Source organism: Nocardia sp. 852002-51101_SCH5132738 (assembly GCF_001665695.1).
In the GTDB taxonomy this organism is placed as follows: Bacteria; Actinomycetota; Actinomycetes; order Mycobacteriales; family Mycobacteriaceae; genus Nocardia; species Nocardia nova.
Genome location: NZ_LZML01000051.1, coordinates 1 through 41,729, shown reverse-complemented (window position 1 = coordinate 41,729; position 41,729 = coordinate 1). Strand labels below are relative to the sequence as shown.

At 67.2% G+C, this 41,729-nt stretch carries 42 protein-coding genes, 1 tRNA gene and 1 pseudogene; 21 read left to right on the top strand and 23 right to left on the bottom strand.

The window, feature by feature from the left end; genetic code table 11:
• Positions 1-215: transposase (locus A5789_RS08165; RefSeq protein ID WP_197516571.1), on the bottom strand; the 215-nt coding region annotated here is incomplete at its 3' end.
• A 442-nt stretch (positions 216-657) separates the two neighbouring features.
• Positions 658-1,200, bottom strand: a complete 543-nt coding sequence (locus tag A5789_RS08160; protein WP_227462819.1) for a TetR-like C-terminal domain-containing protein — start codon at positions 1,198-1,200, stop codon at positions 658-660.
• Positions 1,201-1,206: 6 nt separating this feature from the next.
• On the opposite strand from A5789_RS08160, the gene A5789_RS08155 reads away from it, so the two are divergent.
• Genes A5789_RS08155 through A5789_RS08140 form a run of 4 tightly spaced genes read left to right on the top strand, consistent with a single transcriptional unit; the run spans position 1,207 to position 4,710 of the window.
• Complete coding sequence (locus A5789_RS08155) at positions 1,207-2,715, top strand: S9 family peptidase (RefSeq protein ID WP_227462820.1); 1,509 nt, start codon at positions 1,207-1,209, stop codon at positions 2,713-2,715.
• Positions 2,712-3,629, top strand: coding sequence for a fumarylacetoacetate hydrolase family protein (locus A5789_RS08150; RefSeq protein ID WP_064902251.1), 918 nt, complete (start codon positions 2,712-2,714; stop codon positions 3,627-3,629). Before A5789_RS08155 ends, A5789_RS08150 begins: the two co-directional genes overlap by 4 nt.
• Entirely contained in the window at positions 3,626-4,333 is a 708-nt protein-coding gene (locus A5789_RS08145; protein WP_064902250.1) for an MBL fold metallo-hydrolase, read from the top strand. The genes A5789_RS08150 and A5789_RS08145 overlap by 4 nt, the downstream gene beginning before the upstream one ends.
• Positions 4,330-4,710, top strand: coding sequence for a carboxymuconolactone decarboxylase family protein (locus tag A5789_RS08140; protein ID WP_064902249.1), 381 nt, complete (start codon positions 4,330-4,332; stop codon positions 4,708-4,710). Before A5789_RS08145 ends, A5789_RS08140 begins: the two co-directional genes overlap by 4 nt.
• Before the next feature lie 535 nt (positions 4,711-5,245).
• Here A5789_RS08140 and A5789_RS08135 read toward each other — a convergent pair.
• A complete protein-coding gene (locus A5789_RS08135) occupies positions 5,246-6,043 on the bottom strand; it encodes an IclR family transcriptional regulator (RefSeq protein WP_193615497.1) in 798 nt (265 codons plus the stop codon).
• Between the two features lie 142 nt (positions 6,044-6,185).
• On the opposite strand from A5789_RS08135, the gene A5789_RS08130 reads away from it, so the two are divergent.
• The 3 genes from A5789_RS08130 (at position 6,186) to A5789_RS08120 (ending at position 8,833) form a co-directional block, all read left to right on the top strand.
• The gene (locus tag A5789_RS08130) at positions 6,186-6,929 is read left to right on the top strand and encodes a CoA transferase subunit A (protein ID WP_064902257.1); all 744 of its coding nucleotides are present in this window, start codon (positions 6,186-6,188) and stop codon (positions 6,927-6,929) included.
• Positions 6,930-6,999: 70 nt separating this feature from the next.
• Positions 7,000-7,653 carry a CoA transferase subunit B gene (locus A5789_RS08125; RefSeq protein ID WP_064902248.1) on the top strand — a complete coding sequence of 218 codons (654 nt, stop codon included), beginning with the start codon at positions 7,000-7,002 and terminating at the stop codon, positions 7,651-7,653.
• The gene (locus tag A5789_RS08120; RefSeq protein WP_064922930.1) at positions 7,646-8,833 is read left to right on the top strand and encodes an acetyl-CoA C-acetyltransferase; all 1,188 of its coding nucleotides are present in this window, start codon (positions 7,646-7,648) and stop codon (positions 8,831-8,833) included. Before A5789_RS08125 ends, A5789_RS08120 begins: the two co-directional genes overlap by 8 nt.
• Positions 8,834-10,138: 1,305 nt before the next feature.
• Here A5789_RS08120 and A5789_RS08115 read toward each other — a convergent pair.
• Positions 10,139-10,399, bottom strand: coding sequence for a metal-sensitive transcriptional regulator (locus tag A5789_RS08115; protein WP_063010353.1), 261 nt, complete (start codon positions 10,397-10,399; stop codon positions 10,139-10,141).
• A 163-nt stretch (positions 10,400-10,562) separates the two neighbouring features.
• On the opposite strand from A5789_RS08115, the gene A5789_RS08110 reads away from it, so the two are divergent.
• Positions 10,563-10,952 carry a carboxymuconolactone decarboxylase family protein gene (locus tag A5789_RS08110; RefSeq protein ID WP_063010356.1) on the top strand — a complete coding sequence of 130 codons (390 nt, stop codon included), beginning with the start codon at positions 10,563-10,565 and terminating at the stop codon, positions 10,950-10,952.
• A 281-nt stretch (positions 10,953-11,233) separates the two neighbouring features.
• Positions 11,234-11,307, top strand: a tRNA-Met gene (locus tag A5789_RS08105).
• A gap of 159 nt (positions 11,308-11,466) precedes the next feature.
• Here the strand turns inward: A5789_RS08105 and A5789_RS08100 are convergent.
• The 4 genes from A5789_RS08100 to A5789_RS08085 form a co-directional block, all read right to left on the bottom strand.
• Entirely contained in the window at positions 11,467-12,312 is an 846-nt protein-coding gene (locus A5789_RS08100; RefSeq protein ID WP_064902246.1) for an SDR family oxidoreductase, read from the bottom strand.
• An 87-nt stretch (positions 12,313-12,399) separates the two neighbouring features.
• Positions 12,400-13,206 (bottom strand): SDR family oxidoreductase, encoded by an 807-nt coding sequence (locus A5789_RS08095; RefSeq protein ID WP_030517990.1) that lies wholly within the window; start codon positions 13,204-13,206, stop codon positions 12,400-12,402.
• Entirely contained in the window at positions 13,203-13,880 is a 678-nt protein-coding gene (locus tag A5789_RS08090) for a hypothetical protein (protein WP_064902245.1), read from the bottom strand. Before A5789_RS08090 ends, A5789_RS08095 begins: the two co-directional genes overlap by 4 nt.
• A 20-nt stretch (positions 13,881-13,900) precedes the next feature.
• Complete coding sequence (locus tag A5789_RS08085) at positions 13,901-14,680, bottom strand: alpha/beta hydrolase (protein ID WP_227462821.1); 780 nt, start codon at positions 14,678-14,680, stop codon at positions 13,901-13,903.
• Positions 14,681-15,026: 346 nt separating this feature from the next.
• Here A5789_RS08085 and A5789_RS08080 point away from each other — a divergent pair, with 346 nt between their 5' ends.
• Positions 15,027-15,653, top strand: coding sequence for a TetR/AcrR family transcriptional regulator (locus A5789_RS08080; RefSeq protein ID WP_063010364.1), 627 nt, complete (start codon positions 15,027-15,029; stop codon positions 15,651-15,653).
• A gap of 99 nt (positions 15,654-15,752) precedes the next feature.
• Positions 15,753-17,279 carry an NAD(P)/FAD-dependent oxidoreductase gene (locus A5789_RS08075; protein ID WP_064902243.1) on the top strand — a complete coding sequence of 509 codons (1,527 nt, stop codon included), beginning with the start codon at positions 15,753-15,755 and terminating at the stop codon, positions 17,277-17,279.
• Positions 17,280-17,395: 116 nt separating this feature from the next.
• Here the strand turns inward: A5789_RS08075 and A5789_RS08070 are convergent, their stop codons facing one another.
• Positions 17,396-18,961 (bottom strand): FAD-dependent monooxygenase, encoded by a 1,566-nt coding sequence (locus A5789_RS08070; protein ID WP_064902242.1) that lies wholly within the window; start codon positions 18,959-18,961, stop codon positions 17,396-17,398.
• 269 nt (positions 18,962-19,230) lie between these two features.
• Here A5789_RS08070 and A5789_RS08065 point away from each other — a divergent pair, with 269 nt between their 5' ends.
• Positions 19,231-19,809, top strand: a complete 579-nt coding sequence (locus A5789_RS08065) for a TetR/AcrR family transcriptional regulator (protein ID WP_063010370.1) — start codon at positions 19,231-19,233, stop codon at positions 19,807-19,809.
• Between the two features lie 56 nt (positions 19,810-19,865).
• Here A5789_RS08065 and A5789_RS08060 read toward each other — a convergent pair whose 3' ends face one another.
• The 5 genes and pseudogenes from A5789_RS08060 to A5789_RS08040 all read right to left on the bottom strand — a co-directional run bounded on the left by A5789_RS08060 (position 19,866) and on the right by A5789_RS08040 (position 22,864).
• Positions 19,866-20,366, bottom strand: a complete 501-nt coding sequence (locus tag A5789_RS08060) for a nucleoside deaminase (protein WP_063010372.1) — start codon at positions 20,364-20,366, stop codon at positions 19,866-19,868.
• A 38-nt stretch (positions 20,367-20,404) separates the two neighbouring features.
• Positions 20,405-20,875, bottom strand: coding sequence for a cyanase (gene cynS, locus A5789_RS08055; RefSeq protein WP_064902256.1), 471 nt, complete (start codon positions 20,873-20,875; stop codon positions 20,405-20,407).
• 50 nt (positions 20,876-20,925) lie between these two features.
• Complete coding sequence (locus tag A5789_RS08050) at positions 20,926-21,306, bottom strand: carbonic anhydrase (protein ID WP_082940537.1); 381 nt, start codon at positions 21,304-21,306, stop codon at positions 20,926-20,928.
• A 32-nt stretch (positions 21,307-21,338) separates the two neighbouring features.
• A pseudogene (locus A5789_RS08045) lies at positions 21,339-21,830 on the bottom strand (LysR family transcriptional regulator); the annotation flags it as partial.
• 134 nt (positions 21,831-21,964) lie between these two features.
• Positions 21,965-22,864, bottom strand: a complete 900-nt coding sequence (locus A5789_RS08040) for a cation diffusion facilitator family transporter (protein WP_064902241.1) — start codon at positions 22,862-22,864, stop codon at positions 21,965-21,967.
• Positions 22,865-23,021: 157 nt separating this feature from the next.
• Here A5789_RS08040 and A5789_RS08035 point away from each other — a divergent pair, with 157 nt between their 5' ends.
• Positions 23,022-23,867: an NAD(P)H-binding protein gene (locus A5789_RS08035; RefSeq protein WP_064902240.1), complete on the top strand. Its 846-nt coding sequence runs from the start codon at positions 23,022-23,024 to the stop codon at positions 23,865-23,867.
• Between the two features lie 36 nt (positions 23,868-23,903).
• Here A5789_RS08035 and A5789_RS08030 read toward each other — a convergent pair whose 3' ends face one another.
• On the bottom strand, positions 23,904-24,848 hold the full coding sequence (locus A5789_RS08030; protein ID WP_064902239.1) for a LysR family transcriptional regulator: 945 nt from the start codon (positions 24,846-24,848) through the stop codon (positions 23,904-23,906).
• 71 nt (positions 24,849-24,919) lie between these two features.
• Here A5789_RS08030 and A5789_RS08025 point away from each other — a divergent pair, with 71 nt between their 5' ends.
• On the top strand, positions 24,920-25,321 hold the full coding sequence (locus tag A5789_RS08025; protein ID WP_063010385.1) for a nuclear transport factor 2 family protein: 402 nt from the start codon (positions 24,920-24,922) through the stop codon (positions 25,319-25,321).
• A gap of 57 nt (positions 25,322-25,378) precedes the next feature.
• Here A5789_RS08025 and A5789_RS08020 read toward each other — a convergent pair whose 3' ends face one another.
• The 3 genes from A5789_RS08020 to A5789_RS08010 form a co-directional block, all read right to left on the bottom strand.
• Positions 25,379-26,086, bottom strand: coding sequence for a cyclase family protein (locus tag A5789_RS08020; RefSeq protein ID WP_063010387.1), 708 nt, complete (start codon positions 26,084-26,086; stop codon positions 25,379-25,381).
• A gap of 103 nt (positions 26,087-26,189) precedes the next feature.
• Complete coding sequence (locus A5789_RS08015; protein WP_063010390.1) at positions 26,190-27,407, bottom strand: cytochrome P450; 1,218 nt, start codon at positions 27,405-27,407, stop codon at positions 26,190-26,192.
• Between the two features lie 10 nt (positions 27,408-27,417).
• Positions 27,418-28,626: a cytochrome P450 gene (locus A5789_RS08010; protein WP_051757032.1), complete on the bottom strand. Its 1,209-nt coding sequence runs from the start codon at positions 28,624-28,626 to the stop codon at positions 27,418-27,420.
• A gap of 387 nt (positions 28,627-29,013) precedes the next feature.
• Between A5789_RS08010 and A5789_RS08005 the strand changes: the two genes are divergently transcribed.
• Entirely contained in the window at positions 29,014-29,526 is a 513-nt protein-coding gene (locus A5789_RS08005; protein ID WP_064902238.1) for a DUF664 domain-containing protein, read from the top strand.
• On the opposite strand, the gene A5789_RS08000 is transcribed toward A5789_RS08005, so the two are convergent.
• Positions 29,523-32,135 (bottom strand): cytochrome P450, encoded by a 2,613-nt coding sequence (locus tag A5789_RS08000; RefSeq protein ID WP_227462822.1) that lies wholly within the window; start codon positions 32,133-32,135, stop codon positions 29,523-29,525. The genes A5789_RS08005 and A5789_RS08000 overlap by 4 nt on opposite strands.
• A 65-nt stretch (positions 32,136-32,200) precedes the next feature.
• Between A5789_RS08000 and A5789_RS07995 the strand changes: the two genes are divergently transcribed.
• A complete protein-coding gene (locus tag A5789_RS07995; RefSeq protein WP_064902237.1) occupies positions 32,201-33,478 on the top strand; it encodes a glycosyltransferase in 1,278 nt (425 codons plus the stop codon).
• Positions 33,479-33,480: 2 nt separating this feature from the next.
• On the top strand, positions 33,481-34,233 hold the full coding sequence (locus A5789_RS07990) for an ABC transporter permease (RefSeq protein WP_030517969.1): 753 nt from the start codon (positions 33,481-33,483) through the stop codon (positions 34,231-34,233).
• Between the two features lie 14 nt (positions 34,234-34,247).
• Here A5789_RS07990 and A5789_RS07985 read toward each other — a convergent pair whose 3' ends face one another.
• Complete coding sequence (locus tag A5789_RS07985; protein WP_064902236.1) at positions 34,248-34,850, bottom strand: TetR/AcrR family transcriptional regulator; 603 nt, start codon at positions 34,848-34,850, stop codon at positions 34,248-34,250.
• A gap of 89 nt (positions 34,851-34,939) precedes the next feature.
• Here A5789_RS07985 and A5789_RS07980 point away from each other — a divergent pair, with 89 nt between their 5' ends.
• Positions 34,940-35,395 carry a DUF4345 domain-containing protein gene (locus tag A5789_RS07980; protein ID WP_064902235.1) on the top strand — a complete coding sequence of 152 codons (456 nt, stop codon included), beginning with the start codon at positions 34,940-34,942 and terminating at the stop codon, positions 35,393-35,395.
• Between the two features lie 20 nt (positions 35,396-35,415).
• Here the strand turns inward: A5789_RS07980 and A5789_RS07975 are convergent, their stop codons facing one another.
• Positions 35,416-35,970 carry a GNAT family N-acetyltransferase gene (locus A5789_RS07975; protein WP_063010397.1) on the bottom strand — a complete coding sequence of 185 codons (555 nt, stop codon included), beginning with the start codon at positions 35,968-35,970 and terminating at the stop codon, positions 35,416-35,418.
• A gap of 125 nt (positions 35,971-36,095) precedes the next feature.
• The gene (locus A5789_RS07970) at positions 36,096-36,779 is read right to left on the bottom strand and encodes a hypothetical protein (RefSeq protein WP_064902234.1); all 684 of its coding nucleotides are present in this window, start codon (positions 36,777-36,779) and stop codon (positions 36,096-36,098) included.
• Between the two features lie 239 nt (positions 36,780-37,018).
• Here A5789_RS07970 and A5789_RS07965 point away from each other — a divergent pair, with 239 nt between their 5' ends.
• The 3 genes from A5789_RS07965 to A5789_RS07955 are packed head-to-tail and all read left to right on the top strand — an operon-like array spanning position 37,019 to position 41,202.
• Positions 37,019-37,723, top strand: coding sequence for a response regulator transcription factor (locus tag A5789_RS07965; RefSeq protein WP_062963626.1), 705 nt, complete (start codon positions 37,019-37,021; stop codon positions 37,721-37,723).
• Positions 37,701-39,293, top strand: a complete 1,593-nt coding sequence (locus tag A5789_RS07960) for a HAMP domain-containing sensor histidine kinase (protein WP_064902233.1) — start codon at positions 37,701-37,703, stop codon at positions 39,291-39,293. The genes A5789_RS07965 and A5789_RS07960 overlap by 23 nt, the downstream gene beginning before the upstream one ends.
• A 10-nt stretch (positions 39,294-39,303) precedes the next feature.
• A complete protein-coding gene (locus A5789_RS07955) occupies positions 39,304-41,202 on the top strand; it encodes a glycosyltransferase family 39 protein (protein WP_064902232.1) in 1,899 nt (632 codons plus the stop codon).
• Positions 41,203-41,330: 128 nt separating this feature from the next.
• Here A5789_RS07955 and A5789_RS37695 read toward each other — a convergent pair.
• Positions 41,331-41,729: hypothetical protein (locus A5789_RS37695; RefSeq protein WP_227462823.1), on the bottom strand; the 399-nt coding region annotated here is incomplete at its 5' end.

Below are 41,729 nucleotides of genomic sequence, written 5' to 3'. Positions count from 1 at the left end.
ACACGAGTGTCGAAGTCGCGGTGGCGGTACCCGTTTCGGGAGTTCACCCGCTCGTCGGAGCGTTCGCCGTAGCCGGCGCCACACACCGTGTCGGCTTCGGCGCTCATCATGGCCTGAATGAACGTGGACATCATGTTGCGCAGGAGATCCGGGCTCGCGACGGCGAGTTGCTCGGACAGCATTGCGGACGGGTCGATAGGCTGGACAGAGGTCATCGCGTGAACTTTCTTTCCTTCAAGTGACTTGCCGGTCTTTTGAAGGATCACGCGGTGACCACCCCCTATCCGGCTACGACACGCCCGCACTTTGCTGGCGTCCGGCCATACACCATCCTGCTGGACTCAACCCATCGCTGTGCGATAACGCGGCCGGATTCGACTGGTATCGGTACCGGCACGCATCACCCGGCCTGACGGACAGGTCGGTGAGTATTTCGAACACAGCTGAAATCTGCTGTGCCCAGGCTATTTTCGCAAAGCATTCGGGGCTCGGATCGGGTCGTACCCGAACCGTAAGCCTCAGTGTTACCGGACGATCGTGCGTGACCGAGATGACGGCAAGGTATGCCACTCAGGCCACTCGGCATCGGTCGACCAGCCGCTTCATGTGCATACGCCTGGCGGCGGAGGCGGGCCGCGTGGGTGAGCCTGCTCGGGGTCAACCCCGGTGCCCGGCTGTGATGCCCGGGGTAGTTTGCATTGCCTGAATTGCTGTGGTTGCGAGTCGGCTCGCGAGTTCGTGGTCGGTGTGTTCTCGGGTAAGCAGGTGCCTGAAATGGATCGGTGCGATGAGAAGTTCGATAAGGGCGCGCCCATCAGTATCCGGCGGCAGCTCACCGCGCTCGGTCGCTCGCGTGAGCATCGGCAGGATTTCCTGGAACCGGCTGGCCCAGAATGTCTCTCGCGCGGACCGGGTCTCCTCTGATTCTGGAAAGAAGGCCAGCGTCCGAGTAAGCCCATCACCCAGCGGTGTGTTCAGGTAGTCGATGAGTTCGCTCGCGAATGCGCTCAGGTCCCCGTGCAAAGATCCGGTATCAGGCACTCGCAGCATGCGCTCGCTGGCGGCGAGAAGGGCGTCGACGATGAGATTCTCGCGAGTTCCCCAGCGTCGATAGATCGAACTGTTTCGTACGCGGGCGCGCCGGCTGATCTCTGGAATGCCGGCCTTGTCCACCCCCAGCTCGACCACCACATCCAGCACAGCCTGATGGACGGCATCGCGCACACGCGCGGAACGGCCGCCCGGTCGTCGGGTCGCCTCAGCATCGTTCACATCACCATGCTAACGCGGAAGGTATTGCTTTTGTGGCGCGCCGACTTTAGCATCGTGCAAAAGCAGATATTTCTGCAATTTCAACGTCCCGGAGGATCCACGATGACCGTGTCCGACCTGGTTCAGCGAGCGCTGGTGACCGCTTGTGCCCTTACCCACACGACTGAGAGGGCAACCCGCAGGTTCGGCCCGGTGCCGTTCCTGCCACGGCTGTTCGCTGACCGGTTCACGCACCTCGGAGGCATTTCGGACGACGAGTTCCGCGAACAGCTGGAGGGTTGCCGATCGTTCGAAGACCTTCACTGGACCCATTACTGGGAGGCTTTCGCGGACCGGCATCTAGCGGCCGCGGACGGTGCGCTCAGCGGACTGGGAGGTCCCCGCACGAGCGAACTGTTCGAAGTCGGCGCGGTCGATGTCCGCGCGTTGGGCGAACTGCTTGCTCCAGCTGCCGCGATCCTGTCCGAACGCGGGGCCGTCGCCGACCCGAGCGCCGTCGACCGCTTCTGTGCGGAGAATCCTGCACACGCGAACGCGGCGATTGCGCTCGACAGTCTGATCAAAGCGATGGTCTACGAGTTCGTCGCGGCGTGGCCGGGCTGGAGCCCGTTGCGGCTCCGGGCCTACGAACGCTCCCACGTTCTCGGCGAGATCCTGCTGACCGCGCTGGCGCCTGCGATGGACGTGAGCATCGAGCGGGTGGATATTCCCTTCGGCGACGACGATCGGGTTCGCGGCTACTTCATGATTCCGGGCGGAGCGCAGAATCCGCCGGTCGTGCTCGTGAGCAACGGCGTCGAGGGCACCCTGGCCGAGGTGCTCCTGCCGCTGCTGAAGTACCGGTCCGAAGGCCTGGCGATGTTCGTCATGGAGATGCCGGGCACCTACTCCTACCGCGAACCACTTTCGCCCGATGCCGAGCGCGTCTATACGAAAGTCATCGACTTCCTGGTCGGAGATCCTCGCGTGGACGGCGAACGCATCGGGATGATGGGCCTCAGCTTCGGCGCCCACTGGGCCACCCGAATGGCGGCGGTCGACTCACGACTACAGGTCGCTGTCGCGAACGGGGCGCCCACGAACCGAACCTTCAAACCGCTCGCGTCCATCGGGGTGCCCGAGATCATGGTATCGACACTCCGAAACGCCACCCGCGCAACGAGTATGGCGAACCTGATGAAGAAGCTCGCCGCGATGTCGATCGCCGACCACTACCCGCGAATCCCCATTCCACTGTTGGTGATCAACGGGGCCGAGGACACCCTCGTCAGTACCCAGGACTCGATCGACATCGCTGTCGGGGCACCCTACGGCCAGCTCGTGCTCTACGTCGGCGACGACCACTGCGCCATGGGGCATGGTGAGCAATGGATGCGATTGTCACAGGACTTCCTGCGCAGCCACCTGCTCACGGCCGTCGAGAACTGGGCAGTGCGCGCATGACCCACGCAGCAATTCGGCGGCTGCTCAACCGCGCCGGCCACAATATCGATGCGCAGATCGACACCGGTGCGGGTTGGCAGGCGACCGAGCAGCTCGCCTGGCAGTCGCCATTCCAGCCGGATTTCGAACTGGAGCGGTACGCGGACTTGCCCGACGGTGCTGGAGTACTTCCAGTGTGCCCCGCATCCTTTCGTGACTTCATGGTCTTCGAGAAGCATGCGATCGATGCCGCCCGCGGACTCGCTCGACGATTCATGCCCGCGGTCTATCCGGTCGCCCGCACCTTCGAACGAGTGACCGGCGGGACTTTCCCGCTGTTTCGTCCGCACTCGTTGTGGTACCGCCAGCCGATCTACTACATGTCCAATGCCCTCACGATCATCCCGTCCGGTGTGCCGGTGTGCGCACCGGCATACACCACGGCGCTCGACTTCGAACTCGAGCTCGGTGTCGTGTTGGCGCGGCCATTGCGCGACGCCTCGGCCGCAGAAGCCTCGGCGGCCATCGGGGCCGTCGTCGTCATCAACGATTTCTCGGCCCGGGACGTGCAGCTCGCGGAAATGCGTTCGGGTTTCGGACCGCAGCGGGCCAAGCACTTCGCCACCTCCATGTCGTCAACCGCAGTCACCGGGCCGAACGTCGCCCACGATCTCGATCGCCTGACGGCGACCGTCACGATCGACGGCAAGGTCATCTCGAAGACCGGAACCCAGGGCATGCGGTATTCACTGGGCGAAGCGATCGCGCACTGTTCGCAGGGCGAACAGCTCTTTCCCGGTGAGCTGTTCTCGACAGGTACGTTGCCCGGTGGATCCGGGATGGAGTTGGGTCGCTGGCTCGCCCCGGGAGAGAAACTGCGCCTGGAGATCGACGGCGTCGGGGTAATCGAGCACCTCATCGGAGGCGAAGCATGAAGATCGACCAAGTGTCCGACTCGGTCTATGTAGTGGCCGGAACGAATGTCAATTGGGCACTGGTCACCAGCGGTTCCGGGGTGACGCTCATCGACGCCGGATATCCGGGTGACACGGATGATGTTCTGAAGTCGGTGCGTGAAGTCGGACATACGCTCGACGACCTCGCCGCGGTCCTCGTCACGCACGCTCATCTCGACCACATCGGGGCGATCCCCACACTCGTGGACAAGATCGGAATGCCCGTCTACACCGGCGGTGCCGAAGTCCCGCATGCCCGGCGCGAATACCTGGAGCAGATCACGCCGAAGGACATGTTCCGACAGCTCACGACCGCCCGGGGACGACGCTGGGTCGCTCAGACGTTGATCGCCGTTCGTGGGCGTATGGACATCAAGATCCCGTCCGTCGTCAGCGCCGACGACGTGGTCTTGCCGGCCGGACTGACACCGATTCCGACGCCCGGGCATACCACGGGTCACACGGCGTATCTCTTGGCGGACGAGGGAGTCCTGTTCTCCGGCGACGCTCTGGTCACCGGGCACCCGCTGAGCCGGCGTTCCGGGCCGCAGATCTTGCCCGCGGTGTTCAATCACGACGAAGCCCGAACGCTCGACAGCGCACGGCTTCTCGAGAATTACGCCGCCCACACGATCGTCCCCGGACACGGGCCATCGACCCAAGTGAATACGGAGTACGAATGAACGACGAGAGCGCATATGCCAACGGAATGGCAACCCGACGGCAGGTGATGGGCGACGAATTCGTCGATCGTGCCATCGACCGAACCGCGGGCACGGCATCGGAGGAGTTACAGCGGCACATCACCGAACACGTGTGGGATGCCGTCTGGAACCGCCCAGGCCTCAGCCGCCGAGACCGAAGTCTGCTCAACCTCGGCATGCTGACCGCACTGCGTGCCTACGAAGAGTTGGCCGGGCACGTCCGCGGGGCGCTCACCAACGGCCTCACCCGCGACGAAATCGTCGAGGCAATCATCCAGACCGCAGGATATTGCGGCGCGCCCGCGTCGCTCGCCGCGATGCGCACGGTTCAGCAAGTCCTCGACGCGACCGATTGATGACACATTCACCCGGGTAGTCCCGGTACGCGAAAAGGTCGCCTTCGGCTGAACCGGCCCCAATGCCGCGGCCGCGGCCGCCGATCGCAATACCGTGATCGAGCCCACCCACGAGATCGCCGCGACCCAAGGCGCCGACGAATTGACCCGGAAGCTTTCTCCGGACGCACGATGTCACGATGCAGACGATCTGCAACCGGGTCGGCGGAAGGTCCGCACTACTTGCTGCTATCGCTCGAACGAGCGTTGGAGGAACCCGCGTGTCCACGTTGGCCGCCGACGACACTACGGGCACTGCCGAGAAACGGTTGCTGCGCCTGGTTGGCCGACTCGACTCTGTGCGGTTCGCGCGCGAACGCCTTCGCGAGTTCGCCCTCTGGTCAATCATCCAGCCGAACCCGAGGCGCTCGAGCGAATCGCCGAACTCGCCAGTGAGTAGACAAACGAAGCGACCGCGATGGTGCGGGAAGGAATAGTCGAAGGAAGTTGATACCGCCGTCGCGGCGAGATGACGGAGTCGAGCAGGCGAACGGCGCTATCGAGTCTTGAGTCGGTTCGACAGTTGATGGGCGTGGTCCATCAGCAGTTTTCCCAATTCGGTGCGTCTGGGCTCGCGGAAGCGTGTTTCGACTCCGGTGATGCTCAGTGCCCAGGCGGGGCGGCCTTCTCGGTCGAAGACGGCGGCGCCGATGCCCCAGCTGCCCTCGACGATGAGTGCCGGGTTCACGGCGTATCCGTCGGACAGGGTCGCGTCGATGCGTTCGCGGATTCGCTGTTCGGAGTGAACGTCGCCCCAGTCGGCGACCAGATTCGTCCGGGCCAGGTACTCGTCGGTTTCGTGGGCCGGTAGGTGACTGAGGATTGCCAGGCCCGCCGAGGCCACGCCCAAGGGGAATCGAATCCCTTCGTGCAGGACGTGCGAGCGTAGGGGAAAGCTTCCTTCCCGACTCGAAACGCATACTGTCTCGTCGCCTCGACGCGCGGAGAGGAAGGCGCTCTCGCCGGTCAGGCGCGAGACCTGATCGATGATGTCGCGCGCCTGTTCGGTGACGTCGTATCGGTTGGCGGCGGCGGCTCCGAGCAGATACAACTCGGGTCCGAGCGACCACTGACCGGTTTTGGCGTCGCGGTCGACGAGTCCTTCGGCGGCCAGAGACATCAGGAGCCGGTGGGCGGTGGGGCGTGCCAAGCCGGTGGCGTTCGCCAAGTCGGTGGTCGACAGTTCGCCGGCCTCGCGTGCGCTGATGGATCTGAGCAGCCGCGCTGCTCGCTCGATCACGTGCGGACTCTGCTGCGCCGACTGCACCACGACCTCAGTGTATATAGCGTTCATTGAGTGAACGTCATGACCCATAGATGGTCAGCGGGCGAGCACTTTCGTGCAGGCACTTCTCATTACTGCGCACTTCATGTTCACTCGCCATCAGTCGGAGTGGCGTTCGCTGTATGGACGAGAGGTGCGGTACGCGGTGGTGATGAAGGTGTGTGAGTCTGCGGCGGAGGCCGTCGCGGATATTCCGAGCGGAGCGTCGCTCGCAGTCGGAGGGTTCGGCCTGTGTGGTATTCCGGGTGAGCTCATCAGCGCCCTGGCCGCTCGCGGGACATCGGAGCTCGAGGTGTTCTCCAACAATTGCGGCGTCGATGACTGGGGTTTGGGAATCCTGTTGTCGGCCGGGCGGATTCGCCGCGTGACGGCCTCCTATGTCGGTGAGAACAAGGAGTTCGCGCGCCGGTATCTCTCGGGTGAGTTGGAGGTGGAGTTGACTCCGCAGGGCACGCTCGCCGAGCGCCTGCGTGCGGGCGGTGCCGGCATCCCGGCGTTCTATACGCCCGCTGGGGTCGGAACGCCTGTTGCCGATGGTGGTCTGCCCTGGCTGTACAACTCGGATGGTTCGGTCGCGACCGCCTCGCCGCCCAAGGAGACGCGCGATTTCGGCGGCAAGAGCTATGTGCTCGAGAAGGCGATCGTCGCCGACTACGCACTGGTTCATGCCGAAATCGGCGATACCGAGGGCAATCTCGTGTTCGACAAGACGGCGATGAATTTCAACCCGTTGGCGGCGATGGCCGGACGGATCACCATCGCGCAGGTCGAGAAGCTGGTACAGCCCGGAGAGCTCGACCCTTCGCAGGTCCATCTCCCGGGTGTTTTCGTTCAGCGTGTGGTGCATACCGGGTTGCAGGCCAAGCGAATCGAGAAGAGGACGGTGTCGGCGTGAGCGGCCAGGTGCGAAGGAGGCAGCGGAGCGTAACCACGCAGCGCCCCGCTCATGCCGGAAAGGACGCAGCATGAGCTGGTCTCGTGAGCAGATGGCCGCGCGTGCCGCGGCCGAGATGATCGACGGCGAGTACGTGAATCTAGGGATCGGGCTGCCGACCCTGATTCCCAACCATCTTCCCGCGGGGGTGAGGGTGGTGCTTCATTCGGAGAACGGCATCCTCGGAACCGGTCCCTACCCGGCGGAGGATGAGGTCGATCCCGATCTCATCAACGCGGGCAAGGAAACGGTGACGGTGAACCCTGGTGCGGCGTTCTTCGATTCGGCGTTGTCGTTCGGCATGATTCGCGGTGGACACATCGATACCGCGGTCCTGGGTGGTATGCAGGTCTCCCGACATGGGGATCTGGCCAACTGGATGGTGCCGGGCAAGATGGTCAAGGGCATGGGTGGCGCCATGGATCTGGTGCACGGTGCCCGGCGCGTCATCGTGGTGATGGAACACACCGACCGCGATGGCGGCGCCAAGATCGTCGAACAGTGCACGCTGCCGTTGACGGGTAAAGCCGTTGTGCAGCGCATCATCACCGATCTTGGCGTGATCGACGTTCGGAACGGCGCGCTGCTGCTGCGCGAGCTCGCTCCGGATGTCAGCGTCGAGCAGATCACCGCCGTAACCGGTTACGAGCTGCTTGTCGCCCTGGAGGAACGAATCAATGTCTAGTGCACGTACTTCTGTGATTGTTTCGGGCGCCCGTACTCCGGTCGGTCGTCTGCTCGGGGGTTTGTCCGGGTTCTCCGGGTCGGATCTGGGTGGTTTCGCGATCGAGGCGGCGCTGGAACGCGGCGGAATACTCGCCGAGTCGGTGGATTACGTGATCATGGGTCAGGTTTTGACTGCGGGTGCGGGGCAGATTCCGGCGCGGCAGGCGGCGGTCGCGGGTGGTATTTCGATGGATGTTCCGGCGGTGACGCTGAACAAGGTGTGTTTGTCGGGTATCAACGCGATCGCGTTGGCGGATCAGTTGATTCGTGCCGGTGAGTTCGAGGTCGTGGTGGCCGGTGGGCAGGAGTCGATGAGCCGGGCGCCGCACATGCTGGAGAAGAGCCGTCAGGGGTTCAAGTACGGCGATGTGACGTTGCGCGACCACATGGCCTACGACGGGCTGCACGACATCTTCACCGATCAGGCGATGGGCGCGCTGACCGAGTCGCGCAACGCCGCCGACGGTATCGGCCGCCTGGAGCAGGACGAATTCGCCGCGGCCTCGCATCAGAAGGCGGCGGCGGCCTGGAAGAACGGTGTGTTCACCGACGAGGTGGTGCCGGTGTCGGTGCCGCAGCGCAAAGGCGATCCGGTCGTGGTGAGCGAGGACGAGGGTATTCGCGCCGATACGACCGTGGAGTCGCTGTCGAAGTTGCGGCCGTCGTTCGCCTCCGATGGCACAATCACCGCGGGTTCGGCGTCGCAGATCTCCGACGGTGCGGCCGCGGTGGTCGTGATGAGCAAGGCGAAGGCCCAGGCGCTGGGCCTGACCTGGATCGCGGAGATCGGGGCCGCGGGTGTGGTGGCCGGTCCGGATTCCACGCTGCAGGACCAGCCCGCGAACGCGATCGCGAAAGCGTGTGCGCGGGCGGGTATTGCGCCGGCGGATCTGGATCTGGTGGAGATCAACGAGGCCTTCGCGGCGGTCGGGATCGCCTCGACCCGCAAGCTGGGGATCGATCCGGGCAAGGTCAACGTCAACGGTGGGGCGATCGCGATCGGTCACCCGCTGGGCATGTCGGGCGCGCGGATCGTGCTGCATCTGGCGCTGGAGCTGAAGCGTGGCGGTGGCGGTGTGGGTGCGGCGGCGCTGTGTGGTGGCGGCGGCCAGGGCGACGCCCTTATCGTTCGTGTCTGAGTGGGAGCGGCGCGATGAGGGGCAGTGTGCGGACACCGACGACCAGCGAAGCCTTGCATGTCCACGGTGATGTACAGGTTCGGATCTGGCTGGGCGACAGAGTCCTGGACTTTCGCGCCACGCCCACTGCGGCATTGACCTTCTGCTGCGAATGGAGACGGAAGCGTGCCGAGGCGATAGAAATCCTGGACAGGTCGACTCACGACCGAATGTTCCTGCCGCGCTTGCCTTGTGAACAGTTGTTTCAGCAACCAGGAAGGAATGCTCGGCATGGACGCGAGTAAAGGGCGTTCGAGCAGATCCGGCGATCTCCCGCCGTCGGGGCGTGCTGTCGGGCAGCGGAGACGAGAGGTACTGGACCATTTCGGGTCGTGCCCGGAATGCGGCTACGCGGCTCAAACGTTCATCGTCACGACTTATTTCGCGGACGGCGCAGTGAGGGTGACTACGGTCGGTTGCTGTGGCCTGACGTGTGGCTGGTCAGGCCCCACCACAATAGCCAAGATGACCGAACAGTCCCGGTCGTGACCGCCGCTCGCACGAGCAGTCGCAGATCGCATCGTCGACGCAGGTGTCGGTCGGCAAGTGGTGCTTGGGGTGGTGGTCGTACCGCGAGCCTACGTCCAATTGTCGATGGACCTGCGGGCCGGGTGACGGCGGTGTCGTAAACACCGCTGGATTGGCCACGTGGCGGTGGACACCGTCGGCGGCGCTGGTGAACCGCCGGACCCGTCAGTGGCAGCGTCGGCGCGCCGTTGAGACGGCCGACGTTTGTGATGTGGTGGTCGGCGATAGCTCCCCCAGGTGTCGAATCCGCTGGTCACATTAGGGGATTTGGCATCAAATTTGGCATCACGACCCTGCGGAATCAGTCGGACGTCGTGGGACCGCGTGGACGGGGCGGACGGTTGTAACCCTGTTGACCTGCGCGAAGAGGGACGTAAGACGCGCGGCGAGATGGCTGGGATCGTCCCTCGTTGGCTCATAACCCAGAGGTCGCAGGTTCAAATCCTGTCCCCGCTACTAGTGAAAAGGTCTCGGAACCAGAAGGTTCCGGGACCTTTTTTGTTTCTGTCATGCCGCCGGGGGCCTGGTCGCGCCTCGATTCGCTATTTGGCCAGCGGCCCGTACGAGATGGCGGATCCGCCGGCATGAGGAAAGCAGACCACGGCATGCGCTCCATTCTCCGGAGCGGGGGACAGACGACGCAGCCAGCTATTACCCACGGGCCGAAAGCCTACACCGACTGCTTCGCCTACGAATTCACCGCGCTCGCAACGGATTCGCCTGGGAGGTGCCGTGACGTCACGCCAGCGAGAGGAACAGCTTCTCCATCTTCTTCATGTCGGCGCCGTCCGCGCTGCCGTTGGTCAGGCAGTGCTGGAGACCGGTCGCCACCAGGGCGTAACCGCTGCGGCTCAGCGCTTTGTTGACCGCAGCGAGCTGAGTGAGCACATCCTCGCACTCCGCACCGTCTTCCATCATGCGGATGACGGTCGCCAGGTGGCCGTGTGCGCGCTTCATGCGAGTGATCACGGCCTTCACCTCGTCCGGTTCGAATTGCATCTGTTCCTCCAGCGTCTCGTCCGGCCCGTCGCGGACCGTACCCAGGAATCATATCCCCCCGGGGGGATGCTATGGTTGTCTCATATCCCCCCGGGGGGATAGCCCGTACGTGGTTCTCCCCGCCCCACCCGCGACGGACCACAGCTGATGAAAGGAATGCCGGATGTCCGAACACAGTGAGCGCCCGTCCCGCCACGGCGCCGCCGTGCTCCAAGAGCTCTCGCCGCAGCATCGTGCGCTACGTCACGCGATCCCCGAGGTGTACAAGGGTTTCGGCGAACTCAGCAAAGCCGCGTTCGCGCCGGGAGCCATCGATCGCAAGACGAAGGAACTGATCGCGCTCGCCATCGGCGTGGTCGAGGGCTGTGACGGTTGCATCGCCTCGCACGGGCAAGCGGCTGCGCGCGCCGGGGCCACGCGTCAGGAGGCCGCGGAGGCCATCGGCGTTACCTTCCTCATGCACGGCGGCCCGGCAACGATCTACGGTGCTCGCGCCTATGAAGCGTTCTGCGAGTTCGCCGATGCCGTCGATGCCGGCGACGGCCCGGCGTGATCACGAACGGAAAAGGTCCTCGGTATGTGTAGTCCCGTTCGATGCAGGGTGTGCGGCAAGACGACGTGGTCCGGTTGCGGTCGGCACGTCGCTCGGGTCCGGGCCGCCGTTCCGGCCGACCAATGGTGCGCCGGCCATCCGGCATCCGCCCAGGACGGCTCGTCGCGTCGGCTGTTTCGCAAGTGGGCAGGCCGCTGAAGCGGCTCACGCGTAGTCTCCGACCTCTGTCACCAGCCGTTTTGGTGTTTCCCGTGCGGTTGCGTAGGGTTGTCCCTACCCGACGCGGGGTGGAGCAGCTCGGTAGCTCGCTGGGCTCATAACCCAGAGGTCGCAGGTTCAAATCCTGTCCCCGCTACTACAGAGGGCGGTCCTGACCAGAGGTTCAGGGCCGCCCTCGACTCTTGCCGGGGTTGTCGGCATCGAATTCGACATCACGCGGAACCACGATGAACGTGGCATGAGCCGGCACCGGGCGTGGCACAGCCACGAACTCGAGGTCTGTCCGGGCTTCCGATCAGCTCGGCGATGTGGGCCGGGTGGGCTCGATGTAGCGGGTGGCTAGGGTGGCAAGAATTCGCTGGTAGGACGAGCCGAGGATGCGGACGAGGAGGTCGCTCACGTGGGCGTCGGCGCCGACGAGGATCTTGGCCTTGCCCTTGGCCGTTCCGTCCAGGATCACGCGGGCCGCCTTCTCGGGGGTGGTGCGAGCGAGGCGGTCGAACAGCTGGACGAGGTGCTGCAGCTCCTCGGGGTTGGTGCCGGTGGCCTTCGTCGCGATGGCGGTGCGAACGCCGCCGGGGTGCACGCTGGACATGGTGACCGGATGTCCGGCGGTGAGCATTTCCTGGCGTAGCGATTCGGTGAAACCTCGAACAGCGAATTTGGCCGCGTTGTAGGCACTTTGAGTGGGAACGGCGAACAGGCCGAAGACGCTCGAGGTGTTGGCGATGCGGCCGTCGCCGGAGGCGATCAGGTGTGGCAGGAACGCCTTGGTGCCGTGCACGACACCCCAGTAGTCGACATCGAGGACGCGGGACAGATCTTTGATGCCGCTGTTCTCGACGGTACCGACGAAACCGATTCCGGCGTTGTTGAATACGTCGTGCACGGCCCCGAACCGCGCGAGGACGGTCTCGGCAAACCGCAGCATCTGTTCGTATTCGGCGACGTCGAGGACGGCTGTCTCCACTCGGGCGTTGTAGGCGAAGCATCGGGCAGCGGTTTCGGCGAGCTCTTCGGCGTCGAGGTCGCACAATGCCAGGTGTGCGCCGCGGCGGGCGAGTTCGATTGCGAGGCTGCGACCCATTCCTGATGCGGCGCCGGTGACGACGGCGACGCGGCCGCGGTAAGGCTCGGACATGATTCTCCGGTAAGAGTTTCGGTGGTGGGTACGAAGGCGATTGCAGGTGGTCGGTGCGGCATCGGGGGTCCGCACCGACCGCGGAAATCAACTGTCGATGCGGTTCAGGTAGGCGCGGCGCCGCTGCTGGTCGTACCGGCCGGGTTCGCGACCGACGAATCGGCGCTTGACCGCGCGCAGAGCCGTCTCGGGAATACCTTGTTCGACGGTGCCCATCGGAGCGAGCCATCGTGGGATCGTCACTTCGGCACGCCGGTGGCGAACGGTATCGGCGATCGCCTCGCCCACTTCCGCGGGGTGCAAGGTGGGTTGCAGTTTCAGGTTCACCCCCGATGTCAGTTCGGTGTGCACGGCGGCGGGCATCACGGTGGTGACGGTGACGCCGGTGCCGTCGAGTTCGGCGCGGACCGCGCGGGACAGCGCGCCGACGGCGAATTTCGAGGCGCAGTAGACCGCCGCGCCCGGGGTAGTGACCTTGGCGGCCATGGACGCGACATTGACGATGTGGCCGCGTCCGCGCGCGACCATTCCCGGCAAAGCCAGACTCATGCCATTGATCACCCCGCCGACATTGATGGCGATCTCGCGGTGGTGCCCGGCCAGGTCCAGCTCGAGGAAGGGTGCCAGGCGCATGATGCCCGCGTTGTTGACCAGTACGTCGACGGGACCGGTTTCGGTGGCGGCGTTCAAGAATTCGGCGAAGCTGCCCGGATCGGTGACGTCGAGTTGGGCGGCGTGTCCGCCGATCTCGGCGGCGGTCGCCTCGGCCACGGGAAGGTCGATATCGCCGATCCAGACCTGGGCGCCGCGCGCGGCGAGCGCGATGGCGGTGGCGCGGCCGATTCCGCGTGCCCCGCCGGTGACGCAGGCGACCGTCCCGTCCAGTCGCATCATCGGTTCGTCTCCCGCAGCGGTGCGCGCAGCGCGAAGTAGCCGATGACCCGGATCTCGCCGGTTCGCGAACCCATCAGTGCGCGGCCCAGATACACCCCGGGCACCAGTTCGACGAGTTCATCGCGAACTCGTTCGATGGGCACGATCCTCGAACGGGGGTTGCCGAGCGCTGGGTCGGTGTAGGTGACCGCCGCGACCTGAACGAACGGTGCGAGCGAAGCACGTTCTACGCGATAGCCGAAGCGGAAACCCTGGTAGACCGCACTCGTCCGGACCCAGCCGCTGTACCGCGGCACCGCGGCCCGTAACGCGAGGTAGGCGATGCGGTTGAGGCGGTTGTACCCGGTCGCGGTGGCAGCGTCGAAACTCTTGCCCACCCACCCGGGTTCGACGGCGACTACCGGATTGAGCAGAGCCGCTTCCGGAATCCCGAACAACTTGCCCGCGATCATCCCCTCGTAGTCGCCGTCCAACTGTGGGGCCGTGCCTTGGGCGAACAGAGCTGCCAACAGCTCACGGTCGTCGGTGTCGGCCGCCCCTCGCAGATAGTCCCAGCACGCCGCGCCGGCGCGTGCCGGTGCCGAACCGGCCAGTTCACGCAGCTCCCCGAGCAGCGATGTCGGTTGTCTGCGGGCAGCGCCGGAGCTGCGGCGGGATGAGGTTCCAGTAGTCATCGAGATTCCTTTCTGAAGTGTCAGGCCGCTGCCGAGGAGGCTGCGGTCCGGACGTGCTCGCGGATGAAGCGGGCGATTTCCGCGGTGAGTTGCCTGCTTTCGGGCAGGTACGGGAACACCACCGGGAAGGCGTGGATCTGGCCGTACCAGATGTGCAGTTCGCACGGCACACCTGCCGCGTCGAGGCCGGCGGCCATGACTTCGGAATCCAGGCGCAGGAACTCGTCGTCGCAGGCGGCCAGCAGGGTCGGGGGTAGGACACGGAGGTCGCCGTTGACCGGCGACAGCGCTGTATCGATGCGGCCGTCGCGGGCACAGCCGAGTTCGGCGATGCGCGTGAATGCCGCGGTGGGCAGATATGCCTCGGTCATCGCATTGTGGTGTGCGAGTTTGGCGGTGAGGTCGAGGTCGAGCCACGGGCTCAGCGCGACCACCGCCGCCGGGGCCGGCAATTGCTCGCCGGCGACCCCGAGCGCGGTGCTCAGCGCGAGGAATCCGCCTGCCGAATCCCCGGCGAAGACGACCGATTCGCTACCGACGCCGTGGTCGAGGAGCCACCGGTAGGCGGCCAGGCAGTCGCGCACCGACTCCGGAACCGTGGCCTCGGGCAGATAGCGGTAGCGCACCTGCACGACCGGCAACCCCGTGGCTCGCGACAATTCAGCGACCAGGCGACGGTGTGTGTGCAAGCCTCCGGCGACGAAACCGCCGCCGTGGAAATACAGCACCGCGCCTGCGCCGAACCCGTCCGGCGCCTCGGCTGCGCGCACGATCTCACAGCGCACCGTCCTCGTTGTCACCGCTTCGACCCGCACAGGGGTGCGGACACACAGTGCTCGGGATCCGAGGTCGACAAGCCCTCCGACGCGTATCGCGAGCGGAGAGATCGGTACCCGGCGCAGTGCCGGTCGTACCAGCTCGCGCACTGCGGCCGTCGCCAGCTGCGAGCGCACGCTGGGGTGACGGGAGTGGGCACCGAAATGGTGACGTCGCATGAGTGGCATGGCAGCACCTCTCTGAGAAGGCGGTTCCGAGCAGCGGCGGGGCGGCCGGACGAGGAAGATGAAGCGAGCGTTTCATGTTGAAACGCCTGATGTCAATACGTGCTCGGCGGTCCGTGTCTCGGCGCGGTGAGAGGATCGGCTGATGAGCTCTCCGAAGCTGTGGCGCGGGCAGACCCTGAAGGATCGCTCGCTGGACCGCCGCGAACAGATGCTGGACGTGGGCGAAGAATTGCTCGGCACCGGCGGGGTATCGGCGGTGACGACCCGCGCGGTGATGCGGCAGACCAATCTCAGTCCGCGCTACTTCTACGAAACCTTCGACAGCCGTGAGGATCTCATCATCGCGGTGTACGACAGGGTCGAATCCCGGCTGTTCGAACGGATGCGCGGCGTCCGCACCGCCGACGGGCTACGCGCGGCGATCCGCGAGATCTTCGAGATCTGCGCGCAATACTTCGAGGAGGATCCCGGCCGTGCGCGCATCCTGCTGCGCGAACCGCTCGCCGACGACACCTTGCGCCGGCACAGTGCCGACCGCGCTCCGACATTTCTGCGAATGCTCATTCCGGTTCTCGGCGCCGAAGCCGGTGCGATCGTCCCTGCCGACGAGGAAGCTCTCGCGATCGCGGCCACGGCCCTGAGTGGCAGCCTCGTGTCGTTGTATCTCGAATGGGTCGACGGGCGGCTGTCGGTCAGTCGGGAACGACTCGCCACCGCTGCGGTGGCAACAGTATTCGCCCAGCTCGAGGCGGTGCGGCAACACGACTGAGGCGATGGGGCTTGACAATGCGCGGCCGTAAGTTGAAACATGCGTTTCAAGATGAAGCGCGCGTTACCGCTTACTGCTTCCCGGAAGGACTCCTCGACCATGACCGTCGACCTCATTGCACCGCAGCACCGCGACAAGCGCACTCCGCCGGACCGGCATATCGTGATCGTCGGTGCCGGAATAGCCGGCATCGGAATGGCGATCACCCTGCGCCGCAATGGAATCGACAACTTCACCGTGCTCGAGCGGGCCGGTGATATCGGCGGTGTCTGGCGTGACAACGTCTATCCCGGAGTCGGTGCCGATGTGCCGTCCTTCAGCTACCAGTTCTCGTTCGAGAAGAACCCCGGCTGGTCGCGACTGTTTCCGAAGGGCGAGGAGATCAAGCGCTACCTCGACCGCTGCGTCGAGAAATACGACATCGCGCGGCACATCGAACTCGGCACAGAAGTGCTCGAACGTCGTTGGTCCGAAGACGAGCGCGTCTGGTATGTGCACACCAACCACGGCGAGTTCACCAGCCGCTATGTCATCAGTGCTCTCGGTCCCTTCGTCAATCCTCGCACTCCCTCCATTCCGGGGCTCGAGGATTTCACCGGCATCGTCATGCGATCTCAGCAGTGGGATCACCGCCAGGACCTGACGGCTCGACGAGTCGCGGTCATCGGCACCGGCGCCAGCGCGGTACAACTGGTCCCGAAAGTCGCCGAAACCGCGGCACACCTCACCGTCTTCCAGCGTCGCCCCATCCACGTATTGCCCAAACTCGACATCCCCGTCCCCGGCCCGCTGCAGCGCGTGATCGCCGCCGTCCCCGGTAGCCAGGACGCACTGCGACTCGCCTTCACGGCCCAGGTCGAGGTGCTGCTCGTCGCGGTCGCGGCCTACGGTAAATCGGTCGCACCGCTGGCGCGCGGGCTCTCCGCCGCGAGCCGGGCGCTGCTGTTCGCTCAGGTCCGCGATCCCGGACTGCGGGAAAAGCTCACGCCCGACTACGATTTCGGCTGCAAACGCCCCAGTGTGTCCAACGCCTGGTACCGCACGTTCACTCGTGACAACGTCAGTCTCGTCACCGAGCCCGTCGATCGCATCACCCCGACCGGCGTCCGCACCGTCGACGGCGCCGAGCACCCTGTCGACGTCCTCGTCCTGGCTACGGGCTTCCACTTCGCTCACGAACCGATCAACTACCGGATCTCCCCGGTGCAGACCAGCGATGGATTCGACCTCGCGGACTTCTTCGAAACCGAAGCCCTGCAGTCCTACGAAGGCGTCAGTCTCCCCCAACTGCCCAATGCCTTCTCGCTGTTCGGTCCCTATTCCTGGTCGGGCGGCTCGTATCACGTCATGGTCGAGACGCAGGCCAATCACATCATCCGGGTCCTGCGCGAAGCCGAGCGCCGCGGCGCCGATCGGGTAGCCGTGCGGCCCGAGGCCAACGCCCGCTTCCTGGCGTTCGTTCGCGCGCGGGCCGACAATTCGCTGCTCGCGATCAGCAACTGCGCATCAGCCAACAGCTATTACTTCGACCATCACGGCGACTTCAGTTCCTTGCGCCCCACTACCGGACTGCAAGCCTGGTGGACCAGCCGCACCTTCCCCCTCGACGATTACGCCTACAACTAGGAATCCGGCCTTGCGCAGGCTCGAAAGATACTCCGCGTGTCATGAGATCGAATTCGGCCATCCCGACGTCGTGTTGATCCGGCGCCACATTTCGAGCGTTGCGGCCGCCGGGCGCACTAGCCGCCGACCGGAGTTTCCGACGGAACCCCGGGCGTCACGGGTGCGCCGAACCAGAGCTGCAGTGCGGCGCGCAGGCCGGACTCCGCGGTGTCCGCGGGTTCGCCGACGGTCGCGGCCCAGGCTATGTGCGCATCCGGGCGGATGAGGAGGGCGTCGGCGGTCCGATCGGCGGTCTCGGCGGTGCGAATCTCGATGCGGTGTCCCCATTCTCGTGCCGCCGCGCGCAGCTCCGGCCGTCCGGCGAGATCGAGCAGGACGGGCCGTGCGTCGTGCAGCAGCGTCGCGACGTCGGTGCTGCCCTCGCCGGTGCACAGGGCCAGGTTGGGTGCGAAGGTGCCGGTCGCGGCGTGGCCGTTCGGGTTCGGCAGCTCATAGCGGATATCGGCGCCGGCGATGAGGGCGCCCATGCGCCGCAGGGGCTGATCGTCGGTGAGGAGCTCCTGAAAGACCGCCCGCAGCGCCTCGGCCGCCGGGTCGTGCCCACGCCGCAGCGCCACCTGCGCACGGGTGTGCAGCATGGTGCGCGCCGCCGCGAAATACCGTTCGTCGTGGTAGCTGTCCAGCAGTCCGTCCGGCGCCCAGCCCTGGACTTCGGCGGCCAGCTTCCACGCCAGGTTGACCGCGTCCAGCATGCCGGCGTTGAGGGCCACGCCCGTGGCCGGGAACAGATGGGCCGCATCGCCGGCCAGCAGGATCCGGCCCTCGCGACAGCGTTCGGCCTGCCGGGCCTTGAAGGTGAAACGTGACAGCCGATGCGTCTGTGCCACAGGGAGTTCCGCGCCGAGCACGCGGCGGACGCTGTCCTGCAGTTCGGTGACGGTCAGCGGTACGTCGTCGTCGTATTCGACGGACTCGTCCTCGATCGTGTAGACCGACAACACCTCCGACGTGGGCGAGACGCCCATCCCGAACAGCCCGCGGTCGGTCCGCGTGAAACCCGTCCTGATGGTTCCGAAACCGTCGACGTCGAGGTCGCCGTTGTCGTGCCGGGTCACCGAATCGGGCACCGTGATCTGGGCCAGCCGGTTGACCTCCGGATAGACGGTGCCGGGAAACGGAATTGCGGCCAGCTCGCGAATCCGGCTGCGGGCGCCGTCGCAGCCCACGAGGTAGCGGGCGGTGACCCGATAGGTGCCGTCCGGGCCCCGCACGTGGGCGGTGACCGCGTCGGTGCCCTGCGTCACGTCCAGCACCTGATGTCCGCGCCGGATGTCGACCCCGAGTTCATCGGCGCGTTCGCCGAGCACCCGCTCGAGCTGCTGTTGCGGCAGCGGCAAGGCGTGCATCGGCGACTCGGCGAGCCCGGTGAGGTCCACATGGACACCGCCGAACGGGAACCGCGGAGCCGGTATCGGGTCGGTGCAGGCCGCTTCGAACCGGTCCAGCAGGCCCCGGTAGCGCAACAACTCGAGAATCTGCCCGCCGAGCCCACCGGCCTTCGGAGTGTCGCGGGGTCGCGGTTGCCGTTCCAGCACCAGCGGCCGGACTCCGGCCGCCTGCAGTTCGGCGGCCAGCATCAGACCGGTCGGGCCCGCGCCCACGATGATCACGTCGGTATGCATTCCACTCCTGTTCCGGCCGTTTCCGGCCGGTCGAACGATTCGGACATCCGGCACTGTCGGCCGTTACCGGGCCCCGTGCCTGCCGTGCCGGGGCCACCCGCCCTTGGAATTGGTGACTGTGCGCGGAGGCACGGGACGTGTGACGAAGCGCCGTTGGTCGGCCTGGGCAGGGAAGGTGGTGTGGTGCTTTCGCATATCGTTACCGCCTCAGGTGTAGTACTCTGAACGAAGTGTTTTGAACCGTAGTACTACGAATGGAGTGGTGTCAAGTGGTGCGCACGAATCCGGAACGCCGGCAGGCTCTACTGGACGCGTCCATCGAGGTCCTGGCCCGGGAGGGGGCGCGCGGGCTGACCTTTCGGGCGGTGGATCAGGAGGCGGGAGTGCCCGCGGGAACGGCGTCCAACTACTTCCCCAACCGGGATGCGCTGCTCGTTCAGGTCGGCCATCGCTATTACGAGCGGCTGATCCCGAGCGAGGAAGCGATGGCGAAATCGCGTGGGCCGCAGACCCGCGAGACCATGACCGAACTCATGACCGAGGTGGTCGAGCGAGTCTTCCATTTCCGCACCGGCTATCTCGCGATCCTCGAACTGCGGTTGGAGGCAACCCGTCGTCCCGAACTGCAGGCGCTGCTGACCGAGCGAGTGCGCGCGGATCTGGACTTCAACATCAGCAACTTCCGGGAGTCGCAGCTGCCCGGCGACGAGGACGCCGTGGTGCTGTTGTACCTCGCGCTGAACTGGCTCATTCTCGAAAGGCTCACGCTCCCCGGCATTTTCGACGAGAAGCGGGCCGCCGAACTGGTCCGCACGATCGTGGAGCGCGCCATCCCCGCCGCCGGTTGATCGGCGTTCGGGTGAACGCCGACTCCGCTACCGACGCGCATCGTGCCGCGGCGGGATCAGCGGCCCGTCGGTGCTCCCGCCACCCGGCGCTCGCCGTTGTTGCGTTCCTGCCACCGGCGGTAGACGTCGACCGCGTCGGCGCGGGATTCGTGGCGCATCGGCAGGCGGCGTTGATCCCACGGCTTGCCGAACTCGTCGTAGAAGGTGCCGAGCTCGAAGTACTTCCGGTCGTCGACGTAGTGCGGAGCGTAGGCCTCGCGGGTGGTGAGAAAGACGACCTCGTCGGGGGAGCAGTAGTACAGCGCGCCCAGGCACATCGGACAGGGCAGGGCGAGGATGTAGATCGTGGCACCGGTCAGATGTTCGGTGCCGAGGGTGGTGCAGGCCCGGCGGATCGCGAGGATTTCCGCGTGGGCGGTCGGGTCGGCGGTCTGGGCGACCAGGTTGGGGCTTTCGGCGAGAATTTCGCCGTCCTTCACGACGACCGTCGCGAACGGCCGGCCGCCCTCCTCGACGTTGCGGCGGGCCAGATCGATGGTGTGTTGTGCGAAATCCATTGCACTCCTTGATGAGTCGATGTCGGAGCGGTGGTTGCTCAGAAGGGTTCGGTGGGCAGGTACTTGCCGTCCAGCGTGATCACGGCGCGTTCGCCGCCCTCCGGATCGGGCACCTTGCGCACGTCGAGCTTGAAGTTGATGGCGCTGATGATGCCGTCGCCGAACTGTTCGTGGACCAGCGCCTTGAGCGTGGTGCCGTATACCTGCAGCATTTCGTAGAAGCGGTAGATCGTCGGATCCGTCGGCACGCCACCCGGAATCGACCCGCGGGTGGGGATGGTCTGCAGCAGCGCCGCCGCGTTGTCGCCCAGGCCGAGCAGCTCGGCCACGGCTTCCGCGGACTGTTTCGGCAGCGGATGCTGGCCGAGGATCGCCGCGGTCACGAAGGCCGTCGAATAGCCGGCGGTGTCGGCGATCTGCTGCCAGGTGAGATCTTTGGCGATCTTCGCCTCGACCGCCGTGACGGCCAGCGCCTGGCGGGCGGCCGGATCGAATTGTGCGTGCACCATAGTGATCTCCTTTCTTTCGACCGCCGGATCTGTCGGCGGCACAGGGGGTTTCAGGCGGCGATGGTTCGGTCGCCACCGGCTGGATCGATCACCGTGACGGCGCCGGTGCCGATATCGAAGACCCAGCCCTCGACGGTGACGGCGCCGGTCGGCAACGCTCGCGCCACCGCCGGGTGGGTGGCCAGATTCGCCTGCTGGGCAACGACATTCGCGCGAATCAGGGCCGCGGTCGCTTCCGAGCCCGGGCGGTCGATACTGGCCGCCACGCCGTCGGCGCCCGGCCCGTAGGCGGGAACGAGATTGCCCGCGGTGCGAATCACGAACAGCTCACCGGGTTCACTGCTGGTGATCAGTTCGGGGACGACGCGTGCGTCCGAGCAGCCGATGAACAGCGTGGCGGGCGTGTGAGTCGTCGTGAGCGAAGCGAACAACTGCGCCTTGGCGGGGAAGACGGCGTCGCGGAAGTGCGTGACGCCGGCGCGGTGTGCTCGACCCCCGCGGCGTGCGTGCCGGCGAAGGCGATCCCGAGATCGAGCCGATCGGCGAGCAGATCCGCCTCGATCGCATCCTGGGTCGTCTCGCGGAGGGTGAGGCTGATCCCCGGATGTTCGGAACGGAACCGGTGGACCAGCGGGCCGATCAGATAGGCGGTGAAGGTCGGCGTCGTCGCCACCCGCAGATGACCGCGTGACAGGTCCTGGACGTCGTGCACCGCGCGTTCGCCGGCCTCCAGATCGCGCAGTGCGAGCCGGGCGTAGCGCGCGTACGCCTGCCCGGCGTCGGTCAGGCGGACCGTGCGGCCGGACCGGTCGAGCAGTACCACGCCGAGGACCCGCTCGAGCTGCTTGATCTGCTGCGACAGCGTCGGCTGCGAGATGTGCAGGGACTGCGCGGCGCGGGTGAAGTTGCCGTGGTCGGCGACGGCCAGCAGATACCGGATGTGGCGCAGCTCCATCGACCAACTATAGGTCGCACCAATGGCACTGATGGGGACAGTGTCTTGGACACTATCGCTGCTGTTCGGCGTGGGGGAGGAGGCGCTGGTCCCGTTTCGGCGTTATGCCGAAACCGTCGGCCCGGCAACGTCGTTCACGTCACTGCCCACTCCACCCAGTGGCGATCCGCGGTGAAGACCACCGATGTCGAGTGGTGGTAGTTCCGGGCGTTGAGCTGGGCGTCGATATCGGCGCGGATGGCGTCGAAGGATTCGACGGTGCGTTCCGGCGTCCGGGGACCGAGGACGAAGGCGAGTTCCAGATCGAGGCGGCTGCCCACGGTGGAGGCGCGAACGAAGGATTCGGCGAAGCCGTGGGTGGTGCGGACGCGGTCGCACAGTCGCTCGACGTCGGTGACCACCGAGCGCGGGGCGGCCATGGTGAGAATTTCGCGAAAAGCGGAGCGGAACAACCGGATCGGGATCCAGAGATAAGCCAGGGACACGATGATCACGAGCGTGGGGTCGACGTAGCGGGCGATGTCGCCGCGACCGGCGGACTCCAATGCCACCGCCGCGCCGAATCCGGCCAGGGTGACCAGGCTGAAGGCCGCATCGCCGCCCCATTCGGCGGCCTCGGCCCGCACCAGTCCCGAACCGGAGCGTGCGGCCCGCCACAGCACCAGCGCCACCAGCACACTGAGCAGTGACGCGGTGATCGCGTACGCCAGCGCGGAGACCGCCGACACGGCCCGGCCGCCGTGCAGGATCTCGCGCACCGCGTTCACCGATCCGTAGACACACAGCCCGCCCAGCGCGGTCGAGCGCACCACGATGACGACCGGCTCCCAGGTCTCGCGCCCCCACGGGTACGACGCGTCGGCCCCCTTCGCGACGGTCCGCTGCGCCGCCACCGACACCGCCGAAAGCGCGATGCCCACAAGCGAATACAGTCCGTCGAACACGATCATCTGCGATCCCGCGGCCAGCCCCCACGCCAGCGAGACCACCACGAACACCACCGAGGCCCACATCGAGAACACGAGCGCGCGCATGCGCTCACGCTACGACCCGGCCATCGCCGACGGACCGATTCCGCCCGTGAACCGGGTGGGTGTCGCGGCCCGCGTTCGTTCGCCGAGGCCCCGGATTGACCGAGTGTCGTTAGCCGCCTAATGTTTGTCGATAGGCGGCTAACGATTAGGGGTAGAAATGATACTGGTGACCGGCGCGACCGGACATATCGGCCGAGAGCTCGTGGCGCGGCTCGACAGCGCGGGTGCGGCGATGCGCCTGTTCGTACGCGATCCGGCTCGCGCCGCCGATCTCCCGGCCTCCGCCGAACGTGTGGCCGGCGGCCTGGCGGATCCGGCGGCGTTGCGAGCGGCGTGCGAGGGGATCGACTCGCTGTTCCTGCTCGTTCCGGGGCTGGCGGTGGAGCCCGCGCGGCATGCGGTGGCGGCGGCGCGGCGAGCGGGGGTGCGACATCTGGTCCTGGTGTCGTCGTACAACGTGCTGGGCGATCCGATGCCGGCCATGGGGCGCTGGCACCACGAACGCGAGGAAATCGTCGGTGCCTCGGGCATTTCCGCGACGATCCTGCGTCCCGGCGGATTCATGACCAATGCCCTCGAGTGGGCGCCGGATATCCGCGCCGGCCGGCCCGTGTTCGATCCGACCGGCCCCGGCCGCTATGCGCCGATCGACCCCGCCGATATCGCGGCGGTGGCGGCGATCGCACTCACCGAGCCGGGGCACGACACCACCTACTGTCTTACCGGCGAGCAGACCTTCACCATCGGCGAGCAGGTCGAGGTGCTGGCCCGCGCGATCGGCCGGCCGATCCCGGTCCATACCGCCACGACGGCCGAGGAGGCCGTCCGGTCCCGCTATCCCCAGGGCGCGCCCCCGGCGCTCGCGGCAGCGATTCTGGAGGGATTCACGGTGATGCGCGCCGACACCGTCGGCCTGCGGACCGATACGGTGCGGCGGCTGCTCGGCCGCGCACCGCGCACCTTCGCCGAATGGTGCGAGCGTCACCGCGACCAATTCCGCTGATCCGCAGATATTCTCGTCGCGACGGACCCGCGAGCGCTATGACTGCGAGTTCGTTCGCGACCCCGAGGCGATCGGGCGCAGCCGCCCCCGCATCTCATTCGTGAGGACTGCCGCGGCATCGCGCAACGCCTCGATGAACGTCCGCGTCGCCGCCGAGGTCGCGGCGTTGCGCGCCGAGCTGTGGACGACGCGGGTGGGGCGCACCGCCTCCGGGTGATCGATCCGGAGCAACGCGATATTCGCGGGTACCGCCGGCACCGCGATACCGGGCACGACGGTGATGCCCGAACCCGCCGCGACCAGACCCCATTTCGCGACCCAATCCCGCGCGACGAAGGCGATATCGGGTTCGTGCCGCGAATCGCGCCACGCGCCGAGCAGGGTGCTGCCGTGCTCGGTGCTGCCCGCGATCCAGCGCTCGCCGCGAAATTCCGCCGGCGCCGCACTGATCCGCCCGGCCAGCCGGTGGCTCGGCGCGACCGCGACCAGCAGCGGATCGTCGAGCAGCAATTCCACCTCCACATCGTCGGCGAGCGTGCCGGTTTCGGTGACGACGGCCAGGTCCAGCCGGCCGCGCGCCACCGCGGTGAGCAGCCGAGGACTGGTGCCCTCTCGCAGCGGCACCCGCGCCGACGTCGCCGCCACCGCTCTCGGCACCAGCGCCGCCATCGCGGTCGAGAACGCGCCGACACGCACGGTCGCGGGCGGGCCCGCGGTCAGGCGATCCAATTGCTCGCGGATGCTGTCGAATTCGGCCAAGACCGCTTCCGCGTGCCGGACCACGATCTGCCCGGCCGCGGTCGGCGCGGCGCCGCGAGCGTGCCGCTCGAACAGGGGATGCCCCGCCGCCTGCTCCATCAGCGAAATCTGCCGGGAGACCGCGGATTGGGTGTAGCCCAGCCGGTCCGCCGCGCCCGAGAACGAGCCGCAGCGGGCGGCTTCGCGGACGACACGCAAGCCGAGAACGGTGAACTCACCCATGCGAAATACTGATACCAGAGATGCGAGATCGTCGCTTGTCGCATAGGTCGGCCGTGTTTAGCGTCGGCTGAGTGAGTGTGAACGAGAACAGAGCGCTGCTGCAGAACATCTTCGAGCGGATGGCCGCCGGCGAGACCCGGGCGCTGAGCGATGCGATGGCCCCGGAGTTTCGCTGGACCTTTCCCGGGCACTGGTCGTGGTCGGGCAGTTGGGAGCCGAAAACGACTGCGGTACAGGGTCTTCTGCGTCCCCTGATGGCGCAGTTCACCGATTACCGAATCAGCGCGGACGCCGTTCACGCCGACGGTGATCGGGTGGTCGTGCAGGCCCACAGTGCGGCGACGACGATCCGCGGCGAGGCCTACGACCAGTACTACTGCTTCGTATTCCGGGTCGACGCCGGGCAGTTGCTCGAGGTGACCGAATACTGTGACACCGCATTGGTGGAGCGGGTTCTCGAACCGCTGCGGTGAGTACCGGACATCCCCCGAGAAGCCGGGCGACTCGGGGCCGTGACCACCATCGGCTGTTCAGGATCCGATCAACGCGTATATCGACGCCGGTGATCCCGACCCGCCCTCGGTGACGAATCCGCCCACGACGACGGTGAAGTCCCGAGCCGGCAGATCCGCCAGGTGGGCGAGGATTTCGAGGCTGAGGCGGTGTTCGCGGTACAACAGCTTCGATACCCGATAGCTGTCGTCGGTGCCGATATCGGGGCTGAAGGCGTCGGTGCCGAGGGCGCCGCGCCGGCCGAGTACGCCGTGGTCGAGCAGCCAGTGCACCGCCGCCACCGAGAACCCGGGGTGATGCATGCGGCCCTGCGCATCGACCGACGCGAAAGCGTCGGTGCCCCAGTATCTTTCCCAGCCGGTGCGCAGGAGGACAGCGGCCTCGGCGGGGAAGGGGCCGTGCCGTTGCTGCCATTCGAGCAGATCGTCGACCGTCACCGCGTAATCGCGATCGTGTTCGGCCCGCGCGCTGATATCGATCCGGACGCCGGGCAGGACGAAATCCTCGGGATCGAGCCGATCGGCCGTCGCCGCACCGGCGGTGAAGTGGGCCGGTGCGCCCCAATGGGTTCCGGTGTGTTCGCCGACGGTGACCGCCTGCAGGTGGAAGCCGTGGTCGTCGAGTGTGGCGATGGTGTCGATCCGCGGCGCGGGATCGCCGGGGAACACCGATACGACCTCGGCGGACAGTGGATGCGACAGGTTCCGCACGTCCGAATACGCCATCGGTTCGCCTCCCGGTGTGGCACTGCCCGGTCCTACGCCGCCCGCACGAGATCCCACAGTAGGCGGTTCCGCGCCGACGAGCGCCGGCGCGGAACCGGCCGAACTATCGCAGGTATACCGGAACCGAGATGTGCCCGTTGGAGATGAAACTGCCCAGCGGCTTCAGCTCGGACGGATCGACCGCGAGCCGCAGATCCGGGAAGCGTTCGAAGAGCGCCGGCAGCGCGATCGCGGCCTCCATCCGTGCCAGGGGAGCGCCCAGGCAGTGGTGCGCACCGTGGCCGAAGGCGAGGTGCTCCTTGTTCGCCCGATGGACGTCGAACTCGGCGGTGGTCTCGCCGTGCACCTTCGGATCGCGGCACGCCGCACCGTAGGAGGCGAGAATCGCCTCACCCTTCGGAATCCGGATCTCGCCGACCTCGATGTCCTCGACGGCATAGCGCAACGGCAGATGCGCGACCGGCGCCTGGTAGCGCAGCGTCTCCTCCACCAGCTCCGCCCACGGCACCCGGCCCTCGATCACATCGGCGCGTTGCTCCGGGTGGGTGAGCAGTGCCACGATGGCCTGATCGATCAGGTTGAGCGTGGTCTCGTGGCCGGCGTTGATCACCAGCATCAGGGTGTCGACGAGTTCGGTCTCCGAGAGCTGGGCGCCGTCCTCGTTGCGGGTCGCGATCAGCACACTGGTGATGTCGTCGCCCGGGTTCTCCCGACGGAACGCCACCAATTCACCGATCAGCCGGCCCATTTCGATGAAGTTCGCCTGCGCCTGCTCCGGTGTGAACGAGGTGTCGAAGAAGCCGTCGACACAGGCGTGGATGGCCGAGTCCAGATGATCGGGCACCCCCAGCAGTTCGCTGATCACCCGGATCGGCACCGGGTAGGCGTAGTTCGGGCGCAGGTCCACGATCTCCCCGGGCGCGGTCGCGCTCAACCGCTCGAGCAGATCCGCCACGATCGCCTCGATCCGCGGGCGCATCGCGGTGGTGCGCCGGTGCGTGAACGCCGGCGCGACCAGTTTGCGCAGTCGCCGATGCTCGGTGCCGTAGGCGGTGAACATGTTCTGCGCCGCCACCCACGGTTGCAGCGGCCACGACTCGTTGATGTCACCGTTGATATAGGCCGACCAGTGCCGGCGCGGATCCTTGGACACGCGCGGATCCGACAGCAGATTCTTCAACACGACCGCATCGGTCACCGACCAGGCCGGCACCCCGCCCGGCAACTCCACCAGCGCCACGGGACCGCGTTCCCGGATGCGCTCGTTCTCGGCGTGGATATCGGCGCCGGTCAGATCGAGCACCAGTGGTTCCTGCTTCATCGGAAGCTCCTTACAGCAAATTCAACGGAGGAGATGCGGGGAAGGTGACCGGTAGCGCTGCCATCGCACGGTGGAACGGGCCGGGGCGCCAGGTGATTTCGCTCGGCTCGATGGCCAGGCGCATCTCCGGCAGCGCGTCGAGCAGCTGGTCGATCGCGTCCTGCACCACCAGGTAGGCCACCGAACGGGCCGGGCAGGCGTGCGGTCCGGCGCTCCAGGCCAGATGCGAGCGGTTGCCGGTGCGGTCGCCGCCGGCGATGACCGGATCGTTGTTGCACGCGGACAGGCTGATGACCACCGGCTGATGCGCGGGCAGCCAGGCGTTGTCGATCAGGATGGGCTGGCGCGGATAGCTGATCGAGAAGTTCGCCATCGGCGGATCCTTGAACAACACCTCGTCCAGCGCGTCGCGGGTGGAGAGGCTGCCGCCGAGCATGCCGCCGCCGAACCGGTCGTCGGTGATCATCAGCAGCAGGGTGTTGGCGATCAGGTTCTGCTGGGGCTCGATGCCGGCGCCGTAGAAGCTGATCAGGTTGTAGAGCATCTCCTCGTCGCTGAGGTTGGCCGGGTGGTGGGCCAGCCGCGAGGTGACGTCGTCGCCGGGTTCGGCGCGGCGCAGGTGGATCAGCTCCATCAGCGCCTGGCTCAGATGTTCCATACCCCAGGCCGCGTTCACGGTGTCGAACAGCGCCGCCATACCGGTGGCCACGCGCTGACCCAGCTCGGCCGAACATCCCACCATGCGATTCAGCGATTCGAAGACCAGCGGGAAGGCATACTGCGACACCAGATCCGCCGATCCGGCCTCACAGAAGCTGTTGATCAGCGGGATCGCGATCTTCTCCACCGTGCTGTGCAGCGCGTGCAGGTCGATACCGTCGACGGCCGCCGTATAGGCCTGCCGGTAGCGCAGGTGGACGTTGCCCGCGTTGCGCAGCGCGTTCGGATACCACTGCATCATCGGCCGCACCGGGCAGTCCTCGGGAATCGTGTCCTGCCACGCCCGCGGGTCGGCGGGGAAGTGCTCGGGATCGTTGAGGATCCGCAACGCGGTGTGGTAGCCGATCACCAGCGTGGCCGGGACGCCGGGGGACAACTCGATCGGGACCAGCGAACCGTAGCGCCGGCGCATCTCCCGATACTTGGCGTGCGGATCGGCGGCGAATTCCGGTGTGTCCAGCAGGATCCGGGGGCCGTCGGTGTCGACCGGGGAACCCATGTGCTGGACCGGGCAGGTGGCGGGACCGCCCGCGCCGGGCAGTGCGGACAGTGCAGAACGTGGTGTGGTCAAAAGATGTGACTCCAGAGAATGAACTGTCGAGCGCGACGAAGAATTCCGCTGTCGGTATGGTCCTACCTGTCGGTATGGTCCTACAGCGTCACCCCACATCTGTTGTAGGACAAGAGGCTTGGTTAGCCGCCCGGCCGGACATCCGTAACCGGACTGTCGACCAGGGTAGCAGGAACGTGCCGAACTCTCTGTCCGTCTTCCACTCTCGGTTCGCCGGGGCGGACCGGGCCGGTGAACCACGGTGAAACACCTTGTGAGCGGGCATATTCACACCGGTTCCACCGAACTGTCGGTGTGATGTGCTTGCATACCAGCATGACGAGCACCGATCTGCTGGTAGACGCCTTCGGACGGATCAAGGAGAACGTGCACGGCGCGGTCGCCGGGCTCACCCAGGAGGAACTGGCCGCGCGGCTGGATCCGGGGGCCAATTCCATCGCCTGGCTGATCTGGCATCTGACCCGCGTGCAGGACGACCATGTCGCCGACGTGGCCGGCACCGAACAGGTGTGGACGGCGGCCGGCTGGGCTCGCCGCTTCGATCTGCCCTTCGACGGATCAGCGACCGGATACGGCGATGGTCCGGACGCGGTGGCGGCCCTCGACGGTGTTCCGGCCGAGTCGCTGCTGGGCTATCACGACGCCGTCCACGACCGCACCGTCGAGTACGTCCGCACCCTCACCGACGCCGACCTGCCGCGGATCGTCGACACCCGCTGGGATCCGCCGGTGACCCTCGGCGTGCGGCTGATCAGCGTGGTCGACGACGACATCCAGCATTCCGGGCAGGCGGCGTTCATCCGCGGGGTGCTGCTGCGCCGTCGCTAACGCCGGTGCAGGGTCACCGGAATCGCGGAGGGTGAGAGGACGAAGTCGCGGTTCGAGGCTCGCACGACGTAGGCCGGATCCGGCTCGGGTCGCCACCGGGCCAGCAGTGCCGCCGAGGCCAGCGTGATCTCCAGCAGCGCGAAATGATCGCCCAGGCAGCGCCGGCGACCGACGCCGAAGGACAGGTTCGCCTGCTTGTCGATCTCGCCGGTGCGGTCCGGCGACCAGCGGTCGGGATCGAAGGCCTCGGGATTCGGGAAGTGGCGCGGGTCGTGCTGGACCAGATACGGGCTGAACATGATGGCGGTGCCGTCGGGAATGGTGAGTCCACCGACGGTCACCGGCCCCGACGCGTTACCGGCGCTGATCCACGGCCCCCAGAACCGAAGAGTCTCCGAGACAACCTGTTTCAGGTAGGTGAGCTCGGCGATATGCTCCGCGCGCACCGGGCCGGCGCCCACCACCTCGTCGAGTTCGGCACGTATCCGCTCAGCGATATCGGGGCGCCGCATCACCTCGTGCCACAGCCAGCCGGTGAGCGAGGCCATCGACCCCACCCCACCGGCCAGCATCAGGATGGCCTCGTCGATGATGTGCTCGTCCGACAGTCGCGCGCCGGTCTCGGGATCGGTATGGCGGATCAACGCCGACACCACGTCGTTGAAATCCTCGTCGCGGCGGCGGTACTCGGCGATCGCGGCGCCGATCGCGGCACGCAGATGGTGTGCCTTGCGTTGCCAGCGTCGATTCGCGATCACCCGGAGGCGGCGGATCTGCGGCGGCAGCGCGGTGCGCAGAATGACCTGGCTCAGCAGCCACGGCACGTTGTCGCGAATCCGGCGGCGGGCCGTCTCGCTGAATTCGGCGGTGAACAACGTAGAGGACACCGTGTCGAGGATCAGTCCGTGCGCCTCGTCCATCAGGTCGACCCGGCCACCGGCGGGCAGTGCGGCCGACCAGGTATCGGCCAATCCGGCCGCGGTGACCGTATATTCGGCGAGCCGGCTCTGCCGCAGCGCGGGCGCGATCATGCGCCGGCGCAGTTTGTGTTCGGCGCCGCGCAGCACGTTCACCGAACCGCCCGCCACATCGGCGATCGCTTCCCGCAGGTCGTCGCGATTCAGTTCCGCGTCGCCGAGGCCGACCTCGCGTACCAGCTCAGGAGTGGTGAGCACATAGCCGGTTTTGCGGCCGAACCGGATGCGCACGATCGGGCCGAGGTCGGCGAGCGAGGTCACGAAACCCGGTGCGTCGCGCAGCGCGCGCAGGCTGTGGCCGATCAACGGCAGGGCGCCGGGCGCGGTGGGGACATCGGAGAGTCGTCGCGGCACCGGCGGCTGCGCGGCGGGCTCGGTATCGGCCCGTGCCTGCCGGTAGACCTCGACGATCGCGCCGATGCGGCCGGATTGTCGCACCGAATCCCGATGCCCGGCCATCTCGGCGCGCATCGCGAGCAGCTCGGCGCGATCTGTCGCCAGCCGGGCGATCACATCCGCCAGTGCTGCGGGGGAGGTGTCGTCGGCGCGCAGACCGCCGCCCGCCGGGATGGATTCGGCCAGGTCCGGATCGCAGTACAGTACGGGCAGCCCGGTGGCGATCGCCTCCAGCAGCACCATGCCTTGGGTGTCGAAACCCCACGACGGAAACAGCAGGGCGTCCGCTGCGGCCATGGCGTCGAGGCATTGCTCCTGAGAAACCCTGCCGTGCAGAGTGATTCGGTCCGCGAGGCCGTATTCGGCGACCACCGCGGCGGCGCGATCGAACAGTTCACCCTCGCCGTACACGTCGAGGGTGCAGTCGGGGACGCGGCGCACCGCGTCGATCGATTCGAGCAGTCGCTTCTCCGCGGAGAGCCGGCCGCACCAGATCAACCGCAGCGGGCCGTCGGCGTCGCGCTCGACCGGGCGCCGGTTGTCGACGAGTGTGTCGTCGACGCCGTTGGACACGACCCGGATCGGCCGGGTGAGGCCGTGGCCGAGCAGCAGATCGGCGAAATGGCGGGTCGGTGCGATGACCCGGTCGGCGGCCTGCCCCTGACCCACGATGGTGTGCCACGCATGGCGGGCGGCCCGGCTCTGCGCGCCACGCGGCATCCGTGCGGGGTGGTTGACGAAGCGGCCGTGCAGGATTCGCAGCGCCAGCGCGGAGAGGTAGGGCGCCGGTGCGGTGTGCTCGATGAAGGCGTCGTCGCGGCTCTGTGCGGTGTGTACGAGCGGAATCCGGTGCCGCCGTGCGGCTTTCATTCCCGAGATGGCGACCCCGTAGGTGGTGTGGGTGTGGACCAGATCGACCGGGCCGCGGGCGGCGAAGGCGGCATCGATCAGTGCGGCGTTGCGTGCGGTGGGCAGCACCATCGGGAAGCCGTTCACCACCGCGCCGGCCAGCGGAGCCAGTTCGATCACCCCGTCGTCGGCTTCCGTAGCCGGGGACGGAGTGCCCGACAGTGGCGCCACGAACAGTGTCACCCGGTGCCCGGCGCGTTCGAGGCCGCGGCGCAGTGCCGCCACCGCGGTCTGCACCCCGCCCAGCGTCGCCGGGTGATAGTCCATGAACATGGCGATGTGCACGCCGGGCACGTTACCCACGCGCCCGTTGGTTCGATATCCCATAGTGTCCCCATCGGGTTTCTCGGCCGAAAGTGTTGCGCTCTCGGGAAAAGGGGAGATAACTCGACATGAGAATCGCCATTCCGCTGACCGGCACCCGCGGCGACGTGCAACCGGTGCTGGCCCTGGGGCTGGAATTGCGGCGCCGCGGCCACGACGTGGTGCTGGGCGCGCCGCCGAATCTGGTCGATTTCGCCTCCGCAGCCGGGCTCGCCGCGCGCGCCTGCGGGCCCGATGTGCAGCAGCTCTACAGCTCGGAGGCAGGGCAGCGCGCCCTCGCCGCGGGCAATACGTTGCGGCTGATGCAGCTGGTCGCCCAACAGATGGCCGACTATGCCGATCGGATGAACCGCGAGGTGGTCGAGGTGTGCGCGGGCGCCCACCTGATCGTGGCCAGCACCGTCACCGAGGACCGCGCGTGCTCGGTCGCCGAGGCGATGGATGTGCCGCTGGTGAGCCTGCACTACTACCCGGCCCGGGCGAACGGGGCCTATCCGTTTCCGGGCGCGCTGCCGGCGAGCTGGGCGCCGCCCGCTCCGGTGAATCGCGCGACGTGGGCGGTGGCGGAGAACCTGCGGCGGATCGTGTTCATGCGCTATCTGAACGATCTGCGCGGCATGCTCGGGTTGCCGAAATCGCGGGCGAGTATCGCGGCGGTGCTGGCCCGGCGGCGGGTCCCCGAGGTGCAGATCTACGATCCGGCACTGGTGCCCGGGCTGCCGGCGCAGTGGGACGGCCGGCGCCCGTTCACCGGCTTCCTGACGCTGGATCAGCAGACCCGGCACGCGGTGGGCGAACTCGGCGACGACCACACCGACATCCTGTCCTGGGTGCGGGCGGGGGAGGCGCCGGTGTTCTTCGGATTCGGCAGTATGCCGATCAGCGATCCCACCGCCGTCCTGGCCATGGTCGGTGAGGTGTCGCGGCGACTCGGGGTGCGAGCATTGGTGAGCGCGGGCTGGAGTGGTATGGAAACCGCTCGTACCCAGGGTGATTCGAGGGTGAAAGTGGTCGGCCCATTCGCCTACGACCTCGTGTTCCCGCACTGCGCGGCCGCGGTGCATCACGGCGGGATAGGCACGTTGTTCGAAAGTCTGCGGGCCGGTCTGCCGACACTGGTGTGTTCGGTGTCGTTCGAACAGCCGATGTGGGGCGGGCAGGTGGATCGGCTCGGGCTCGGCGCACACCTGCGTTTCACCGAGCTCACCACCGAACGACTCGTTCGCGGCGTGACCACGCTGCTGGAACCCGAACGTCGCGCCCGCGCACGGCAATTCGCGGCTACCCTGCGCACCGAGGGCGCCGCCGCCCATGCCGCCGATATCGTCGAGGCGGCAGCCCGGTGAGGATGATCGCCGCGGATTCGGCGGTGATGTTCCGCCGGTGCGCCCGGCACACCCTGCGCAGTCCGGACACGCTGATCATCTCGCTGCTCATGCCGATCCTGGTGATGCTGCTGTTCACCTACGTCTTCGGCGGCGCGATCGACGTCGGTGGTTCCTACCTCGACTACGTCGTGCCCGGAATCATGCTGTTGTGTACGGGTTTCGGTGCGTCGATCACCGCGACCGCGGTCTCGGCGGATATGACCCGGGGCAGTATCGACCGATTCCGGACGCTGCCGATGTTCAGGCAGGCGATCCTGGCCGGACACGTCGGGGAGGGGGTGGCGCGCAATCTCGCCGCCATCGCGATCGCGGTGACCGTGGCCGTCCTACTCGGCTATCGCCCGCGGGCGGACGTACTCGGCTGGCTGGGGGCGCTGGCCATGATCGTGCTGTTCGTGGTGGCGATCTGCTGGATCGCGGTCGCGCTCGGGCTGGTGGCGAAGAATCCCGAGGCGGCCGGCGGGATGACCTACGCGATCATGTTCATTCCCTACATCAGCAGCGCGTTCGTACAGACCTCCACCATGCCCGCCTGGCTGCGCGGCTTCGCCGCCTACCAGCCCGCCACGCCCGTGGTGGATACCGTGCGCGGTCTGCTGAATTCGAGCGGAACCGGCGCAAGCGCGGCACTGGCCCTGGTCTGGTGTGCGGGGCTCGGGGTGCTCGGTTTCGGCGCGGCCAGCGCGGTGTTCGATCGGCTCTCCCGGCGATAGCGGACCACGACGTCTCACCGCCGCGGCGGCGCGGTCAGATCGAGCTGGGCACCCGCGGTGGCGTCCAGGGTCGCCATGCACATCCGTAACACTTCGTCACGCGAAATGCGCTGATGGGCAAGCCATTCGATGGCGACCTCGCGAATGAAGGCGATCCATCCGCTCAGCGCCGCGGCCGCAACCTCTCGGGTGTGCCCCGTGGCGCCACACGCGTCGAGGACGCGCTCGCACAGGGCATTCAGGTCCTCGACCACCGGTCCACGCACCGCCGGATCGGTGGCCGGCGCGGTGCGGTTCGCGATGAGAACCAGCGGAACGTGGGCGCGATAGAAATCCAGATGCGCCACCAGGCTCCGATAGACGGCGGTGCGAACCGGCTCCTCGGGGTCGATGCGCAGTTCGGCGAGCAGTCGATCGTGAGCGCGCTTCCAGATGGCCGCGAAGAACTCGCCCTTGGTGGGGAAGTAGTGGTACATCAGGGCGCGGGAGGCGCCGGCGTGGGCGGCGATGTCCTCCATCGCGACCTCGTCGAACGAGCGTTCGCCGAACAATCGCGCGCCCACGTCCATCAATTCGTCGCGGCGCTGCTCGGGGGTGAGGCGGCGTCGGCTCGGCATCTGCTCATCGTAGGCGTGCGGTGGTTGACGTGAGCGGCGGCAGCGGCCTACCGTGGAGCTTATTCAACAACTGTCTAATAGGGGTCGGCATGCGACGAGTGCTGCAGATCTGGCTACTGGTGTTCGGGCTGGTGTGTGCGGGAATTGCGTTGGCGCACTTGTTCTTCGGTACCGCCAGCGTCATCGGCGCGGGACCGGTGAACGCCACCATCGATTCCGATATGCGCTTCTACGCGGTCGTGTTCGGCGCTTACGGACTGGCCGTGGCGTGGTGTGCGCGCGATGTGGAGCACCGAGGGCCGGCGATCAACGCGCTCGGCGCCGTTTTCTTCGCCGGCGGAATCGCCCGGCTGCTGGCATGGGTGGTGAGCGGGGAACCCAATTGGTTCTACGTGCTCATGACGCCGGTGGAACTGCTGATTCCGGTCCTGAACTACTTCCTGGTGCGGGCGGTGTGCGTCGACCGTGCGCCCCGCGACGGCAGTGCATCCGGCGTCGGCATCCTCGGCACAGCGCCCGCGCTGCGGCAGGGACGGATCGGATAGCGTGCGGCGGCTCGCGCGGCTCAGTGCGTGCTGCGATTGTCGCCCGCGAGACGGCCTCGCCTGATCAACGCCCGTTTGGCGCCCGGCGCGATCGGCGGCAGCGGTGCTTCCGAATCCCGTTCCGGCTCAGCGGGATTGGGTCGGACGAACAGGGTGACCGAGGCGGCCGGACTGAATCCGCTGCGGGTCATCAGGGTGGCCGAGGCGGTATTGCTCTGCTCCACGTCGGTCACGATGCGGCGCGCTCCCCGCGCGAACAACGCTTCCGAACAGATATCCACCAGTCGCCGCGCCAGCCCGCGCCCCTGCATATCCGGCGCCACCGCGACCCACTCCAGATATCCCCAGTCGTCCCGCAATTCGAATTCCATGGACCCGAGCACGAATCCCACCACCCGATCCGAATCCAATGCCACCCAGCAGGCGTTGTCCGCCGAATCCAAATGTTCGGCCACCGACGTCAACGACCACGAGGTGTAGGGCTTGACGCTGGTGTCGAACACTTCGTGACCCAGATCCAGCACCTGCCGCAAATGCCCCAGACCCATGGGCACGATCACCGCATCGCCATCCATCCGCCCAGTTTGCCAGAGGTGTGCCGACCGTCGGGCGTTGTGGATTCCGCCGGTGGGGCGCGTCGCGCCGCGCATGCGTGACGCGCCGCGAGTCGGCGGGCATGGACCCGCCGACGTTCCTGCGATCAGCCGTTGGGCTGATTCGGAGCACCGTCCATCGGCGGTGCCATCCCGGGTCCGCCGCCCTGTCCGGGCGCCGCGCCTCCCGGTCCGGGACCGTTCTGCCCCGGATCGCCGCCCTGCGCCATTCCGCCGAAGCGGCCCGACCGTCCGGTGCGACCACCCATCTGCCCGGATTCGGTGCCGCTCGTGATCGCCGTCGCGGTGGCGGTCCCGTTCGCCTCCGTGCCCTGAATGCGCACGGTGTCACCGACTTTCACCGCCGAATGCTGGGTGCCGCCGGAAATCGTGTAGGTCTGGGTGAAGTTGTCGGCGCTCTCGGCGGTGATCGAGGTGTCCGATACCGCGGTCACCGTGCCCATCTGAGTGATCTCGGTGGTGTAGCCGCCGTTGCCGTCGCTGATCACGAACTGGCCGTGCAGGCTCTGGCCGGTCATGCCCATACCGCCCGGGCCCGCGGTGTTGTGCCCGCCGCCCCAGCTGGTCCCGGCCCCGCCCGGACCACCGTGCGCACTGCCATCGGAATGTGTGGCCGCGTAGACGACGCCGCCCCCGGCCGCCGCGATCACCGCGGCGATACCGACCGCGGCCAGCGACTTCTTCGTCGACCAGGTGGCGGCCGGCCGGGTCTGCGGCGCGCCCCAGGTGTGTTCCGGCTCGGCCGGAGGCTGTGGGGTGGGCTCGGTCATCGCGTACTCCTTGTCGTCGAATGCGATCGCGGGCCGTCGATGCCGCGATCGCGTTGCTCGGTCAACCCTGCGGTGCGAAGCTGGGTCTGCGCTGTGGACTCGTTCGGTACCCGCTGTGGTGAACGCGCCGCGACCGCGGCACTCACAGCCGACCCCCAGACACGGCACAGCGGACACCTAGCCGCCGTTCCCAGACTGGGGTCATGACCACCACGAACACCCCGGCCGAGCGCGTCGTGATGCGCCGCGCGGACGGCAGCCCCGTGACCGTCCTCGTCGTCGACGACGAACCGGTGCTCGCGGAAATGGTGTCGATGGCGTTGCGCTACGAAGGGTGGCAGGTCGTCACCGCCGCCGACGGCCGCACCGCGGTCACCGCGGCCCGCGAGAACCGCCCCGACGTGGTGGTTCTCGACGTGATGCTGCCGGATATGACCGGGCTCGAGGTGCTCGCGAAGCTGCGCCGCGATCTGCCGTATCTGCCGGTGCTGCTGCTGACCGCGAAGGATTCGGTCGAGGATCGCATCGCCGGGCTCACCGCCGGCGGCGACGACTACGTCACCAAACCGTTCAGCATCGAGGAGGTGGTCCTGCGCCTGCGCGCACTGCTGCGCCGCACCGGCATCACCACCGTCGACAACGACGCTCAGATCGTGGTGGGCGATCTGATGCTCGACGAGGACAGCCACGAGGTGACGCGCGCGGGCGAGCCGATCACGCTGACGTCCACGGAGTTCGAACTGCTGCGCTATTTCATGCGCAATCCCCGTCGCGTGCTGAGCAAGGCGCAGATTCTGGATCGGGTCTGGAGCTACGACTTCGGCGGCCGCTCCAACATCGTCGAGCTCTATGTCTCCTATCTGCGCAAGAAGATCGACAGCGGTCGCGAACCGATGATCCACACCCTGCGCGGCGCCGGATATGTCCTCAAACCCGCCGGCTGAGGCCCCGGCGAGCGAGCCGCGGTCTCGCCGTCGGTGGTCGGCGCGTGGTTGGTCGTTGCGCGCGCGACTGCTGGTCGGACAGTTGCTGTTGCTGGTGGTCGTGGTCGTGGGTATCGGCGCCGCAACGGAATTCGCGCTGCAGCAGTTTCTCGTGCATCAGCTCGACACCGAGTTGGTCGATGTGCAGAAGCGTTCCCTCGGCGAGGCCGGCGGTGGGCCGAGTCTCGGGCCGCCACCCGGCGATCCGGACCACGGCTATCGGCCGCCGCCGAACCACGGCGGTCCCGGGCCGGATTTCCTGGACCGGCGCGGCATTCAAGCCGATACCGTCGGCGCCAGTATCGACGGCGCCGACGTCACCGCCGCCAAGATCGATGCCGACGGGACCCAGACCAGTTTGTCCGCGGCCGCCCGGCAGCAGTTGGCCCGGGTGGCGTCGGACGGCGATCCGGTGACCGTCGACCTCGACGGGCAGGGCTCCTATCGCGTGGTCGCGAATTCGACCTGGTCGGGTGCCACGGTGGTGACCGGTATGCCGTTGACCGCGGTTCACGCCACGCTGATGCGGGTCCTGCTGATCCTGGTGGTGGTCACCGCAGTGGTGCTCGTCGTCGCGATCACCGTGGGCATCTGGGTGATCCGCCGCGCGCTGGCACCGCTGGACCGAGTGGCCGCCACGGCCTCCCGGGTGGCCGATCTGCAGCTCGATCGCGGCGAAGTGGCGTTACCGGTGCGGGTTCCGGCCGACGACGCCGATCCGCGTACCGAGGTCGGACAGCTCGGTTCCGCGGTCAACCGCATGCTCGATCACATCGACAGCGCGCTGTCGGCCCGCCATGCCAGTGAGACGCGGGTGCGGCAGTTCCTCGCCGACGCCAGTCACGAACTGCGCACCCCGCTGGCCGCGATTCGCGGCTATGCCGAACTGGCCCAACGGAAACGGGCCGAGGTGCCCGGCGACGTCGCCAACGCGATGAACCGAGTGGATTCGGAATCGCGGCGGATGACGGCGCTGGTCGAGGACATGCTGCTGCTGGCCCGGCTCGATTCCGGGCGCGGCCTCGAACACGAGCCGGTGGATCTGACCCGGTTGACCGTCGACGCCGTCAGCGACGCCCACATCGCGGGCCCGGACCACCGGTGGAATCTGGATCTGCCCGGCGAACCGGTCGTCGTCACCGGTGATGCGGCGCGACTGCACCAGGTGCTGGCCAACCTGCTCGCCAACGCGCGGGTGCATACGGGCCCCGGCACCACGGTCACGGTCTCGCTGGAACGCGACGGCGCCGGCCGCGCGATCTGGCAGGTCGCCGACAACGGTCCCGGTATTCCCGCCGCACTGCAGCCGGAAGTGTTCGAACGCTTCGCGCGCGGCGATTCCTCGCGCTCGCGGCGGGCCGGAAGCAGCGGTCTGGGGCTGGCGATCGTCGCGGCGGTGGTGAAATCACACGGCGGCGCGATCAGCCTCGACAGTGCACCAGGACATACCGTTTTCACCGTCCGGCTGCCGGAGGAGACCTCACAGCGGGCACACAGCGAAGCCCAAGGCAGCAACCACCTCGGTCGATGACGATCGACATATGACGACGACTGTGCTGGAAACGCCCCCGGTCGCGGTGACCGAACCGCCGCCGCCGCGGACCGCGAGCCCGCGGTGGCGGCAGCTGTCGCTGGTGGCGCTGCTGGCGGCCACCGCGCTGCTGTACGTGTGGGACCTGGGTGCCGCCGGCTGGGCCAACGAGTTCTACGCCGCCGCCGTACAGGCCGGATCGCAGAGCTGGAAGGCGATGCTGTTCGGATCCAGCGACGCCGCCGACGCGATCACCGTGGACAAGACGCCCGGCGCGCTGTGGGTCATGGATATCTCCGCGCGGATCTTCGGCCTCAACTCGTGGAGTCTGCTGGTGCCGCAGGCGCTCGAGGGCGTCGCCGCCGTCGCCGTGCTGTACGCCGCGGTGCGCCGGGTCGCCGGGCACTGGCCGGGAGTTCTCGCCGGTGCCGTTCTGGCGCTCACACCGGCCGCGGCGCTGATGTTCCGCTTCGACAATCCGGATGCCCTGCTCGTGCTGTTGCTGACCGCCGCCGCCTACTGCGTGCTGCGATCCGTCGAAAAGGACAGCGCCGCGTGGTGGTTGCCGCTGGCCGGGGTGGCCGTCGGATTCGGATTCCTGGCGAAGATGATGCAGGCGTTCATCGTGCTGCCGGTTTTCGCGGTGGTGTATCTGCTTGCGGCCCAAGTTACTTGGAAAACGAGGATTATCCGCGCGGTGGCGGCTGTGCTCGCGATGGTGGTGTCCGCGGGCTGGTATCTGGCCGTGGTCGCGCTCTGGCCCGCCTCCTCGCGGCCCTTCATCGGCGGCTCACAGCACAACAGCGTGCTCGAATTGGCTTTGGGCTATAACGGTTTCGGGCGGCTCACCGGTGACGAGGTGGGCGGTCTGGGCAATATGAACTACGACGTCGGCTGGGCGCGACTGTTCGGCTCCGAGATGGGTGGTCAGATCTCCTGGCTGATCCCGGCGGCGCTGATCATCGGCGTCGCCGGTCTCTGGCTCACTCGTTGCGCGCCCCGCACCGATCCGACGCGGGCAGCGCTGGTGCTGTGGCTGGGCTGGCTGATACTCACCGGCGGAATCTTCAGCTTCGCGAGCGGCATCCTGCACCCCTACTACACGGTGGCGCTGGCTCCGGCCACTGCGGGCAGTCTGGCGATCGGCGCCTGGCAATTGTGGTTGCGGCGCAACGACCTTCGAGCCGCGGCGGTGCTGTCGGGCACGCTGGTGGTGACCACCGTTCTCGCCTGCCTCCTGCTCGCGCGCACCAGCGATTGGAATCCGTGGCTGCGGCCCGTCGTCGCGGTGGTGGGTGTGGGTGCCGCGGCACTGCTGCTGGTGGTCTCCCGATTGCCGCGGGCACTGGGTGCGGCGGTGGTGGCCGTGGCGCTGGCCGCCGGCCTGGCGGGGCCGACCGCCTACGCGTTGGCGACCGCGTCGACTCCGCACACCGGAGCGATTCCGTCCGCCGGCCCGTCCAGCGGGCGCTTCCCAGGCGGGATGCCGCCCGGCGGCGGTCCCGGCGCGCATGCCGGTGGTCCGATGGGCGGCCTCCTCGGCGGTATTTCCGTCGGCTCGAATCTGTCTGCGGCACTGCGCGACAACGCCGCCGCCTACACCTGGGTAGCGGCCGCGGTCGGCTCCACCAGCGCCGCCGCCTACCAGCTCGCCACCGGCGACCCGGTCATGGCCGTCGGCGGTTTCAACGGCACCGACCCGTCACCGACCCTGTCCCAGTTCCAGGAGTACGTGGCCCAGCACAAGATCCACTACTTCATCGGCGGTGAAGGTATGGCGGGAATGCGCGGCGCCCCCAGCGGCGGCAGCCACGAGGCCTCCGACATCGCCCAGTGGGTAGCCGCGAACTTCACCGCCCGAACCATCGACGGAGTGACGGTCTACGACCTGACCACACCCGCCGAGTAGGGGCTGCATGCCGTGCCGCCAGGCGCGCAGAAGTGGCCGAATGGTTGGCTTGGCATCGCACCACCGATGCGGACTTCGCAACCGCTCAGCGGAAACTCGATCTACTTGCCAGCGAACCGGATCGCCGATCACGAGATGTGCCGGTTGGTGATGGTGGCCAGTAGGTAATCGAGCGGCAGCTCGATTGTGCCGTCGATGGTTTCGGCGTGTGCGGCTACGAAAGTGGTGAGGTCGGTGTGCAATCGGTCCCAGCGGCCCTCGTCGATCGAGAACTGCCGCTCGTGCATGACGTGGCCCGCGGTGCGGATGAGGAAATCCGCTCCGGCGCTGGGGGATTCGAAGCGCAGGGTGATGCGTTCCCGGGTACTGGTGGTGATGAGCATGCCGTGGGACTGCAGGAGTGTTGCGAGTGCGTCGGGGTCGCCCCAGCGGCTCGGTGGGGCACCGGCAGGGGGGGTGTCCCTATCTCCGCTGTCAAGCGATCCGGCCGGGATTTCTCTGATTTCGAGGCAGTGGAGGGCCATCGA

Bases quoted from the DNA above. Each gene is read 5' to 3' on its own strand.
- A5789_RS08155 (WP_227462820.1), top strand. From the start codon at position 1,207: ATGGACGGCATCGCGCACACGCGCGGAACGGCCGCCCGGTCGTCGGGT.
- A5789_RS08150 (WP_064902251.1), top strand. From the start codon at position 2,712: ATGACCCACGCAGCAATTCGGCGGCTGCTCAACCGCGCCGGCCACAAT.
- A5789_RS08145 (WP_064902250.1), top strand. From the start codon at position 3,626: ATGAAGATCGACCAAGTGTCCGACTCGGTCTATGTAGTGGCCGGAACG.
- A5789_RS08140 (WP_064902249.1), top strand. From the start codon at position 4,330: ATGAACGACGAGAGCGCATATGCCAACGGAATGGCAACCCGACGGCAG.
- A5789_RS08135 (WP_193615497.1), bottom strand. From the start codon at position 6,043: ATGAACGCTATATACACTGAGGTCGTGGTGCAGTCGGCGCAGCAGAGT.
- A5789_RS08130 (WP_064902257.1), top strand. From the start codon at position 6,186: ATGAAGGTGTGTGAGTCTGCGGCGGAGGCCGTCGCGGATATTCCGAGC.
- A5789_RS08125 (WP_064902248.1), top strand. From the start codon at position 7,000: ATGAGCTGGTCTCGTGAGCAGATGGCCGCGCGTGCCGCGGCCGAGATG.
- A5789_RS08120 (WP_064922930.1), top strand. From the start codon at position 7,646: ATGTCTAGTGCACGTACTTCTGTGATTGTTTCGGGCGCCCGTACTCCG.
- A5789_RS08115 (WP_063010353.1), bottom strand. From the start codon at position 10,399: ATGCAATTCGAACCGGACGAGGTGAAGGCCGTGATCACTCGCATGAAG.
- A5789_RS08110 (WP_063010356.1), top strand. From the start codon at position 10,563: ATGTCCGAACACAGTGAGCGCCCGTCCCGCCACGGCGCCGCCGTGCTC.
- A5789_RS08100 (WP_064902246.1), bottom strand. From the start codon at position 12,312: ATGTCCGAGCCTTACCGCGGCCGCGTCGCCGTCGTCACCGGCGCCGCA.
- A5789_RS08095 (WP_030517990.1), bottom strand. From the start codon at position 13,206: ATGATGCGACTGGACGGGACGGTCGCCTGCGTCACCGGCGGGGCACGC.
- A5789_RS08090 (WP_064902245.1), bottom strand. From the start codon at position 13,880: ATGACTACTGGAACCTCATCCCGCCGCAGCTCCGGCGCTGCCCGCAGA.
- A5789_RS08080 (WP_063010364.1), top strand. From the start codon at position 15,027: ATGAGCTCTCCGAAGCTGTGGCGCGGGCAGACCCTGAAGGATCGCTCG.
- A5789_RS08075 (WP_064902243.1), top strand. From the start codon at position 15,753: ATGACCGTCGACCTCATTGCACCGCAGCACCGCGACAAGCGCACTCCG.
- A5789_RS08070 (WP_064902242.1), bottom strand. From the start codon at position 18,961: ATGCATACCGACGTGATCATCGTGGGCGCGGGCCCGACCGGTCTGATG.
- A5789_RS08060 (WP_063010372.1), bottom strand. From the start codon at position 20,366: ATGGATTTCGCACAACACACCATCGATCTGGCCCGCCGCAACGTCGAG.
- cynS (WP_064902256.1), bottom strand. From the start codon at position 20,875: ATGGTGCACGCACAATTCGATCCGGCCGCCCGCCAGGCGCTGGCCGTC.
- A5789_RS08040 (WP_064902241.1), bottom strand. From the start codon at position 22,864: ATGCGCGCGCTCGTGTTCTCGATGTGGGCCTCGGTGGTGTTCGTGGTG.
- A5789_RS08035 (WP_064902240.1), top strand. From the start codon at position 23,022: ATGATACTGGTGACCGGCGCGACCGGACATATCGGCCGAGAGCTCGTG.
- A5789_RS08030 (WP_064902239.1), bottom strand. From the start codon at position 24,848: ATGGGTGAGTTCACCGTTCTCGGCTTGCGTGTCGTCCGCGAAGCCGCC.
- A5789_RS08020 (WP_063010387.1), bottom strand. From the start codon at position 26,086: ATGGCGTATTCGGACGTGCGGAACCTGTCGCATCCACTGTCCGCCGAG.
- A5789_RS08015 (WP_063010390.1), bottom strand. From the start codon at position 27,407: ATGAAGCAGGAACCACTGGTGCTCGATCTGACCGGCGCCGATATCCAC.
- A5789_RS08010 (WP_051757032.1), bottom strand. From the start codon at position 28,626: ATGGGTTCCCCGGTCGACACCGACGGCCCCCGGATCCTGCTGGACACA.
- A5789_RS08005 (WP_064902238.1), top strand. From the start codon at position 29,014: ATGACGAGCACCGATCTGCTGGTAGACGCCTTCGGACGGATCAAGGAG.
- A5789_RS08000 (WP_227462822.1), bottom strand. From the start codon at position 32,135: ATGGGATATCGAACCAACGGGCGCGTGGGTAACGTGCCCGGCGTGCAC.
- A5789_RS07995 (WP_064902237.1), top strand. From the start codon at position 32,201: ATGAGAATCGCCATTCCGCTGACCGGCACCCGCGGCGACGTGCAACCG.
- A5789_RS07990 (WP_030517969.1), top strand. From the start codon at position 33,481: ATGATCGCCGCGGATTCGGCGGTGATGTTCCGCCGGTGCGCCCGGCAC.
- A5789_RS07985 (WP_064902236.1), bottom strand. From the start codon at position 34,850: ATGCCGAGCCGACGCCGCCTCACCCCCGAGCAGCGCCGCGACGAATTG.
- A5789_RS07980 (WP_064902235.1), top strand. From the start codon at position 34,940: ATGCGACGAGTGCTGCAGATCTGGCTACTGGTGTTCGGGCTGGTGTGT.
- A5789_RS07975 (WP_063010397.1), bottom strand. From the start codon at position 35,970: ATGGATGGCGATGCGGTGATCGTGCCCATGGGTCTGGGGCATTTGCGG.
- A5789_RS07970 (WP_064902234.1), bottom strand. From the start codon at position 36,779: ATGACCGAGCCCACCCCACAGCCTCCGGCCGAGCCGGAACACACCTGG.
- A5789_RS07965 (WP_062963626.1), top strand. From the start codon at position 37,019: ATGCGCCGCGCGGACGGCAGCCCCGTGACCGTCCTCGTCGTCGACGAC.
- A5789_RS07960 (WP_064902233.1), top strand. From the start codon at position 37,701: ATGTCCTCAAACCCGCCGGCTGAGGCCCCGGCGAGCGAGCCGCGGTCT.
- A5789_RS07955 (WP_064902232.1), top strand. From the start codon at position 39,304: ATGACGACGACTGTGCTGGAAACGCCCCCGGTCGCGGTGACCGAACCG.